At 41.5% G+C, this 57,671-nt stretch carries 32 protein-coding genes (1 of these 32 running past the window's edge); 24 read left to right on the top strand and 8 right to left on the bottom strand.

Going from position 1 to position 57,671, the window contains the following annotated elements; translation table 11 throughout:
* Together RMY32_RS03335 and RMY32_RS03330 are read left to right on the top strand one after the other, a co-directional pair.
* On the top strand, positions 1 to 651 hold the 3' portion of the coding sequence (locus RMY32_RS03335) for a Uma2 family endonuclease (RefSeq protein WP_322712308.1). Its footprint begins 132 nt before the window's first position; 651 of the gene's 783 nt are visible here — the last part of the coding sequence; the start codon falls outside the window, past its left edge; its stop codon occupies positions 649 to 651.
* A 136-nt stretch (positions 652 to 787) separates the two neighbouring features.
* The gene (locus RMY32_RS03330) at positions 788 to 1,255 is read left to right on the top strand and encodes a GNAT family N-acetyltransferase (RefSeq protein WP_322712307.1); all 468 of its coding nucleotides are present in this window, start codon (positions 788 to 790) and stop codon (positions 1,253 to 1,255) included.
* A 19-nt stretch (positions 1,256 to 1,274) separates the two neighbouring features.
* On the opposite strand, the gene RMY32_RS03325 is transcribed toward RMY32_RS03330, so the two are convergent.
* From RMY32_RS03325 to RMY32_RS03310, 4 genes are all read right to left on the bottom strand, one after another.
* Positions 1,275 to 2,105 (bottom strand): class I SAM-dependent methyltransferase, encoded by an 831-nt coding sequence (locus tag RMY32_RS03325; RefSeq protein WP_322712306.1) that lies wholly within the window; start codon positions 2,103 to 2,105, stop codon positions 1,275 to 1,277.
* Positions 2,102 to 3,232, bottom strand: coding sequence for a CO2 hydration protein (locus RMY32_RS03320; protein WP_322712363.1), 1,131 nt, complete (start codon positions 3,230 to 3,232; stop codon positions 2,102 to 2,104). Before RMY32_RS03320 ends, RMY32_RS03325 begins: the two co-directional genes overlap by 4 nt.
* A gap of 170 nt (positions 3,233 to 3,402) precedes the next feature.
* Positions 3,403 to 4,908: an NADH-quinone oxidoreductase subunit M gene (locus tag RMY32_RS03315; RefSeq protein ID WP_322712305.1), complete on the bottom strand. Its 1,506-nt coding sequence runs from the start codon at positions 4,906 to 4,908 to the stop codon at positions 3,403 to 3,405.
* 134 nt (positions 4,909 to 5,042) lie between these two features.
* Positions 5,043 to 6,899 carry an NAD(P)H-quinone oxidoreductase subunit F gene (locus RMY32_RS03310; RefSeq protein WP_322712304.1) on the bottom strand — a complete coding sequence of 619 codons (1,857 nt, stop codon included), beginning with the start codon at positions 6,897 to 6,899 and terminating at the stop codon, positions 5,043 to 5,045.
* 658 nt (positions 6,900 to 7,557) lie between these two features.
* Here RMY32_RS03310 and RMY32_RS03305 point away from each other — a divergent pair.
* From RMY32_RS03305 to RMY32_RS03270, 8 genes are all read left to right on the top strand, one after another.
* Entirely contained in the window at positions 7,558 to 7,866 is a 309-nt protein-coding gene (locus RMY32_RS03305) for a carbon dioxide-concentrating mechanism protein CcmK (protein ID WP_012410633.1), read from the top strand.
* Between the two features lie 92 nt (positions 7,867 to 7,958).
* Positions 7,959 to 8,303, top strand: a complete 345-nt coding sequence (locus tag RMY32_RS03300; RefSeq protein ID WP_010995041.1) for a carbon dioxide-concentrating mechanism protein CcmK — start codon at positions 7,959 to 7,961, stop codon at positions 8,301 to 8,303.
* Between the two features lie 6 nt (positions 8,304 to 8,309).
* Positions 8,310 to 8,609 (top strand): EutN/CcmL family microcompartment protein, encoded by a 300-nt coding sequence (locus RMY32_RS03295; RefSeq protein WP_322673550.1) that lies wholly within the window; start codon positions 8,310 to 8,312, stop codon positions 8,607 to 8,609.
* A 174-nt stretch (positions 8,610 to 8,783) separates the two neighbouring features.
* Entirely contained in the window at positions 8,784 to 10,811 is a 2,028-nt protein-coding gene (locus RMY32_RS03290) for a ribulose bisphosphate carboxylase small subunit (protein WP_409882186.1), read from the top strand.
* 158 nt (positions 10,812 to 10,969) lie between these two features.
* Positions 10,970 to 11,740 carry a transferase gene (locus RMY32_RS03285; RefSeq protein WP_322712303.1) on the top strand — a complete coding sequence of 257 codons (771 nt, stop codon included), beginning with the start codon at positions 10,970 to 10,972 and terminating at the stop codon, positions 11,738 to 11,740.
* A 57-nt stretch (positions 11,741 to 11,797) separates the two neighbouring features.
* A complete protein-coding gene (locus tag RMY32_RS03280) occupies positions 11,798 to 12,586 on the top strand; it encodes a BMC domain-containing protein (RefSeq protein ID WP_322712302.1) in 789 nt (262 codons plus the stop codon).
* A 246-nt stretch (positions 12,587 to 12,832) separates the two neighbouring features.
* Positions 12,833 to 13,774: a LysR family transcriptional regulator gene (locus RMY32_RS03275; protein WP_322712301.1), complete on the top strand. Its 942-nt coding sequence runs from the start codon at positions 12,833 to 12,835 to the stop codon at positions 13,772 to 13,774.
* Between the two features lie 121 nt (positions 13,775 to 13,895).
* Positions 13,896 to 15,530 carry a mucoidy inhibitor MuiA family protein gene (locus RMY32_RS03270; RefSeq protein ID WP_322712300.1) on the top strand — a complete coding sequence of 545 codons (1,635 nt, stop codon included), beginning with the start codon at positions 13,896 to 13,898 and terminating at the stop codon, positions 15,528 to 15,530.
* A gap of 43 nt (positions 15,531 to 15,573) precedes the next feature.
* Here the strand turns inward: RMY32_RS03270 and RMY32_RS03265 are convergent, their stop codons facing one another.
* From RMY32_RS03265 to RMY32_RS03255, 3 genes are read right to left on the bottom strand one after another with little or no spacing between them, the layout of a single operon-like run.
* Entirely contained in the window at positions 15,574 to 17,067 is a 1,494-nt protein-coding gene (locus RMY32_RS03265) for an AAA family ATPase (RefSeq protein ID WP_322712299.1), read from the bottom strand.
* Between the two features lie 11 nt (positions 17,068 to 17,078).
* Positions 17,079 to 18,257 carry a hypothetical protein gene (locus tag RMY32_RS03260; protein WP_322712297.1) on the bottom strand — a complete coding sequence of 393 codons (1,179 nt, stop codon included), beginning with the start codon at positions 18,255 to 18,257 and terminating at the stop codon, positions 17,079 to 17,081.
* Between the two features lie 27 nt (positions 18,258 to 18,284).
* Positions 18,285 to 19,409 carry a glycine zipper domain-containing protein gene (locus RMY32_RS03255; RefSeq protein ID WP_322712295.1) on the bottom strand — a complete coding sequence of 375 codons (1,125 nt, stop codon included), beginning with the start codon at positions 19,407 to 19,409 and terminating at the stop codon, positions 18,285 to 18,287.
* Positions 19,410 to 19,678: 269 nt separating this feature from the next.
* Between RMY32_RS03255 and psb34 (RMY32_RS03250) the strand changes: the two genes are divergently transcribed.
* The 5 genes from psb34 (RMY32_RS03250) to RMY32_RS03230 all read left to right on the top strand — a co-directional run bounded on the left by psb34 (RMY32_RS03250) (position 19,679) and on the right by RMY32_RS03230 (position 28,278).
* A complete protein-coding gene (psb34, locus tag RMY32_RS03250; RefSeq protein ID WP_322712293.1) occupies positions 19,679 to 19,849 on the top strand; it encodes a photosystem II assembly protein Psb34 in 171 nt (56 codons plus the stop codon).
* Positions 19,850 to 20,082: 233 nt separating this feature from the next.
* Positions 20,083 to 20,253, top strand: coding sequence for a photosystem II assembly protein Psb34 (gene psb34 / locus RMY32_RS03245; protein WP_322712292.1), 171 nt, complete (start codon positions 20,083 to 20,085; stop codon positions 20,251 to 20,253).
* Positions 20,254 to 20,449: 196 nt separating this feature from the next.
* Complete coding sequence (locus tag RMY32_RS03240) at positions 20,450 to 21,175, top strand: Uma2 family endonuclease (RefSeq protein WP_322712291.1); 726 nt, start codon at positions 20,450 to 20,452, stop codon at positions 21,173 to 21,175.
* 360 nt (positions 21,176 to 21,535) lie between these two features.
* Positions 21,536 to 22,318 (top strand): COP23 domain-containing protein, encoded by a 783-nt coding sequence (locus RMY32_RS03235; RefSeq protein ID WP_322712289.1) that lies wholly within the window; start codon positions 21,536 to 21,538, stop codon positions 22,316 to 22,318.
* 509 nt (positions 22,319 to 22,827) lie between these two features.
* The gene (locus RMY32_RS03230) at positions 22,828 to 28,278 is read left to right on the top strand and encodes a phytase (RefSeq protein ID WP_322712288.1); all 5,451 of its coding nucleotides are present in this window, start codon (positions 22,828 to 22,830) and stop codon (positions 28,276 to 28,278) included.
* A gap of 420 nt (positions 28,279 to 28,698) precedes the next feature.
* Here RMY32_RS03230 and RMY32_RS03225 read toward each other — a convergent pair whose 3' ends face one another.
* Positions 28,699 to 31,215: a molybdopterin-dependent oxidoreductase gene (locus tag RMY32_RS03225; protein WP_322712287.1), complete on the bottom strand. Its 2,517-nt coding sequence runs from the start codon at positions 31,213 to 31,215 to the stop codon at positions 28,699 to 28,701.
* A 574-nt stretch (positions 31,216 to 31,789) separates the two neighbouring features.
* On the opposite strand from RMY32_RS03225, the gene RMY32_RS03220 reads away from it, so the two are divergent.
* The 9 genes from RMY32_RS03220 to RMY32_RS03180 all read left to right on the top strand — a co-directional run bounded on the left by RMY32_RS03220 (position 31,790) and on the right by RMY32_RS03180 (position 57,553).
* Positions 31,790 to 36,562 carry an esterase-like activity of phytase family protein gene (locus RMY32_RS03220; RefSeq protein WP_322712286.1) on the top strand — a complete coding sequence of 1,591 codons (4,773 nt, stop codon included), beginning with the start codon at positions 31,790 to 31,792 and terminating at the stop codon, positions 36,560 to 36,562.
* Between the two features lie 412 nt (positions 36,563 to 36,974).
* Positions 36,975 to 39,650, top strand: a complete 2,676-nt coding sequence (locus tag RMY32_RS03215; RefSeq protein ID WP_322712285.1) for an alkaline phosphatase family protein — start codon at positions 36,975 to 36,977, stop codon at positions 39,648 to 39,650.
* A 613-nt stretch (positions 39,651 to 40,263) separates the two neighbouring features.
* Positions 40,264 to 42,291 (top strand): non-ribosomal peptide synthetase, encoded by a 2,028-nt coding sequence (locus RMY32_RS03210; protein WP_322712283.1) that lies wholly within the window; start codon positions 40,264 to 40,266, stop codon positions 42,289 to 42,291.
* 12 nt (positions 42,292 to 42,303) lie between these two features.
* Positions 42,304 to 47,226, top strand: coding sequence for an aminotransferase class III-fold pyridoxal phosphate-dependent enzyme (locus tag RMY32_RS03205; RefSeq protein ID WP_409882184.1), 4,923 nt, complete (start codon positions 42,304 to 42,306; stop codon positions 47,224 to 47,226).
* 87 nt (positions 47,227 to 47,313) lie between these two features.
* A complete protein-coding gene (locus tag RMY32_RS03200; RefSeq protein WP_322712280.1) occupies positions 47,314 to 48,312 on the top strand; it encodes a cupin-like domain-containing protein in 999 nt (332 codons plus the stop codon).
* A gap of 235 nt (positions 48,313 to 48,547) precedes the next feature.
* Positions 48,548 to 49,690 (top strand): acyltransferase, encoded by a 1,143-nt coding sequence (locus tag RMY32_RS03195; protein ID WP_322712278.1) that lies wholly within the window; start codon positions 48,548 to 48,550, stop codon positions 49,688 to 49,690.
* A gap of 66 nt (positions 49,691 to 49,756) precedes the next feature.
* The gene (locus tag RMY32_RS03190) at positions 49,757 to 53,026 is read left to right on the top strand and encodes an amino acid adenylation domain-containing protein (protein WP_322712277.1); all 3,270 of its coding nucleotides are present in this window, start codon (positions 49,757 to 49,759) and stop codon (positions 53,024 to 53,026) included.
* A complete protein-coding gene (locus tag RMY32_RS03185) occupies positions 53,023 to 57,318 on the top strand; it encodes an amino acid adenylation domain-containing protein (RefSeq protein WP_322712275.1) in 4,296 nt (1,431 codons plus the stop codon). The genes RMY32_RS03190 and RMY32_RS03185 overlap by 4 nt, the downstream gene beginning before the upstream one ends.
* A 70-nt stretch (positions 57,319 to 57,388) precedes the next feature.
* Positions 57,389 to 57,553 carry a hypothetical protein gene (locus RMY32_RS03180; protein WP_409882183.1) on the top strand — a complete coding sequence of 55 codons (165 nt, stop codon included), beginning with the start codon at positions 57,389 to 57,391 and terminating at the stop codon, positions 57,551 to 57,553.
* The last annotated feature ends 118 nt before the right edge of the window (positions 57,554 to 57,671 follow it).

The raw sequence follows: 57,671 nt of genomic DNA, 5'->3' as shown, positions 1-57,671 counted from the left end.
CCGATATTGCAAAAACTTCACCCTGATGGGCAATATTGTATTGGTCAAGATTGTGGCATCTATTGGCGCTTAACTGACCCGCCAGAAAAAGGCGCAGTCGCACCGGACTGGTTTTATGTCGCCAATGTCCCGCCCTTATTCGACGGGCAAATACGCAGGTCTTATGTACTGTGGCGAGAATTTATTGCCCCATTAATTGCCTTAGAATTTGTCTCTGGAGATGGGAGTGAGGAACGAGATCAAACTCCTTGGAAAGGCAAATTTTGGATTTATGAGCAAATAATTCGGACTCCGTTTTATGGCATTTATGAAGTGGATAAAGCCAGCACAGAAGTGTATCATTTAATTGAGGGCAAGTATCAGCCATTACCAACAAACGAACGGGGACATTATCTCATACATCCTTTAGGCGTTGAGCTAGGTATCTGGCAAGGACAATATCAGAATATGGAATTACCTTGGTTACGCTGGTGGGATTTGCAAGGTAATTTGTTGTTGACTGGCTCAGAAAGAGCCGAACACGAAACCCAACGCGCACAACAAGAAAGCCAACGTGCTGAACAGGAAAGCCAACGCGCTGAACTTGAACGCCAACGAAATGAGATTCTGATTGCTCAATTGCGATCGCTCGGCATTGAGCCAGAAGCATAATATCGATCAAAAATCAACTACTTATTTACATCCATTCCGTTATGGATGGAAGAAACAAGTCAAATCCTCTTCCCTTCTGCCTCCTGCCTTGTTTCTTAGAAGAGGGATTATTTGTGATTAATTACTTTCTTTCTTTATGAAATTAAGAATATACGAAATAGCTGATACCGAAGAAATTATGAAATTGTTCTACGACACTATTCATGAAGTGAATATTCACGATTACACACAAGAACAAGTAGATGCTTGGGCACCAACAAATATGGATATTGAAGTTTGGATTAAAAGTTTAGGAAGTAAGTTTACTTATGTAGCAGAAGAAGACAAAATTATTGGTTTTGGAGAATTAGAGGCTAATGGTCATATCGACCGTTTCTATTGTCATAAAGATTTTCAAAGGAAAGGTGTTGGTAAGAAAATCTTAGAACAGATTGAATTAAAAGCAAACTCTTTAGGGTTGGAAAAGTTATTTACCGAAGCTAGTATTACAGCTAAACCTTTTTTTGAGAGTCAGGGATTTATTGTTATCAAAAAGCAAGAAGTAGAGCGGAGAGGGCAAAAGCTGATAAATTTTGTTATGGAAAAATACTTAAAAAATTACTAAATTCAAAGGTTGTTCTAGCTTATGCTTTGTAAGCGAGAGTCAACATCACAGAAGCGGGAATTTCCACACCATTTTCTGTGACATACTTTGAGGCTCCCTCGATAATTACGTTTTCAATATTACGCCGTTGCTCATCGCTTTGCATTGCCAAAATCGACCCCAAACGCACCGAACTTACAATAATCTTTGGCATCACGTCTTCAGGTGTAGAGAAAGTCCACTTGATAGGCAGTTCGGTGACAGATACTTGAGTGAATCCCTCAGCGCTTAAAACCATTTCGCATTCAGTGCGATCGCTAAAGCGAAATAGGGGTGGCCCAGAAGGTAAATTCACATCCATGCTGCCATAAGTCTGCACTGAACCCAGTATCAAAGCCATAAATGGATTGCGTGTTGGCGGTGTCCAGCAGGTGAAAGCATAGCGCCCTCCCGGTTTGAGTACGCGAAAGGATTCAGCGATCGCTTTTTCTGGGTTTGGGAAATGGAGGATACCCAAGCTACAAACCACCGCCTCAAACTGGCCCGACTCGAAAGTTAGGTTTTCAGCGTCCCCTTGATAGAATGACCCTTGAGGACATCGCACTCTGGCAATGGCCACCATATTCTCTGCAAAGTCTAATCCTGTGACTATAGCTTGCCGCTTTAGTGCTGCGGCACTAAGCCAGCCAGTGCCGCAAGCCACATCTAGCAATTGAATACCAGACTTAGCTCCCACAGCATCCAATATGGCTTCATCTACCTGAGAAGTCACAACAGCGATGGCGCGATCGTATTCTTGAGCTACAAGAGAAAATTTGTCGCGCTCAAATTGCTTGAATGCCTCGTGAGTAATGGTGAAATCATCTGTCATTTATTCACATCTAATAACCGCGAAGTTTGGAACCGACTCATCCACTTCTCTAAATAAACTAGATTACCTTTTTGCTCATTTGGATCTTTAGTATCTAAAGGATGAGGCATCAGTCCCAAAATCGTTGCTGTCGTCACGCAAAACATCGATTTTTGGAAACTCATACAAATTTGAACTCGCAAATCATCTTCACCCCGAAGACTGCGACGATAAATTTCGTGCAAATATTCTGGAAGATAATGACGCATATCTTGCATCAACAAGGTAGGAGGAATACCCGCGCCACCGATGGGTAAAGGATCGGCATACAATGCACCATATTGAAATCGACTTTGATCTGGAGAGATTTGATAAGCTTGGGCGTTGTATGAAACAGTACCGTGGAAAGGAGTTCCCCGGAAAAATACTGCTTCTACATAAGGTATTGCTGTATCTGCTAAGAAAGTCAAACCAACGCTTTTAGGAATGATTTCATAGACCTTACCGCGAATTTTGACAGCATAAGTAATTGGGTTTGATGCATTTGCTACTAACCCTGATTTAATGTGGTCTACAACTTGGGGAATCGATTTGATTTCGCCTCGGTCGTAGCGGTCTGATAAGTTGAGGAACATATCAGCCATGACTCGCCAGAATTGACCTAAACCAGTGTAGTAAGCAGAGACGCGCAACTGTTCTGTTAAGAAATCTGGAAACAGTTGGTTAATACCCAGAATCAAGGGATTATTTTTAAATTTTGCGGCAATAACGGCTTGCGCTCTTTCTTGAAATTCTGGTGTATCTAAATACGTATCTAATCCGCCGCCACCATGCCACATCATGCCTTTCATGCAATATTCGGCATATTCAAAATTAATTCGGTCATGCCACCAGTGACGGAGTAATTTCTGAAAAGAAACCTCTCCATTAAAGTATTTAAAAAATGGGAAAAATACTAAAAACTGATGATCGGCAATATAGTTAAGATTTATTGAATAAGCATCTAAAACTACCCCATAGCTTTTAAGAATACCAACAACTTCCAGAACATTCTCTGGACTATCGGGGACTAATGCATCTCCTTTATGTAGGCGTTCAATATACTCAGCTAAGGGATTGTGAGTAGCTTTCTTTTTAATAGTTACCATTGCCATCTCTCCAAAAAGTTTAGGGATTGGGGTATTGGGCATTTGGGCATTGGGCATTGGGCATTGGGCATTGGGCATTGGGCATTGGGCATTGGGCATTGGGCATTAGGAAAACTTTTCCCCATTCCCCAGTCCCCATTCCCCAGTCCCCAGTCCCCAGTCCCCAGTCCCTAGTCCCCATTCCCCATTGCTTTATCTAAGGACACTGCTACTACTACGTTTTGGGTATTTATCATTGCTGTAATTGTTGGTTCAGTCCAACGCACTAACCAACTAGGTTGAATCCCAAAAATCACAATCAGCACAGCTAAAATTACACCTGGGATGCGATCGCTCCAATACACACGTGGTAAATTAACAACAGGTGAAGATAAACGTCCAAAAAAGGCGCGGTTAACAAGTAATAGAAAGTAAACTGCTGTTAAACCAGTACCAAGCATACATAACAAAGTTTGCACTGGAAAAACTGCAAAACTTCCCCGATAAATTACGAATTCGGAAATAAACCCTAGCATTCCCGGTATACCAGCGCTGGCCATAACTCCGACAATCATCAAACTACCAATTACTGGCATACCCCGTTCTGGGTTCAGTAATCCTTTGATGATTGCTAAATCACGGCTTCCAGCTTTTTGATACACAACCCCTACTAGCAAAAACAGCATTGCCGAAATTAAGCCGTGGCTAATCATTTGCATCACAGCACCCAACACACTTAAAGGTGTAGCCGCCGCCGCCGCTAAAAGCACGTAACCCATGTGTCCAATGGAGCTGTATGCTACCATTTTTTTCATATCACTTTGGGCGATCGCACAAGATGAACCATAGAGTACGCTCACTACTGCCCAAATTGCCAACCAAGGAGCCACATAAGCCCAAGCTTCTGGTAACAAGTTCATGCCAAAGCGCAGTAAGCCGTAGGTTCCCAACTTCAACAGCACCCCAGCCAATAGCACGGAAATCGGCGTGGAAGCTTCAACGTGAGCATCTGGCAACCAAGTATGGAAGGGAACCAAGGGAATTTTAATTCCAAAACCGATCAAAATTCCCGCTAGCAATAAAAGCTGTGTGGCTAGAGGTAGAGTTGTCGCGTTCAAGGTTGCTAGTGCAAAATTAGAGGAACCACTCAGCCAAACCATACCGAGGAAACTTGCTAAAAGCAGGATTCCCGAAACGGCTGTATAAATCAGAAATTTAGTCGCAGCATAACCCCGTTTGGCGCCACCCCAAATGGCGATCAACAAATACAGCGGAATTAGTTCCAATTCGTAAAACAGGAAAAATAACAGTAAATCCTGTGCTAGAAAGGCTCCTGTCACCCCAGCACTTAATAATAGTATCAAAGAGTAATAAAATTTAGGACGCTGTAGCGATTCATCGCTGCTGTAGATGGCAATGGCAGTTAACAATCCATTTAAAACCAGCAACGGCAAAGATAAACCATCTATTCCAAGGTTATAGTTCAGCCCTATAGCATCTACCCAAGGGAGAGACTCAGCAAACTGTTGAGTAATTTCTCCTGGATGAAACTGACTTACTAATACGATTGTCCACAAGAAAGCGATAATGGCAAAGACCAAAGCTACCTTACGGGCAAATTTTCCACTGATGCTAGAAGGCGAGAAACCAATTAAAGCCGCGCCAATCAACGGCACTAGAATTAAAACACTAAGCATAGACTTCGGGTAAGGGGAGCAGGGGAGCAGGGTGCAGGGAGCAGGGAGCAGGGGGCAGGGAGATGAGGGAGACAAGGAGATAAATAAAACTCCTAACTCTTAACTCAGCACTCAGCACTCAGCACTCAGCACTTTTAAAAAGGCAATTTATCTAGTAAACCCAATGACCAACTGATGAAAAAACCCAGGACGCTGACAACTGCTAGGATGGTCAACATATAGCCCTGAGATTGCCCAGAAATGCTGTACTTTAAGGTTTGTCCGCCGAAAATGGTCGCAAACCCAACCAAGTTTACTAAACCGTCAACCAAGTAGCGATCGCTCCAAGCAGAAATTTTAGATAGCAGTCCTACTACACTTACCACGGTTACATAATAAACTCGGTCAATATAAAAATCATAACCTAACAGGTCTTGCAGAAATCTCCACGTCAAGATTCTGGATCTTGACCAAGCTTTGTGCAGGTAAACTGTACACCCTACACCTACCCCCACTACGGTAGACCCAAACAAGGCTAACGCCACATACCAATTAATACTTTCCCAATCTGGTAGTAAGTACCATTGCTGTAACATTAAAGGTAGAAGCAGAGTCAGCACTGTGAGAAACACCATTGGGAAGGCCATCTGCCAACCAACTTCTGGGGTGCGACGGGTTTTTTGTTGCGGTTTACCCCAAAAGACTAATCTAAATACTCTTGTCAAATTCAATGCTGTCAAACCATTGACTAATATTAAAACCCCAATTACCCAAGGGCTAATATTCACGAAACCGTCAGCCCATGATAGCATTGCCCAGAAGCTTCCCAAGGGTAGCAGTGTCACCATCCCGGCTGAACCAACTACAAAGGCTGTGGTGGTGGCTGGCATCCGCGACCACAAACCGCCCATTTCTGTTAAGTCTTGGCTTTGGGTAGTTAAGATGACTGAACCAGAACTCATAAATAATAACGCTTTAGCGATCGCATGAGATAAGAGCAACATCAAGGCTACACCCCCTTGCTGTAACCCCACTGCTAAAAACACTAACCCCATGTATGCACTGGTGGAATGAGATAGCGATCGCTTAATGTCAATTTGAGCTATAGATACTAATGTCGCTCCAATCGCCGTTACTGTACCCATGATTACCAAGGCATTCAAGGCAACTGGCGACAGGGCTAATAATGGTTGAAGTTTATACAGTAAATAAGCACCACCAGCTACGACTAGAGAGTTCCGCATTACCGAGGCAGGATTGGGCCCTTCCATTGCCTCATCTAACCACAGATGCAGTGGAAATTGGGCACATTTACCAGCAGGCCCAGCAATTAGTGCCAACCCTAGCAACGTCGATGTCATTGGACTTAAATTAGCTGTTTGCGCCCACTCATATAAATCCGAAATGTTCAAACTCCCAGCTAAGGTAGAAAGTGTCACTACAGCCATCAGCAACAACAAGTCTCCTACCCGTTTAGTCCAAAATGCATCCCGCGCCGCTGTCACTACTAGTGGTTGAGCGTACCAGAAACCCACCAGCAAGTAAGTTGAAAGCGTCAAGACTTCCAAAAGCGCATAGCTGAGAAACAAAGAATCACTGATTGCTAGACCACATAGCGCTGCTTCAAAAAATCCCAGTAGCCCAAAAAAACGCGCTAACGACCAGTCCTTTTCCATATAACCCAGAGCGTAAACTTGTGCCAGTAAGCTTAACCCTGTAATTAAAACTGTTGCCCCAATGCTGACTGGGGATAGTTCCAAGGAAAAAGATAAGTCTAAATCTGCTGCTTTGAACCAATTGATTAGTAAGGTTTCTGGTTCTCTATCCCAGACATTTTTAAATACAAACAGGCTATGAACAAAAGCTAAAACGGTCGTCAACAAGTTGAAGTATGCCGCAGGTCTGGGCCCTGTTCGCCTAATTATTCCTATTCCCCACGGCAATGTCAAAATTGCGCCCGATAAGCTATACAAAGGCACAAACCAACTTGTTGAAAATAGAAATTGCTCCATTTAAATTTCCCTTGATGACTCAGCCTTGATTTTAAAAAAATTCCAACCAATTATTTATTTAATAAGATTAATTTACCAAAATTACCAATGTTTCTTTACTATTATTTTAACTGAACTTCCAAAAGTACTTTTACTTAACGCTACCCTATTAAACATAAGTAAAATATAACTTTACATAAGCAAAAGCATTTACTTGCCTTAATATCACTGACCTTTTTACATTTGTATTTCTACTTTAACCAAAGTAATTTATACGATATATTTGAAAAACTTATATATGTTTCACCTAGTCATTGTACACTTAGAAATATTTGAAAAAAGATAGATACAGCAAAACATACAGCCGCTGCTTACCTTTTATCAGATAGGATTAGCCCTGGTTATGAATGTCGTTTTGTAAATGTGATAAAGAAATTATAAAGCATAAGTGCCTGCTCAAGGAATCTGTAAACTTTAATTGCTCAGAAGCCTAGATAACTTTTTGTTAAGTTTTTTAAAACTTTCTTATCATAAACTATTATAGTAATTTATATTGCCAGGAACGCCAAGCTTTCCTATGCTTAATTTGGAAGTGTTTTCTTAGCTATAAGATCAGGCTCTCCCCGTCAAAAAATTCAAACGACAGTACAGATTGCATTAATTTTGTAGGAGTTCTGCGATGCCAATTGCAGTTGGAATGATTGAAACGAAGGGCTTTCCAGCAGTGGTGGAAGCTGCTGATGCGATGGTGAAAGCCGCCCGTGTCACCTTAGTAGGGTATGAAAAAATTGGTAGCGCTCGCGTCACCGTGATAGTTCGGGGAGATGTATCGGAAGTGCAAGCTTCCGTAGCAGCTGGGGTTGAAGCGGCAAAAAGAGTCTTTGGTGGTGAAGTGTTATCCACTCACATCATTGCTCGTCCTCACGAAAACCTGGAATACGTCTTGCCGATACGTTACACAGAAGCGGTGGAACAATTCCGTACTTAAAAGCTGTTTAAACAAAGAAATTAACGCTTTTTGCCTGAAAAGAGCATCACTTTTGTCCAAGACTAAAAACTTTGAAATAGGGATTAAAACTAATGTCAATTGCAGTGGGAATGGTTGAAACGCTGGGCTTTCCAGCAGTGGTGGAAGCTGCTGATGCAATGGTGAAAGCTGCTCGCGTCACTTTAGTAGGTTATGAAAAAATCGGTAGTGGTCGGGTGACGGTAATTGTTCGGGGTGACGTTTCGGAAGTGCAAGCTTCCGTAGCTGCTGGGGTTGAATCTGTAAAGCGGGTCAACGGCGGACAAGTGTTGTCTACTCATATCATTGCTCGTCCTCACGAAAACTTGGAATACGTCCTCCCAATTCGTTATACCGAAGATGTAGAGCAGTTCCGAGAAAATGTGAATGCAATTCGTCCTTTCGGTAGAAGACCGTAATTTGTAATGCAAATTGCCAAAGTTCGCGGCACAGTAGTTAGCACCCAAAAAGAGCCAACTCTTAGAGGTGTGAAACTACTGTTGTTACAATTAGTAGATGAAAACGGCAATATCCTACCAGAGTATGAAGTAGCAGCAGATATTGTGGGAGCAGGAGTAGATGAGTGGGTACTCATCACTCGTGGTAGTGCCGCTCGTCAAGTTGTTGGCAATGAACAGCGTCCATTGGATGCAGCAGTGGTGGCGATCATAGATACTATTTACGTTGAAGATCGCCTCATTTACAGCAAAAAAGATCAATATTGATAGTCATTGGTCATTGGTGAGCCAGTGCGGTCTTCTCCCAAAGGGAGAGGCTAGCGCCAAGGGGGTTTCCCCCATGAGCAACTGCGAACCCGAAGGGTCATTAGTCATTAGCTGTCGACAAATGACAACTGACAAATGACAACTGACAAATGATAATAGAGGAGGAATCTCGCGATGGCAGTCCGCAGCACGGCGGCACCCCCAACCCCGTGGTCAAGGAATTTAGCTGAACCCAAAATCCATGAAACTGCTTTTGTGCATTCATTCTCCAATCTGATTGGGGATGTACGAATAGGTGCAAATGTAATCGTTGCTCCGGGGACTACGATTAGAGCGGATGAAGGCACACCTTTTTATCTGGGTGAAAACACTAACATTCAAGATGGTGTTGTCATTCATGGGTTGGAGCAAGGCCGAGTAATTGGCGACGATCAAAATAAATACTCAGTATGGATTGGTAAAAACGCTTGCATTACCCACATGGCTCTAATTCACGGGCCAGCTTATGTAGGTGATAATTCCTTCATTGGCTTTCGCTCTACGATATTTAATGCCAGGGTGGGTGCAGGTTGCATCGTAATGATGCACGCTTTGATTCAAGACGTAGAGATTCCCTCTGGGAAGTATGTACCTTCGGGAGCGATAATTACCAGCCAGCAGCAAGCCGATCGCTTGCCAGATGTGCAAGATCAAGATAAAGAATTTGCTCATCATGTGGTTGGAATTAATCAGGCATTACGAGCTGGTTATCTCTGTGCTGCGGATACTAAATGTATAGCACCCATTCGGGATGAGAACGCTAAATCTTATACAGGTAATGGTATTACTGTTTTAGAGTTGGAAAGGAGTAGTGAAGTGTCGAGCAATAGCTTGGGTGGAGAAACAATAGATCAGTTACGGTATCTATTGGGGCAAGGGTATAAAATTGGTACGGAACATGTAGACCAAAGACGTTTCCGCACGGGTTCTTGGACTAGTTGCCAACCAATCGAACCGAGATCGCTTGGTGAAGCGATCTCAGCCTTAGAAGGCTGTCTACAAGAGCATAGCGGCGAGTATGTCCGACTGTTTGGCATTGACAAAGATAGACGGCGCGTGCTAGAAGCCATTATCCAACGTCCCGATGACGATCCAAAACCAGCTAGCAGCTTTAAAGCTCCAGCTAGTCATGGTAATAGCAGTTACAGAAGCTACAGCAACAGCTATGATAATGGTAATAGTAACGGTTCTAGCAGTGGCAAAGTCAGTAGCGAAACTTTAGAGCAAATTCGCCAGCTCTTGGCAGGTGGTTACAAAATTGGCATGGAACACGTAGATGAGCGGCGTTTCCGCACTGGTTCCTGGACTAGTTGCAAGCCAATTGAAGCAACTTCCACAAATCAAGTCATCTCCGCTTTGGAAGAATGTATCGCAAGTCATCAAGGCGAGTATGTACGTTTAATCGGCATTGACACCAAAGCGAAACGGCGGGTACTAGAAGCCATTATCCAACGTCCAAATGGTCAAGTAGTTTCCTCTGGTGGTCAGAAATCATATACTAGTACTAGCAGTAGTGCAGCATCCTATGATAGGGGAACAGCTAGCAGTAACCGTTTGAGTTCTGAAGTAGTAGACCAACTTCGGCATTTATTGGCTGGTGGGTCTAAAATTAGCCTTGAACACGTGGATGAGCGCCGCTTCCGTATAAATTCCTGGACTAGTATCGGTCAAATTCAAGCCTCCTCAGAAAGAGAAGCAATCGCAGCTATAGAAGCACACCTTGGCGAATACGAAGGGGAATATGTACGCTTAATTGGTATTGACCCCAAAGCCAAACGACGGGTATTAGAAACTATTATCCAACGTCCAAATGGTCAAGTAGCCTCCTCTGGCAGTCAGAAATCATATACTAGCAGTGCGCCCTCTACTACTGCTACAGCCACAGCCACAGCTACTGCTACCCGCTTGAATAGTGAAGTAGTAGACCAACTCCGGCAATTATTGGCTAGCGGCTCAAAAATTAGCATTGAACACGTAGATCAACGACGGTTCCGTACAGGTTCTTGGACTAGTACTGGTCAAATTCAAGCCTCCTCAGAAAGAGAAGCGATCGCCGCCATAGAAAGACAACTCGGCGAATACCAAGGTGAATATGTGCGCTTAATTGGTGTTGACCCCAAAGCCAAGCGTCGTGTATTAGAAACGATTATTCAACGACCATAATAGTGCTGAGTTAAAAGTGCTGAGTGCTGAGTTAACACTTTAAAGACACCAGTCACACCAACTGTAAACTCAGATTTTAGAAGATACTAATTACTCAGCACTCAGCACTCAGCACTCAGCACTCAGAACTTCATCCGGCTTCCGAGGTTAAAATTTCCATGTCTGTGCCGCTACTGCGCCTCAGCAATAACTTTGATACTTACATTAGTGGTGAGGTGACTATTCATCCAAGCGCGGTACTTGCACCTGGGGTAATCCTCCAAGCGGCTGTAAACAGCAAGATCGTCATTGGACCAGGGGTCTGTATTGGTATGGGAGCAATTCTCCAAGTCCATGAAGGCACCCTAGAGGTAGAAGCAGGTGCAAACCTGGGAGCCGGTTTTTTGATGATTGGCAAAGGCAAAATTGGCGCAAATGCTTGTATTGGTTCAGCGACTACAGTTTTTAACTATTCGGTTGAACCCGAACAAGTAGTACCGCCTGGTTCAATTTTAGGAGACACCAGTCGGCAGATTGAGCCAACAAAACAGCTAGAAGCATCTACAAATAACCCAACTTCTACTACAAATACACCATCTAAGGAAGAAGAAAATAGCTCAGGTGGAGTTCAGGAAAAGGTAATTTCCTCAACTAACTTCTCAGCTTCGGCTTTTGTAGATTTCAAACAAAACAAGTCGATTTCTTATTTTAAATCTCCCGCCACTCCCGAAAGTCAGTCTCCTCCTGTAGAGGAACCGACCAATGATACTGACTCCACCTTGGGGGAATCCCAAGAGTCAACAGAACATCATTCAGATCCCAGTCAGTCTGCCTTAGAATCCCCTAATGGTTTTGGGACTCAAATTTATGGACAAGGGAGCATAAGCAGACTGTTGACTACATTGTTTCCTCACAGACAATCCTTGAACGACCCAAACCCTGACGATTAGTCAGAGTAAGTGTTAATTGTAAGTTGTCGGCTTTTTCCGTATTTTGGAGAATTCATCATGGAAACATATAATCAACGGTCGATTCGTACTATCCAGGGAGCGAGTAGTCAAGAAACCTTTCAGGATACTGCTTTGGGTTTGGTTTCTTGCCGTAGCTTTCCGGCAATCGTTGGGACGGCTGATATGATGCTGAAATCAGCGGGAGTTCACCTGGTTGGGTATGAAAAAATTGGTAGTGGTCATTGTACTGCGATCGTTCGGGGTGGAATTGCTGACGTGCGTCTGGCGGTAGAATCTGGCGTGCAAACGGCTGAACAGTTTGGTCAGTTGGTTTCTAGTTTAGTGATTCCCCGACCTTATCCCAACCTAGATATAGTGCTTCCCATTACGACTCGTTTCACTAAATTAATGCAAGAGGGCAATTCCAGCCGTCTGAGTAACCAAGCAATTGGTTTGGTAGAAACGCGAGGATTTCCCGCGATGGTAGGAGCATGTGATGCCATGCTCAAAGCTGCTGATGTTCATTTAGCAGCTTATGAAAAAATTGGTGGGGGTTTGTGTACGGCAATTATTCGTGGTTCTGTAGCAAATGTGGCGGTAGCAGTGGAAGCGGGAATGTTTGAAGCAGAACGCATTGGGGAATTGAATGCAGTGATGGTAATTCCTCGGCCGCTGGACGAAATGGAGTTAACTTTGCCATTAGCAAGCTGCTGGATAGAAGAACGCGAACCGTTAAACTTGCCAGTGAATATTAAAGAACAAGTTGCAGAAATAGAGGTACTGAGATTACCAGACTTAACCAAGCTACCGACAAAAGTTCAAGAAGAATTATGGAATGATGAATGATGATAGATGAATTTTGTCAAATCATCCATTCAGCATTCATCGTATAGATAGAAGGCATCTTACGCTTTAGCTATTCTGAATAATAGCTTTTTCAATCCATAAGTAAATATTTTTGTTTTAATATAAGTAATAGAGTTTTATCTATGATAAAACTCGTAACTTTCTGTGAGCATCACTATATCATTTGCCAGTGTTCAGTAATACTAGTTTTATATCTATTAATCGCTATATATAGGAGAATCACTCTTGAACCAAGCGACGCTGCACCAGTTAAAGGTGTTCGAGGCAGCGGCACGGCACAGTAGCTTTACTCGTGCTGCTGAGGAATTGTTTCTCACCCAACCTACCGTTTCTATGCAGATCAAGCAACTCACAAAATCAGTAGGTTTGCCATTATTTGAGCAAGTGGGGAAGCGATTGTATCTGACAGAGGCAGGACGGGAATTGTTTGCTACTTGTCGGCAGATTTTTCACAATATCGCCCAGTATGAAATGAAGGTAGCAGATTTAAAAGGGCTAAAACAGGGACAATTACGTTTGGCAGTGATTACAACAGCAAAATATTTTATCCCACGTTTGTTAGGGCCATTTTGCGACCTTTATCCAGGGATTGATATCTCGCTGCAAGTAACAAATCACGAACAAATTTTAGAACGGATGAATCAAAATTTGGACGACTTATATATTATGAGTCAAATTCCAGACAATATCGATGTGACTTGTGAACCATTTCTAGAAAATCCTTTGATAGTTTTTGCACCGACTAATCATCCTTTATCCAAAGAAAAAAATATTCCTATACAACGCCTGTCTAACGAACCTTTTATTATGCGGGAACCAGGTTCAGGAACTCGTCGCGCCGTCCAAAAGCTCTTTGAAGAAGAAGGGGTAGTAGTAAAAGTCAAGCTAGAATTGGGAAGTAACGAAGCAATTAAACAAGCGATCGCAGGTGGTTTAGGAATTTCTGTTTTATCACGTCATACCTTACTATCAGACGCTTCAGAGTTCAGCATTTTAGATGTGCAACACTTCCCCATTCAGCGGGATTGGTACATGGTTTATCCATCTGGCAAGCAGCTATCTATCGTCGCTCGTGCCTATTATGAGTATCTACTAGCAGCGGCAAAAAATATTGTTAAACAAAAAGCTGATACTGCTTATAGTACCTTTGAACCAATTAATGGATAAGAGAATTCGTAATTTGTAGTTCGTAATTCATAATTACGAATTCTCTAAAGGGGTTGACTGTTAGACCGGTAAACATTGACAATTAACCAGCAGAATCATTAAAAATGGGGGAAAACTGGCAGTGGTTAACCCGGAAATACCATCTTGGCGCAAAACAGTACAAAGCGAGATTGTAGCTGTTACGGTGTATTCTGACAGAGCATTGGTTACACGGCGAGGTGTAGTTGATTTAACAGGAATCGAACAGGAATTAGTAATTACCCCAGTGCCAATGACTCTAGAAACTGAGTCTGTTAGGGTTAGCGGTACAGGTACGGTAGGGGTGCGCTTGATGGGAGTTAGTAGCGATCGCCTCTACACTACTGAACCTGTAGCAGAACGAGTAGCACATTTGACAAGGCAAATTCAGCAATTAGAAGCAGAAAAACGCCACTTGCAAGCCCAAGTAGACGCTTTGGCATTGCAATCTAATTTTATCGCTGGCTTACGCGAAAAAACAGAAGAACCCTTTGCACAAAGTTTGTCTCGGAAAAATCTCAGCCTCAGCGAAACTTTGGATTTCCTCAACTTTCTTGGCAGCCAGTATAGTGAATATGCGATCGCATCTGGAGAGTGCAAAACTCAACAGCAGGAATTAGACAAACAACTGCAAGCACTCCACACCTCATTGCAAATCATCCAAACGCCCCATCCTAAAGAGAGTTTTAGCTTAGTTGTAGCAGTTGAAGTCGCGGGTGAAGGCGAATTTGAATTAGAGATATCCTACATTGTAAATCGCGCTAGTTGGAATCCGCTTTATGACTTGCGCTTTAGCACTACTAGCGAGATTGTACATTTGAGTTACCTTGCAGAAATCACTCAAAGCACTGGTGAAGATTGGATTGGTGCAAATCTCACTCTTTCTACCGCTAAACCGGGATTAGGTACGCTTCCACCCAAACTTGAACCCTGGTATATTGATACGCCACTTCCTCAAAGAATGCGACGATCTCGGCTAGCTGCCCAGCCACCACTACTCCCTAGCATACCAGAACCGCCTGCTTCTGCTGCCAGAGCAGATTGGCAAGAAGAACAAGACGAAGTTGCAGAGGATAGTCTGATTCCAGCAGAAACCATTACAGCAGAAGTATCCAAAGAAGGGAGTGTAGTCACCTTTAAATTAAATGGCGGTGGTAATATACCCAGCGATGGCGCACCTCATAAGACTACGATTTTCAACGATGATTATCCTTGTAGCTTCGATTATGTAGCAATGCCGCGCTTGGTAAGTTTTGCTTATCTGCAAGCGAATGTGAAAAATAGTCCCAACGGTGCGACTTTGTTACCAGGCAAAGCGAATATTTTCCGCAACAACGTTTTTATTGGGACAACTCAGTTAGAAAATATTGCACCAGGGCAAGAATTCAAACTGAACTTAGGAATTGACGAAGGTTTAAAAATTGAGCGCGATTTAGTTGAGCGCCTGGTAGATAAAAGATTAATTAGCAACCAGCGCCGGATTACTTATAGTTATCGGTTGATTGTTACTAACTTAATAGAGAAAGAAGTAAATCTAAAATTAACTGAACAATTGCCAGTTAGCCGCAACGAGCAAATTAAAGTACGTCTCAGTCGCAGCAATCCACAAATTCAACTCGGTGAAATGGGGATTTTAGAATGGCTGTTAACTCTTCCAGCCCAAGAGCGACGAGAGATATATTACCAGTTTAATGTTGAACACCCGCCCGACTTAATGGTAGTTGGGTTAGATATTTAGGGAATCTTAACAAATATTTTCAAAGCGCGGCTCAATCAGAAGTTTAACTTGCTGGCTTAATACTAATTTTTGACAGAGACTCTCTAATTTTTTCTATCTTCTTTTTCAAAGACTTGGAAATAGATTCTGTTGATTTAATTACTGCTAGTAAATCATCAGTAGAGATAGTATCTTTATTATCAATAAAAGCATTTTCAATAGTTTCTTTAACTATAGCTTCGATATCAGCACCACAATAACCTTCTGTTTGGTCTAATAAACTAATAATATCTATATTTTTATGGTATTTACCTCTTTTTTTTAAATGAATTTCAAATATTTTTTTTCGCTCTTCTCCATTAGGCAAATCAACAAAAAAAAGCTCGTCGAACCTACCTTTTCTCAAAAATTCAGCAGGAAACTTGGAAATGTCATTAGAGGTTGCTACAACAAAAACAGTATTTTCTTTTTCTTGAATCCAAGTTAAAAAGTTTCCAAATAATCTGGTAGTGACATCACTCCCTCCGCCTGATTCACCAATTCCTGCAAAGGCTTTTTCGATTTCATCTACCCAAAGAATACAAGGACTAACAGCTTCTGCTATTTTTATTGCTTTACTAAAGTTTTCTTCGCTTTCCCCTACATATTTACCTAACAATTTACCGATATCTAAACGTAACAGAGGAACTTCAAACAATCGGGCAGTAGCTTTAGCTACTAAACTTTTACCACATCCAGGCATTCCTACAAGCAGGATTCCTTTAGGAATGTCTACACCGTATTTAATTGCTTGGTCTAAATTTTTAAAAACTTTAGCTTTTTTCTGTAGCCAAAAGATAAGCTTATTAAGACCACCAATATCATTTATAGTTTCTGGAAAATTGAGAATTTCTAACGTGCCAGTCTTTTTGATAAACTGCTCTTTCTCTTGAATAATTAGTTGCTTATCATCTTTATTAATTGCACCACCATTTTGATAAGCCAAATTCAGTATTTGAATAATTTCAAATTCGCTCAATCCTTTAAAAGATAGTGCTAATTCTTCAATAACATTATTTTCTACATTGCAATTTAAATTTTGAGAAAACTGTTTAATGATGTTTCTAATTTGATTAACTTGAGGAATAGGGATGTCAAATACTGTAATTAAGTTTTCCAACTCGTTAGGAATAACTAGCTTACTAGCTACCATGAAAATAGTAGTATAAAAATTTTCTCTATTTAAAGTTTTGAGAGCGATTGATTTGAGTAATGCTATTACTTTAGGATTATCTAAATAAAAATGAATATCTTTAAGAACTAAAAAGTTTTCTCCATCATCTTCATGATAAAAATTTAACAAAAAAGTTTCTATATCGTAGCTAATATTATAACACTTAGGATTTTTCGATTCAAAATAAACATAGCCACCAGCATCATTATATTCGTGTATTTCCTGATTAGTTACAACCTGCTTAATTAAAATATCCACTGCGTTAAAATCGAAATGTTTAATATAAATAATTGGTCTTAACGCATCAACATAAGAGGCTAATAGATGAACTGCATTACTAGTCATCACTAGGAATATTAAACCTCCAAATAACCAATTTCATGTTCGGAATTATTACTCTTATAATCTATACCATCTAAAATAGGAAATTTACCGTTAACATCGTCTGCTGATAATGTCTCACCTTGTTTACAAGCATTTCTAACAAAGTTTCCTTCTCTCATTCCAATAATCATACATTTTTTGCCTTTTGGTTCGATATCTTCCCAGTATTCTTTTGTGTTTAGATTCCTTTTCTTAATATGCTCTTTCGTCAAATAAAATAATTTACGTATTATTATTTCTTTGTTTTCTGATTCGTTAGATAAGGGTATGTATTTTACAAAGTCATTATAATTATTTGAACAAAAACTTAACCCATTAAATACTTTTCCTATGGCTTCTTCTCTTTTAAACTTACCTAAGTTTATATTATGGTGAGCCACCATAACATCGTATCTATCAGTTAAATCGAGTACAAGACATTTAATACTAGCGTATTCAATTGCTCGCCAACTATAATCTGTATCATTTCTATAAAAAATTTCATTTAATGAAATATGTTCTTTAAATTCTTCATAAATAAAATTATCTGGACAGCCACAACTAATTTCGGTTGTCAGTTGCCTAATTTTTTTGCTTATTGGATCAAAGTCGAAAAAAACTTTTCTCAAAGTGGGATTCATTAATGAAGCAAATATTGCTAATGGTGCTTTTTCTAGAAAATCATCATAAAATCTTATGGAATTATATATGAAAACGTCTATATAATTCTCAGAAATCTGTTTCATGCTGTTTTTAACAAGTGCTATATTGTCTTTATCTTCTAACATTCCTCTCAATAAAGAATCATAACCATCGCAATAACTTTTTATTACAGCTTGATGTTGAAAATTACTTTTCTCTATCTGAGCCAACCTAGCACGCCATTGTGTACGCAAATCAAAACTATAGAAAAGTTCTTCCAATTGGTGAGATTCAATATTAACTATAAATATCTTAATGAGTTCTCTGATAATTTCTCGATAATCTTTTGATTTTATAGCTTCAATCTTTGATAACTCTTCTGTATATCCTTTGCAAAAAAGCCACTTTTTTAGTAATCCGTTACCATAGTATGTTAAAATATCATCTATGTTAAAATTTTCTGTCAATCCATTTAAATCTCTAACTGGATTCTTATCAAGTATAAGATTAAATTTGATTGTTTTTACCATTGATTACTTCCTTAAGATTATTAATTACTAAAAACGTATTGCATTCCAAACTTTTTGAGCCGTATTTGTTACTGCTTTCACGGTATTTTGAGCAACTTGTACAGTTCTTTCAACAATGTTTTTAACCGTACTTTCGGCAACCTCTCTTACTTTTTTAACTCCCGTTCTGATACCTTGTGCTATTTGATTTCCCGCTAACTTTCCAACAGCAGCACCTGCAACAGCACCTACAACAGCACCTACCGGACCGAAAGCACTACCTATCGAAGCACCAATTGTCGCTCCTGTTAAAGTACTTTTAACCTTGACTACTTTTTCCGCCATAACTCCCATACCAGCAATAGCTCTATCGGCAATATAGTCCATTGCTTTAGCGACTTTCATTTTACCTTGAGCAACTTTATAGCCTACTTTTGCAAGAGTCATACCCATATCCACCATGACGGCTATTCCCGTAGCATCAATGTTATGAAGTGCTTCGATATGAAATTCATCCTTAGCAACAATAAACCCAGAAGTAACTAACTTTTTAATTACTAAATCATTATCATCAAAATCATCTTCAAAATATTGTTTAGCTATACTAATACTATTATTGTTCTCAGAACCAAAATTTTTGACTAAAGATTCGACTTGTTGACCGATGGAGACAGTAGTAAGTAAAGAATTATTTTGAATCGAGCCTATTGTTTCTGAAAATACCGCTTGTTCGTTTGTTGGCTCTCGTACCGGAGAAAAAACTTCAACATCTTCATTCAATAAAGAACTAAGCTGCTTGTTATTTGTTTTAGCTAATTCAGATTGAATTTCTCTTACTATTTTTGCTATTTCTCGTGTATCTTTAATATTAGTAATACTTTTTATACTTGCTTTAAAATAACTTAATTTTGACTTTCCTTTGTTTTGAGCATCAATTAAATCTCGATGAAAACTTTCTATGAAATCAATAGCTTCTAACCCATCATTAACTTCACTTATAACTTTGTCAGTTTCTTTTAATCCATCTCTTTCTTCAACAAATTCATGGCAAAACTCTTTGACATCTTGTTTATCGACTTGTGCGTCGTACTTAATTAATATTTCACTAATGACTTTAGCAGCATATTCTTTCTCTTGAACTGAAATCAATTCACGCTTAGTCGATATAGTCATAGTTTTCTTACTGTAAATTTAAAAGTAGTAACTTATACTTTGAATTTCGCACAAAAAAGAATGTGTTTGCAGACTAGCCAAACAAAACACAAGTATAAAAAAAGACAGATATCGGTTAATTGAAACTATTTTACTACAAATAGGCGATCGCAGATAAGTTAACTTTATCCCTATCATCAGTCTTTTTTTTGTCAAGCCATATTGACTATTTGTAACGAAATTGTTATATTTATTTATATAAGATAACAAAAGAAAGAAAAGAAAAAACTATGTACACCACCACCAACGAAGACGGCATTCTCAACAACTACGCAGCAGAACCCAAGATGTACTACTCTGAGTACCCAGCAATTTGGGAACAACGTAAATACGTTTTACAGGGTCTTTTTGCAACTTTAATCGTCACCGCTTTAGTTTTGGTTGGTTTTAGCATTAGCTAAGATTTTTTGATTTCAGTATCGCTGTATCTCATCGTCATTCAGACTTCTCTCTATAACCCCGGTTAGTTTCGCCGGGGTTTTTTGTGTTTTACGTATCCCAAACGGTAGTGGTGTGCTGATAAGTCATTTTTATATTTACTATCAGTCTTTTTTTGTCAAGTCATGTTGACTATTTGTAACAAAATTGTTATATTTATTTACATAAAATAACAAAAGAAAGAAAAGAAAAAACTATGTATACCACCACCAACGAAGACGGCATTCTCAACAACTACGCAGCAGAACCCAAGATGTACTATGCTGAGTACCCAGCAATTTGGGAACAACGTAAATACGTTTTACAGGGTCTTTTTGCAACTTCAATCGTTACCGCTCTAATTTTGGTTGGTTTTAGCGTTAGCTAAAATTTTTTGATTTCAGTATCGTTGTATCTCATCGTCAATCTCACTTCTCGACTTTACCTCGGCTAAATTAGCCGGGGTTTTTTGTGTTTGTTGAGAATCAGTGCGATTTTATCTGCATCCTATTTTTTATCGCCCCGTCAGCAACAAACCACTGGTCAGCCATAAAATAAAGACAAATCAATAAAAGGGGGTGTTTATGGCAACCCAACTCGGTGACGCTAAATCTTCAACAGAACTAGTAGTATCTTGGGAAGCATTGCCCGCAGATTTTCACCTAGAGGATGAACCAGTGGAAAATACAGGTCAGCCACTATTAGCTGGTGCTTTGCGCGAAAGCCTTGAGATAAGTGGTTTCATCCAACCGCAGATGTTAATAGCCTCAAATTTTGGACTTTGTGCGACGATAAACGGGCAATTTATAGCTAAAGCACCCGACTGGGTTTATGTGCCATCGGTAAATCAGGTTTTAGGAGAACGCAAAAGCTACACACCCAATTTAGATGGAGATATTCCAGCAATTGTAATGGAATTTCTATCTGACACTGAGGGTGGAGAATACTCTTTTAAACGAACCTATCCACCAGGAAAATGGTTTTTTTACGAGCAGATTCTTCAAGTCCCAATTTACATAATTTTTGATCCAAATGGTGGTTTATTAGAATTTTACCAACTCGAAAACAGGCGCTACGAGTTAAAGCAACCTGATGAAAATGGTCGTCATTGGATTGATTCAATGGGTTTATTTCTGGGAACCTGGCAAGGAACAAAAGAAGCCAGAACTGGTTACTGGTTGCGCTGGTGGGATGAGGCAGGTAATTTGTTACTTTGGGCAATGGAACAAATTGAACAGGAACGCCAGCAAAAAGAACGGCTAATTGCCTATTTACAATCTCAAGGTATCGATCCAAATAATTTGCCTTAGCATATATAGCAAGGGGCTGGGGACTGGGGACTGGGGACTGGGGACTGGGGACTGGGGACTGAGTGAAAAACCTTTTTGTGTCTAAGTTTTATCGTCTGTTGATGTCCTAACCACCAAGGCTTGTGCTATACAAATAAAATTTTCAAGTATTTGAGTGACTCAGTTTAAGCAAATAAGTGCTACAACCGTTACGTCTATCAAGGAGTGGGGCATCATACAGAAATTCAAGTAAAGCTGAAAAAGCTAATCGCCGGAAAAAAGGCACGAGAGGAAAAAAATAGGTTTTTGCTGAATCAAAAGCCAGAATTATTCGTCAGTTAAACTATCAATTCCCTACTTATTTCTCCTGGAGGATGATTTATGTCATCACAAATGCTGCGGTTGATATCTTTGGGCAGTCTTGGCTTATCTTTGTGTCTGGGCAATTCGGCAGCAATGGCGCAATATGATTCTAATGGCGATGGTGTAGTAGTACCAACAGTACCATCAGGTGGCACATCAGCACCAGTTCCAATAGACACATCCACAGGTGTACCACCTTCACCCTCTGCTGATGGTACAACTCGGTTTACCTGTCAGACTTATAATGGACAGTATACTGTCATGTACCAGCCACAAAGTCAACCAGGACAATTCTTTCCTTGGGCAGCACCTGCGGCTTTAGGTGGTGGTTGGGACGCACAAAGGCGTTGTACAGCAATTGCCAGTCGTTTGGAACTTTATCGCCCAGATGGTTTACAAGAACTCCAGACAGCCGTAGAAAATAACGAAAATATTGTCTGCGTCACAACAGAAGCTAACCCAACCTGTAGAATTGTGTTGACAGTCCCGCGTGGCAAAGATCCCTACGTTATCCGCAATAGCATTTTCCAAAACTTGACTACTGCTGACAGTGGACAACAAACTATTGCCGTTAACACTTATGGCGATCGCAGTAGTGGAGGCAACGAATTATATAATTTAGGACGCACACTTCTAGGCGGTGGCAATAATCGGGTTAGCTCATCGAGAAGTGGGATTAATCTGAAACCTTTCCTCGATCGTCAAGATGGTGGTACTGGAAACAATTTGCGCAGTGGAGTTGCAATTCGTCGTCAGTTTCAACCTAACGGCGTTCGTCTCAACCCTGGTAAATTCCGGTAAGCAAGAGTGGCTTTTAATACAAAATGACTTTCAAATAAAAAATATCCAACTACTTATTGTGGGGCGGACATCTTGTCCGCCTTTTTTTATGGGCATAAAATTGCTGTCCCTCCGACTTATTCAAAATGTCGGGGATCTAAATCCATCTGTATATTATTTATTCTTTTAACCTTTTGCTAGCAGTTTCTTAACGTTGCTGAGATAACTTGAGGTTGCTGAATATGGATTAATACTAGTAAAAATAGTAGCTTTTTTGACTAAAAATAGTTTTTCTGAATAGTGATATTGCGATTGTCAATGTGACTCGATTATGTTTGCAAATTATTACTGGACATCAGCTTTTCAGGCAATTTTCAAACAATACAAAATAAGTGGCTGTTACTCGTTTCGTCTTTATTTAACGCAGATTTAATCGAACTCCGAATTCTCTGTGTACTCTGCGCCTCTGCGGTTCCCTATTCCCAATTTTCAAAGCAGTCTCATGTCTAGAATCTATCTCAGAATTAAACATGGTAACTACTAATACAATTCGCTTTTCTCAATTCAACGCTTCTTTGAATCGTAATGCCAAAGGTCAGTTAGTCAGCGATTTGTCTACCCCTGACAACGCTCAAGCAAAGGCAGTTGCAGAAATTATCCAGCTTAATAACCCGGATGTGTTGCTAATTAACGAGTTTGACTACTCCCCGGAAGCAGTTCAATTATTCCGGCAAAATTACCTAGCCGTTAGCCAGAATGGTACAACACCCGTTGACTACCCCTACTTTTACATCGCTCCTTCCAATACGGGTATTGCCTCTGGTTTTGACTTGAACAACAATGGCACAGCAGTTACAACCCCAGGCGAATTGGGATATGGCGATGATGCTTTCGGATTCGGGAATTTCCCTGGTCAATACGGGATGTTGCTGTTGTCCAAATATCCCATTGACACTGCCAACATCCGCACCTTTCAAAATTTTCTCTGGAAGGATATGCCCAATGCTTTGCTTCCTGACGATCCGACAACACCACAGCCAAATGACTGGTATTCTCAGGAGGAATTGGCAGTTCTACGCCTTTCTTCTAAAAGTCACTGGGATATACCCATCCAAGTAAACGGTGAGACAATTCATGTCCTCGCCAGCCACCCCACACCGCCAACCTTTGATGGTGTGGAAGACCGCAACGGTAAGCGCAACCACGACGAGATCCGCTTTTGGGCAGACTATATTACCCCTGGTAATGGTAATTACATTTACGATGATGAGGGTAAAACTGGTGGTATTGCTGCTGGATCGAGCTTTGTGATTGTGGGCGATCAAAATGCAGACCCGTTAGATGGTGATAGTTTTGACAACGCTGTTCGTCAACTGTTGCAAAATCCCAATATCAATACTAATGTCATCTTTACCAGTCTGGGTGCGCGCCAACAAGCAGACTTACAAGCTGGTGCAAACGCTAGCCAAAAGGGTAATCCTAGCTTTGACACCGCAGACTTTGCTGATACGACTCCCGGAAACCTGCGGACTGACTATGTGCTACCTTCCGCTAACCTGACAATTGCCAACTCAGGAGTATTTTGGCCTCTAAATACTGATTCAACGTTTCCTTTGGTAGGTACTTTTCCCTTTCCCAGTTCTGACCATCGCTTGGTGTTCGCAGATGTGCAAACCGGAGCAACCGAACCAGGTAAAACCATTCCCAATGTAAGATTTGTCGGGCAGAGTACTTTTACCACAGGCTTTATTCCTACTGGCGCGGCAGGAACTGTGAACGGAACACCAACTCCATTAGGAGGACTATCTGGTGTAACCTACGATGCAGTTAACAACCGCTACTATGCAATCTCAGACGATCGCTCCCAAGTTGCGCCTGCCCGCTTTTATACCTTCACTGCCACTGATTCCGGGGTGAATTTTACTAATGTCACACCCCTAAAAGATACCAGTGGTAAATTATTTGCACTCAATAGCCTTGACCCAGAAGGTATCGCTTTAACCAACAATGGTACAGTCTTTATCTCTTCCGAAGGCGAAGTAAACCCTGCTGCTGGTCGCGTTACCAATCCCTTCATTAAAGAATTTTCTTTGACAACAGGGCAAGAAGTGGCTTCGCTATTTGTTCCCCGCAAATTTTTACCAGTGGTAGAAGACACCAACGGCAATGGTGTTATCGATGCCGACGATACGCAGACATCAGGTGTTTACAATAACTTAGCCTTTGAAAGCCTTACCATTACACCCGACCAGAAAACCTTATTCACCGCCACCGAAAACGCGTTGTCCCAAGATGGATTAAAGGCTTCACTCACCAGTGGCAGCCCTTCTCGAATTCTGCAATACAATCTGGTTAGTGGACAACCAGAAAAAGAATACCTTTATATTACTGATGCAATTCCCGAACCACCCAATCCCAGCACAGGTTCTGCTGACAATGGTTTAGCGGATTTATTAGCAATAGATAATCGTGGCACATTACTGGCGTTAGAACGTTCCTTTGCCCAAGGTGTAGGCAACACGATCAAAATCTACGAAGTTTCTTTGCAAGGTGCAACTGACATTAGCTTCTACGATTCTCTCAATAATCTGAGTACTGAACAACTAGCAGCTATCCAACCCGCCCAAAAACGACTGCTGTTGAATTTAACTGACCTGAATCTGCCTACTGATGCAAACCACCCGATTACAGGAGTGGATAATATAGAAGGTCTTGCCTTTGGCCCCAAACTAGCAGATGGTCGTCAGTCCATTGTGCTGGTGAGTGACAACAACTTTAGCGGCAGCCAATATACTCAAATCCTGACTTTAGATGCAGACTTAGTTCCCACTGCTGCACCCACAGTAGAAACCCGCCCCAGTTTATTTGACGATGAAGATCCAACACTACCTGCTGTGGATCAAAACGCTGATGCTGATGATCCTGCCATTTATGTTAATGCCACAAATTCTGCCGATAGTTTAGTATTAACCTCAGTCAAAAATGCTGGACTGCGGGTTTATGACTTGTCTGGTAATTTGTTGCAAATAGTTAATCCTGGTGGCATTCGCTACAATAACATTGACCTGCAATACGGTTTTAAATTAGGCAATCAATCTATTGATATTGCTGTCGCTAGCGATCGCAACAATGATAAACTAGCAATCTTCAAAATTAATCCCAATCCCACCACCGCCGGACAATACTTGGAAGATATCACTGATAGCAATATTGGTACTATCTTCCAAGCATCACCTTTTGAACCTCCTTATTCTGCATCAACTCGCAGTTCTTACGGAGTTACCTTATACCGTAGCCCCATAACTAATGATTACTATGTCTTTACCAGTCGCCGGCAAACTGGAGATATAGCTCAGTTCAAATTGATTGACAAAGGGAATAGCAAAATTGGCGCTGAACTGGTGCGGGAGTTTACCATCCCCTCGCCCATCACAGAAGGGCGTTCTCCCCAAACAGAGGGTATGGTGGTTGACCAAGAAACCGGCTTTCTCTACATAGCCCAAGAAGATGTGGGCATCTGGAAATTCCAGGCAGAACCGGACGGTGGCACAACAGGCAAGCTGATCGATCGCGTCCGTTTTGAGGGTGGTTCTCACCTTACCGATGATGCCGAAGGGTTGACTATTTATTACGGCAAAAACGGCACAGGCTACTTGTTAGCATCCAGCCAAGGCGATAGCACCTTTGTTGCCTACACACGTGAAGGTAACAACGAATATGTGGGTAACTTTGCCATTGGTAACAATGGGCCAATTGACAGCGTGCAAGAGTCAGATGGGGCTGATGTAATTAATGTGCCACTGGGGTCTAACTTCCCACTTGGTTTATTTGTCACCCAAGACGGCTCTAATGAACCTGCCAAGACAATCGATGGCGAAAACATCAGTTCTAACTTCAAGTTAGTACCTTGGGAAAATATTGCCAATGCCTTCCCCAATTCTCTAAATATCGATACCACTAGTTACGATCCTCGCAATCCTGTTGCCCAACCCAAGCTGACTATCTATGAATTTGAAAACCTACCCAAACTAGGCACTACATCTAAAAATCAAGATATTTTCTTGGGTGGTTTTTCTGGGTTGTATTTCCAAGGGTTTGCAGCAAATGGCAACCTGAAATTTGTCACCAACACAGACCGTGGCCCCAATGGAGAACCTGATGGTGTCAAAAGACCATTTTTATTACCCGACTTCCAACCAGAAATAGTCAGCTTTGAACTCAACCGCACCACAGGTGAAATCAACATTACCAACAGAACAGAACTATTTCGCCAAGATGGAACGACCCCATTAACGGGATTGCCTAACTTGCAAGCTGTAGGAAACGGTTTAGCCTACACAGATGAAGTTGCCGTTGACTTAAACAACAATGTTCTACCTAACGATCCTTTGGGTGCTGATTTAGAAGGCATTGTAGTTGCCCAAAATGGAGATTACTGGTTGGTGGATGAGTACCGTCCGGCAATTTACCACTTTGACACTAATGGAAAGCTGATTGACCGCTTTATCCCTCAAGGAACTGCCACAGCACCCAACCCAGATCGATCGGCGGGAACTTTTGGCACTGAGGTATTGCCAGCAGTTTATGCCCAACGCCGCAATAATCGAGGATTTGAAGCTGTGGCCCTAGAAGGTAATAAATTATATGCCTTTATTCAGAGTGCGATCGATAATCCAGATGTCGCCAATGATGCAACTTCCAAAGCTTCTCTCAACCTGCGAATTCTGGAGTTTGATATTGTCACCAAGCAGGTAACAGGAGAGTATTTATATCGCCTAGAAGGTCTACCAGGAACCGATAAGATTGGCGATGCAGTTTCTTTGGGTAACGGCAAATTTGCAGTAGTTGAACGAGATGATAATGGTACATCTGCTGGCAATAAACTAATTTACCAAATTGATTTAGCTGGGGCGACCAACATCAACAATCCTGCTAACTTTACCTTGCCAGTTGGTAAAACTATTGAACAACTTACCTCTACAGAGTTAGCTGCTGCCAATATTACCCCTGTCAGCAAGAGTTTGATTGCTAATGCTGCTCAGTTGGGTTACACCAGGGTGGAAAAATTAGAAGGTCTAGCATTGGTAGCACCCAATACTCTAGCCTTGATTAACGACAACGATTTCAATATTACAGGTAATACGGCTGCTGAAAAACTGGGTATTCTTGAATTACCCAATAACCTAACAGGTGTAGAGCCTACTTTCCCGAACGGTTTTGGTTCTAGCAACAGCGATACTGTCAATCTTGAGTCAGGACAATTCTTTAATGCAGGTGATGGAGCAGACTTTGTAGAAGGCGCTGAAAGTAACACAATCCAAGCTGGAAATGGAGATGACACAGTGCTTGCAGGGAATAACTCTTCAGTTTTCGGGAATGATGGTAGCGATCGCATATTTATTGGTCAAAATGGCTCGGCTCAAAATACCAGTGTCGATGGTGGCAGTGGTGATGATGTTATTACTGTGGTGGAAGCCAATGGTAGTAATAATTTGTTTGGGGCGGCAGGTGATGATAATCTCACAGTAATTGAAGGTTCTCGTCAATCATTATTCGGTGGCTCAGGTAACGACATTCTCACAAGTAACGGTAGCAATAACCGTCTCTACAGTGGTTCTGGAGATGACAAACTCTTCGCTAATGTCAATGATTCCCTGTTTGGTGGCGATGGTGATGATGTGCTATTTGCTGGTCAAGGGGGTAGTAATAGCCTGAGTGGTGGTACTGGTACTGACCAGTTCTGGATTGCTAACGCCAGTCTGCCAACTAGCAAGAACATTGTGACTGATTTTACAGTTGGCATTGATAAAATCGGGCTGGGCGGTATTGGTGTTACTCAGTTTAATACCCTGACAATATTGCAACAGGGTAGTGATACTATCGTGAAAATCGGAAATACCGAGTTAGTTTCATTGCTAGGAATTACATCAACTAGGCTCGCAGCAAATGACTTTGTTTTCTCTGTCAGTGTTGTAGGTTAATTTGTTCGCCTAGTATGATTGTTACAGCTTCATTACACAGCAAAAGTTAATGAAGCTGTACTCAATGATTGCAAAAACCCTTATTTATACCCTTATTTATAAAGTTTTCCCGCAGCCTACGGATGCCAAGACGCGTTCGCCTTTGGCGTAATTACTCAATTTTTTTTAGTCTACCATCCCATATTTCTGCTCAATCAAACTCAACAGTCTGTTCTCAAATCGGGTCAAATGCGATCGCTTCAACTTCCCAAAGATTTCAATAGACTCTTGGCAAAAGTAACTTTTGCACTCTCGTGGGTAAAGGGTGCATGTTTGCATATTAAAGGTTTTTTGTTATTCCTTTCCCCCTTACCCTTTACCCTTTCCCCAACAAATGCCAAGAAGTCTAATAATGCTTCGATTGGTGCTTCTAAGTTTCCATTATGCTTTTGTTATTCGGCACGCAAAACATTTAAAAGCTTGCTGTCCTGAAAGATTGTCATAGTACTTTTGGTCAATCAAGACATTAGCTGCTTCATAGTATGGTGTGCCTAAATCTTGAGCCATTTGTTGTTGGGAACCAAACCAATTAGGCACAAAAATAGTATCTTCTCGAATTCCCTGCCAAAGCAATGCTGTGCCTTTAATCGATCCTCTGGGACTTTCAACAATAATCTCATCACCATTTTCAATACCAGCAGTTTGCGCGGTTTTTGGGTGAATTTGTACTAAGCGAACACCATTTTTTTGCTTGCCTGTGTAAGTCCAGTGAGTAACAGAATGAAAATGAACTATACTAGACCTGCCAGTAGTCCCCATTAGTGGGTACTTTTTATGTATTTCATTAGTCGAAAGTTTTCCCAACATCACATTGTGAGTCAGTGCGTGGGGATTCACCGGATTTTTTACTAGTTCTGCTAGATACTCGATTGTCGGATTTCTACCTGTAACTTCTGGGTGGGTATAGAAAATAGGTAATGCAGAGTGTCCTGCTTTAGTCAACTGCTTTTGTAACTGTGAAGTGTAGATTTCCACTTTTCCACTAGGAGTTAGAAATCGTTTACCAATATTATCAACATTGAGGCTTTCTGCGGCCTGATACCAAGACGAACTATCCAGATAAAGAGTGCTGACACCAGGATGATCTACTGTTGGGCAAGGCCAACGTAAGGGTTCGGTGCGTTCACTCAGCCTTTGTTGAGTCATACCAGCCATGCCTGGAGTGTTCGCCACAAAAGTTGCCCACAGATGGCGGTAGTCTTTCCAAGAAGAAGGAAAGTTGTCTTGCCAGTATTGCGGTGGATTACGTTTGTCTAATTTAGCTGTGGCGTGTGCTAATTCAATCCAAATGTGCCAATCTGGTTTCGATTCACCTACAGGAGGAACTACTTGTTGTTGCCAACGAATCGCCCTGTCATCTCGTCGCATATAAACAGTTTCCATCTCAAAACCACTGGTGACGGGCAAAATGATGTCGGCATAATAAGCCGATTCTTCCATAAATAATCCCGTGTAAACATAAAATTCTAATTGGCGGTAAGCCTGTTGTACTTTAGTTGTGTTGGAACAAGCTAGCAGAGGATTGCCTTGAGTTATGAGTGCTTTGAGTTGATAAGGTTGACCGGAGATGATAGCTTCGCTAAGATAATCCGGCCCAACTGGTAAAGCTATATCTTTTTTAGGTATCTTGCCTTGAATCGGTGGTAGATTTAATCCCCCTGGCCAAGTGTTGTGCATGAAATTGCAGCCACCACCAGGAATACCAATATTGCCCGTAATCGCCGCCAAGAATGCCAGACAGCGGTAAGTATCAAAAGCATTCAGTTGATGGGAAATACCTGCATTGCAGAAAATGGCAGCAGGCTTGGTTTTAGCATAAGTTTCAGCTATAAATTTGATTTTTGATACTGGAACATCCGTAATTTCTGCCGCCCATTCTGGTGTGTAATTATTGCTCTTGAGGTGTTTTTTGAGTTCTTCAAAACCCAGCACCCACTTTTGTACAAAAGCAGCATCATATAAGTTATGAGTAACTATGTGGTAAAGCATTGCTAAGACTAAAGCTAAGTCTGTGTGTGGTTTGGGTGCAATCCACTCATCAGCTTGCGCTCCTGTGGGAGTTAAGCGTGGGTCGATGACTACTAATTTGGCTTTGGTTTTCGCTCGGCTTCTCAAAAGGTAAGTAAAGGTAACAGGATGAGTTTCTGCTTGATTCGTACCCAAAAACAGGAAGAATTTAGCCGAGCCTAAGTCTTCTTTTTTAGTCGCGCCATCAATCCCATAACCATTGGTAAAATTGCCTAATCCAAATGTCCAAGCCAAGGCATTGCCACCAGCATCATTACATACAGGCCCGACATCAGTATCGTTGGGACTGCCCAACAAATTGAAATAGCGTCCGACCAAAGAACCTGTTCCCCGTGGTAATCTACCAGAAGTTTTATTCGCGATCGCTCTAGCTTCTCCAGCATCTCTAAGTGCCAAGAACTTGCTGGCGATGATTGAAAGAGCTTCATCCCAAGAAATCTGCTCAAATTGTGAATCTGGTGAACCTTTCTCTCCTGCAACCCGCTTCATCGGGTATTTTAGCCGAAAGCGATTGTAGACTAACTCAGTCATCATTGGCCCCTTGATGCAAAAACCACCAGCCTGTACTGGATCGTCCGGTTCACCTAAGACATCTACAATCCGTCCGTCTTTGACATGAACTTTCAGACGACACAGAGAATTACAAAATTGGCAAGCACTATTAACAATCTTGTCTGGCTGTAAGGCTGCTGATTTCTCGGTAAAGTCAAATTCAGTGCTTTGAGAAGGAATCTCCCCGCAATACACTTCACTTGCTGCATCTGCCACATCTTTTTTTAGTAACTCAACTCCAGTAACCGCAGCTGTGCTAATGGCTACTCCTTGGAGGAAACTACGCCGCGAGGTCTTTTTCCTGCTCTTTGATGTCATGGAAATAGTCTCCTTATTATTTCGCACTGACTAAAGCTTTTCACAAAAACATCGCAAAGCCGACTTTTTATTAAAAACTAAATACTTGGGCAATTTCATCACTAACACGGAAATGCAAAAAAAAATTATCCGATCGGGAATATACACAAAATTTTTAACAACATATTAAGCAAAAGATTGCAATACAACATTTCTTAACCAGTCCACAATTTTTTCACAACTTTTGCTATGTATGTTAATTAATATGCAATTAAGTTTGTTAATTTTGATACCTTAATCCTCTAGTGAGATGTCAATTATAGTGGTTGATATTTAATAGTTCAGACTCAACAAGTTTACAAGTCAACTACATCTCTAGATGTCTAGAACTACAAATTTTGCCCTAATAATACAGCAGAAGACAGAATTCAGAATGGGCTACGCCCCGCTGCGCTAACAGGAGTAAAACATGCTTTATTCCTGGGTAACAGACTTAGCTTGTGTACCTCACTAATTTGAATTCTGCTGGATTACTTTTTTGATTTCACTAGAGCCAAGACCATCTCAACAATTAAACACAGGGAGATTTCCTTTCATGGCTAAGAACGTCATCATTATGATTGGGGATGGTATGGGCTGGCAAATGGCTCGTGCTGCATCCATCTATAAAGAGATTCAAAATGGTAAGACAGGTGCTAATCTGAGTGATTTTTATACACAAGGTAAGGGGCAAGGACTCAACTTTCAAACACTCCAAGGCTACGGTTTGGCAACTACCTATGGGACAACGATCGCTGATAGTAATGGAGTTTTTAGTACTGGTAATTCCGCCCTTGACGGGACTAATCCGATCACAGGAGAAAGCCCGGTTCGCCCTGGTTTCACCTTCGATCCAACTTTTAACCCAGGCAATACCCCAACAGGTGGTGCAAAAGTCAGTGATGGTGCTGTTGGAAACCTAGTAGGTTATGACCCTACCAGAGGTGGTGTGAACCCTTGGACTCCTGGTAACGATCCTGAATATATTAAGTACAGCTATCCTGACTCTGCAAACACCGCGACAACTTTGTACACTGGGGTCAAGAGCTACAACAACGCTGTTGGCGTTGATATTTTCGAGAATCCTCTAGAAACAATTCTCAAAACTGCAAACGAAGTTGGTAAATCTACTGGTTTGGTAACTTCAGTTCCCATTGACCATGCAACACCTGCTGCTGCTGCTGCCAACGTTAACCGTCGCAGCAAGTATGATGCTGACTATCCGGCATTAGACAACATCTTGCAACAGCAACTCCGTGTCTATCAACCAACAGTATTACTTGGTGGTGGACACCCACTCTCTGCTCCTGGAGACTTACTACCAAACGGGGTTGAGCCTAATAGGAGCAATGAATACATTAGTCAATCCACCTACACAGAACTTAGCACTAAACCAACTAATAACATCTACGATTACACCTTTTTAGAGCGGGGTGAAAATGCCGCCCAGAAACTAGCCCAAACTGCGGCGACAATCGATCCAGAAAAAGGCGATCGCCTCTTCGGTCTATACGGTGCGCGTGGTCAAAATGGTAACTTGCCTGTCAGTTCTGCCAACGGCGACTACAGCACCACTGGTTTAGATATGTTCAGCGTTTTCACTAACCAAGGTGATAACACCAAAGTGGATACCACACGTCCACTGCTTCCGGGAGAGACGGATGCATCTTTCATTGCTAAAGAGGTTAACGAAAACCCAACCCTCAAAGACTTGACAAGTGCTGCATTAGATGCACTGGGTAAAGACCCCGATGGTTTCTGGTTAATGGTTGAAGGTGGCGATATCGATTGGTCTGCCCATGATAACAACATAGACAACTTGATCGGCACCACCTTGGATTTCGATAAAGCAGTTGGATCTACGATTGACTGGATCGATAACAATGGTGGTTGGGATGAAAACCTACTAATTGTGACTGCTGACCACGATCACTACTTGACTCTCGACGGTAATTTTCCGACTTTAGTAAAAAATCAAGGTGCTGAAGCATTAACTAATTTGGATACTCCAGCAGAAGTTGGACATTACTGGGGGTCCGATCCTAATGTCAAGTATGGTTGGGGAACTCACACTAACCGTCCCGTACCTGTTTACTACCAAGGTGCTGGTTCTGAAGTGTTAAATAACTTGGTAGGTAAAGGTTATAACGCCTACGGTTCTGATATTCCAGGGATTGCGGGTTTAAACGATCAAACCCACATCTACCAGACAATGTTTGCTTCAATAGTGCCAAAAGTTGAGTTAGTCGGTTTTGCTTCTTTACCTGCTGATACCTTTAGTGATGGGCCAGCTTCTGGTAAAGATGTTTCAGCCAATGGCAGAACGGGGCCTTTCCCAGGACAGCCAATTCAAGGCTTTAGCGGTGTTCAATTTGCTAACAGCAACTCTTTCTACTTCCTGTCAGACAATGGTTACGGTAGCAAAGACAATAGTGCAGATTTTCTACTGCGGATTAATCGTCTAGACCCAAATTTTAAGGGAACAGAGAATGGCGATGGTAGCGTTAAAGTTTTAGACTACATTCAATTGTCTGACCCTAACAATAAAGTTCCTTTTGAAATTGTGAATGAGGGAACTACTCAAAGATTGCTGACTGGTGCAGACTTTGATGTAGAGTCATTCGTCTTTGATAAAGACGGGACAATCTGGGTGGGAGACGAGTTTGGCCCTTACCTACTACATTTTGATGCCACTGGTAAGTTATTAGAGGCTCCCATTGCTACACCCGATCAATTCAAGACTTTAGATGGAGAAGCACCATTAGTTATTGGTCATAGAGGTGCAAGTGGCTATCGTCCAGAACACACCTTAGAGTCTTATAAGCAAGCAATTGAGCGCGGTGCTGACTTCATTGAGCCTGATTTGGTTGTGACAAAAGATGGTGTGCTAATTGCTCGCCATGAGCCAGCTTTAGCAGTTTTGAACGCTGATGGTACTGTCAATTTCAACAATACAACCACAGATATTTACAAACATCCAGAGTTTGCCGATCGCAAAAAAACAGTAAGCTTAGATGGAAACACAATTACAGGTTGGTTTGCTGAAGACTTCACCTTAGCTGAAATCAAGACTTTACGCGCAGAAGAACGTCTACCTTTCCGCGATCAATCCTTTGATGGTCAATTTGAAATTCCTACCCTCACGGAAATCATCGATTTAGTTAAGCAAGTAGAAACCGACACAGGTAAAAAAATTGGTATCTACCCTGAAACTAAGCATCCTACCTATTCCGCCGATGAAGCTACTTATGTAGGCACTACAGACAAAATACACAGAAACATCAGTCAGTTACTCATTGATACGCTCAAAGCAAATAACTTTACTGACCCCAGTCGGATTTTCATCCAGTCCTTTGAAGTGAGTAACCTTAAAGAACTGCACGATCGCATTATGCCTGCGGCAGGCGTAGATATTCCACTTGTGCAACTTTTAGATGCCAGTGATATTGACATTAACGGCAAAATTATCGAAAGTCAGCCTTATGATTTGAAAGTCAGTGGTGACACTCGCACCTATGGCGACTTGCGAACTCCAGAAGGCTTGGCTGAAGTTGCTACTTATGCTGATGGGATTGGCCCTTGGAAACGGATGATTGTTAGCGTCAAAGGTACTGATGCAAATGGTGATGGCAAAGCTGATGATGTGAATGGGGACGGTACAGTTAATGATGCTGACAAGACAACATTACCTCCTTCTACCTTAGTTCAAGATGCTCACAATGCAGGCTTGCAGGTTCATCCCTACACCTTCCGTGCAGAAGATCAATACTTAGCGGCAGATTATAAAGGCAAGCTAGAGCTAGAGATCCAACAGTTCTATCAATTAGGTGTAGACGCGCTATTTAGTGATTTCCCAGATATCGCGGATGAAGTACGGGATAAACTTAGAGACGATCCTCAGTATAATGTGGTGCGATCGCCACAAAACCCTGATGTGCTTTCAGGTGATGCCTTTGCTAACTTGGCTGGTTCTAAAGGTTTTGAAGGTGGAGCAATTAATGCCAGCAAAACCAAGCTTTATTTCCTATTAGAAGGTACTGTTCAAGGCGATACTCCTGGTGCTTTGCGGATTAACGAATTTGATTTAGCTAATCACAAGTATAGTGATAGAAAACTTTACTACAGACTGGACAATCCGTCAAATTCCATCGGGGATTTAGCAGTCATTAATGATAATGAGTACCTAGTCATCGAACGGGATAACAATCAAGCAGCTGCGGCTAAATTTAAGAGGATCTACAAAATAGATTTGTCTAAAACAGATTCTAATGGCTATGTCGCTAAAGAAGAAGTTGCAGACTTGTTAAATATCCAAGACCCCAACGACCTGAATGGGGATGGTAAGACCACCTTCAACTTCCCATTCCAAACCATTGAAAATGTTCTAGTTGTTGACAAAAATACCATTTTAGTAGCTAATGACAACAATTATCCCTTCTCTACAGGTCGTCCTGGAAACGATCCTCAAAATCCAGTTATAGACAACAATGAGATTCTACAACTGAAGTTAGAGAAGCCCCTTAATCTTGCTCCTGGCTTAGGTCAACCTCAAGCTGAAGAAATTAATTTTGGCTCTAATAGCAGTAATGATATTACCGTTGAGCCAAATCAAACCTTACTCACAGGTGACGGAGCAGATTTTGTAGATGGTACTAAAGGCAACACAATCCAGACTGGAAACGGTGAAGACACGGTGGTAGTCGGTAGTGACTCTTTGGTGTCCACAGGAGATGGTAACGATCGAGTCTTAATTGGCGCAAATGGCCCTGCTAACAACACTAATGCTGATGGTGGCGTTGGCGATGACGAAGTTACTGTAGTAGAAGCCAATGGTACTAATAATTTACTTGGGGCAGCAGGTAATGATACTTTGACAGTAGTTGAAGGTTCGCGTCAATTATCCTTCGGTGGCTCAGGTAACGACACCCTCACCAGTAATGGTAGCAATAACCGTCTCTATGGTGGTTCTGGAGATGACAAACTCTTCTCTAATGTCAATGACTCCCTGTTTGGTGGCGATGGTGATGATGTGCTATTTGCTGGTCAAAAGGGTGATAATAGCCTTGCTGGTGGTGCTGGTGTCGATCAATTCTGGATTGCTAACGCCAGTCTGCCAACTAGCAAGAATATTGTGACTGATTTTGCGATCGCCACTGATAAAATCGGGCTTGGCGGTGTTGGTATCACTCAATTTAGTGCTTTAACACTGTTGCAACAGGGTAGTGACACTATCGTAAAAACTGGAAATACAGAGTTGGCTTCATTGCTAGGAATTAAATCAACTAGCCTTACAGCAAATGATTTCGTTTTTTCTGCCAGTGTAGTTTAGCCAAAAGATAATTACAGCTGAGATTCAATATTCATTCATTAGTTAAGCTGTAGCGATTTTGCTAATGCGGGGGAATTATATTCCCTCGCTTTTTATATCTTCTATAGTAATTTTGCCTTTAAGAATCTTTCTGCTTCTTGTCCCAAATCTTAACTTGTTTATAACTTTCCTTAAACATTGAACAACTATCTTTTGAAACAGTAACCAGATTTAAGTTGATTAATTTATCTGCACTAATTTTTGTAGACTTTAAGCATTTTGTCGCCAAATACTACTTGGGTTTCTATAGCTAAAAATTTTTTGCTTGGGTTGAGTGTTATTAATCACTCAGTCTATAAACACACAATTGCTGCGTAGAGATAGCCAGTCGTAGGCATCGCTCGTAGCTCATAATACTTAAGGAGTAGTTGGCATGACTGATACAAATGGCAACGGTAGAAATGTCATTATTTTTGTTGCAGATGGATTGCGTAACGGTTCTGTAAACCCTATTGATACCCCGACTTTATATAGCATTCGTCAGCAGGGAGTTACTTTTGCCAATAGTCATTCGATCTTTCCGACATTTACCACGCCTAATGCTTCTGCGATCGCCACGGGGCATTATCTTGGTGATACAGGTGACTTTAGCAACACCATTTACACTGGTTTTCCTAGTCCTAATGCCAATGGTAGTGTGACGCCATTCATCGAAAATGATGCGGTTTTGGGGGATATTGATGAAAAATTCCCCGGTAACAACTTTTTAGATGAAGAGTCACTCTTAGCTTACGCGCGATCGCAGGGTTTCAACACAGCAGCAGTTGGTAAATTAGGGCCTGTTGCAATCCAAGATGTTACCCAAGTTAACCGAGAAGGTGGTACTACAGGTACTATTCCTACTCCCGATACAATTATTATTGATGACACTACAAATGGTGCAACCCCGCCGCTTACAGCCGCAGGTTCACCTTCTGGTGTTCCACTCGATCCAGATATTGTTAGTCGCTTACAAGCTGCTGGTTTAGATGTAAAACCTACACCACGAGTCCAACCAGCTGGTAATAATACAACTCCTGGGACTCTCATTGCCAATGTGGCTCAACAACAATATTTTGCAGATGCCACTACCAAAGTAATTTTACCCAAGTTTCAAGAAGATGGTAAACCATTCGCATTGGTTTACTGGTCAAGAGATCCTGATGGTACTCAACACAATCAGGGTGATAGCTTAAACACCTTGACACCAGGTATAAATGGCCCTACTTCAAAAGCTGGTGTCAAAAATGCTGATGATAATTTAAAGCAACTTCTTGACTATCTCAAGAGTACAGGCTTAGACAAGACTACTGATGTCTTTATTACTTCTGACCACGGTTTTTCTACCATCAGCAAACAAGCTATTGATAGCCAAGGCACAAAAACTACAAGTTATGCTGCCACTCAAACTTATGCAGGCGTAAATCCGGGATTTTTACCAGCAGGGTTTGTGGCGATTGATTTGGCTCACGATCTAGGTCTACCCTTATACGATCCTAACCCTACAACCCTTCCCCCAGACCTCAACAAGATCCAGTATGCAACTGTTGATGCCACAAAAGGTCAACGACCTATTTCTGGGAATGGTGTAATTGGTGGTACAGGTGAGGTAATTAATGGCCAACTCGACCCAGGTACAAAAATAGTTGTAGCTGCCAATGGTGGTTCTGACTTGATTTATTTACCTAATGGCAATGCTGACTTAGCCAAACAGGTAGTGAATTTGCTCTCGCAAAAAGACTACATCAGTGGTATTTTTGTAGACGATGCCTATGGAACTATTCCAGGTGCTTTACCACTGAGTGCGATCGGGCTAAAAGGTGATGCTAAAACACCAGTTCCATCTATAGTTATCAACTTCAAAACCTTTAGCAGCGACCCAAATAACCCAAACAACCCTCAAGCTCAAGTAGAAATTGCTGATACAACTTTGCAGCAAGGGCAAGGGATGCATGGCAGCTTTGGTCGAGGTGATACCTTCAATAATATGGAGGCTATTGGCCCCGACTTTAAACAAGGCTATGTGGACTATGCGCCCGTCAGTAATGCTGATGTAACACCTACACTTGCTCGTATTTTAGGGTTAGATATTCCCAGTAATGGCGATTTGAAAGGTCGTCCCATTACAGAAGCCTTGGTGGGAGGCCCGGATACAGTTCTCTCCACTAAAGAAGTCTTGACTTCAGAAGAAACTGCTAATGGTCAAGCTACAATTCTCGATTCTCAAAGTGTAGGCAATACTCATTACTTTACTGCCGCAGGGTTTGATGGTGGTACTGTTGGACTAACAACACTAGACCTTCAATTTGGTTCTACCAGTAGTGATGATATCACCCTCAAGCCAAATCAAACCTTATTTACAGGTGACGGAGCAGACTTTGTACAAGGTAATAAAGGTAATACAATCTTGACTGGAAGCGGTGATGACACGGTAGTAGTTGGTAGTAACTCCTCTGTGTCCACTGGGGATAGTAACGATCGAGTCTTAATTGGTGCAAATGGCCCTGCTAACAATACTAGTGCTGATGGTGGCAATGGTAATGATGAAGTTACCGTAGTCGAAGCAAGTGGTAATAATAATTTGTTTGGAGGTGCAGGTGCTGACACTTTGACGGTAGTTGAAGGTACTCGTCAATTATCCTTCGGTGGCTCAGGTAACGACACCCTCACCAGTAATGGTAGCAATAACCGTCTCTATGGTGGCTCTGGAGATGACAAATTATTCTCCAGTGTAAATGATTCACTATTTGGTGGTGATAGTGATGATGTGCTATTTGCTGGCCAAAAGGGTGGTAATAGCCTTGCTGGTGGTGCTGGTGCTGACCAGTTCTGGATTGCTAATGCCAGTCTGCCATCTAGTAAGAACATTGTGGCTGATTTTGCGATCGGTACTGATAAAATCGGCCTGGGCGGGATTGGTGTCACTCAATTTAGTGCTCTAACTTTATTGCAACAGGGTGCTGACACTATCGTAAAACTCGGAAATACAGAGTTGGCTTCATTACTACAAATTACCTCAACTAATCTGAGTGCAAATGACTTCGTTTTCTCTGCTAGTGTTGTGGCTTAGTCTGTTGGTCTAGTGCAGCACGGCAGAAATAACTATCAGTTAAAACAGCGGTTTTCAATTACATAGACTACAGCAAATAGTTGGTTATTGTGGGGTGGGTATTGTAATGCTCACCCTATTTTTGTTTCGCTGGAGTCCAACCACCTCGAAGAGTTTACATTACTTATCAGTTGCTAAAATCGCAGTATTCCTTGTTCTTCAAGGTATTAATTCTTCTTGTTATCTCAAAATAAGCCTGCGTACAGTTAATATTCCCATTGCAAACATCCCTAAAGTTTTAATTTTCAATGAAGATGTACTAGAAATAACTGCGATTTGGAGGAAATAGGTCAGAATGAGAGAACTAAATCTTAGAGTCAGTGCCCTTTCACACAAATATTGTAGGATTGCGGCATAATTTTTTGTCAAATTAGTCTTTTAATATAAATTTAAAGCTAACAATGTCACCATAAAATCTACGTGAAAACACTAAGATTTAAACATATAAAAACGCTTTTCCACTTTTGATTTTATCTATTTATATTAATACGGAAAATCAAAATCTCATCTTAAATTTAAATATACCCAATTCTTTGTTACTTATTGATATAAGTATTTTTGATTTCAGTTAAAAATGAAACGAATAACTAATTCATTGGCTCAAAATAAAAATGAATTACTGATGATTAATGGTCAACCTTTATCATCAGAAAATAACTTAGAACGAGATAATTTAACATTACCTATTTTGAAAGAATCTGAAAATAACCTACTAATAGAGTGGAATCATACTCAAACTGATTATCCTCAACAAGCGTCTATTCATCAGTTGTTTGAAGCACAAGTAGAGAAAACACCTGATGCTGTAGCACTAATTTTTAATAATCAGCATCTTACTTATAGAGATTTAAATAATCGTGCTGATCAATTAGCAAAACATCTACGATCGCTAGGAGTAGGAACAGAAATTCTTGTAGGAATCTGCATAGAGCGCTCCTTAGAAATGGTTGTAGCACTCTTAGCTATCCTTAAAGCAGGTGGAGCTTATGTACCATTAGATCCAGGGTACCCACAAGAACGTTTAGCTTTCATGCTGTCAGATACTCAGGTATCTGTACTACTAACTCAAAAAGAACTAGTTACCAAATTACCTACTCACACAGCATTTGTAATTTGCCTAGATGCAGATTGGAACACAATCGCCCAAAATAGCAAAGAAAACTTAAGCACTAGTGTCACTGCTGATAACTTGGCTTATGTTATGTATACATCAGGTTCTACAGGTACACCCAAAGGTGTTAGCGTTATCCATCGTGGTGTAGTTAGGTTAGTCAAAGAAACTAATTATGCTCAACTCACACCTGAAGAAGTAATTCTGCAACTTGCTCCTATTTCCTTTGATGCTTCTACTTTTGAAATTTGGGGTTGTTTACTTAATGGTGGGCGACTAGTAATTTACCCTCCTAATACACCATCTTTAGAAGAATTAGGGCAGATTATTCAGCAATACCAAGTTACTACTCTTTGGCTGACAGCCGGTTTATTTCACCTGATAGTAGATGAAAAAATTGATGCTTTAAAATCCTTACGTCAACTTTTAGCCGGTGGTGATGTTTTATCTGTTCCCCATGTACAGAATTTTCTCCAAACAGTAGAGAACTGTCAACTAATTAATGGTTATGGGCCAACTGAGAATACAACTTTTACCTGCTGCCATCCGATAACAGCGCCACTACAACCAGATGTTTCGATTCCTATTGGTCGCCCAATCGCAAACACCCAAGTTTATATATTAGATAAAAACCTCCAACTAGTATCAATTGGAGAAGCTGGTGAATTGTACATTGGTGGTGATGGATTAGCTAGAGGCTATTTAAACCGCCCAGACCTAACTGCCGAAAAATTCATTTCTCACTCATTTGATAACAATTTAGCAACGCGCCTTTACAAAACTGGAGATTTAGCTCGTTATCTTCCAGATGGCAATATCGAGTTCTTAGGTCGGATTGACAATCAGGTAAAAATTCGTGGTTTCCGAATTGAACTAGGGGAAATTGAGCGAGAAATTGCACAACATCCTGACGTTCGGGAAATTGTCGTCTTAGCTCGTCAAGATGAAGCAGGTGAAAAACAGTTAACAGCTTATATTGTTCCTCACTATAACAGTGGATATACGCACAATAAATTACGTGGTTTCTTACAACAGCGACTACCTAATTACATGGTGCCATCAGCATTTGTGATGTTAGAGTCGCTGCCTTTGACTGCAAATGGCAAAGTAGATAGACATAAATTGCCAGCACCAAGTAGAGAACGTCCGCAACTGGAACAAGCCTACATTGCTCCACAAACCGATTTAGAACGTCTGCTTGCAGGTATTTTATCCGAACTGCTCAAAATCGATCGCGTCGGGATTGATGATAATTTCTTTGATTTGGGAGCAACTTCAATCTCAATTCTCCAAGTTGCTGCACGAATAAAACAGGAACTTGGTATTGAGCTACCTGCTGTGAAGCTATTTCAGTATTCAACAATTGGCTCTTTAGCAAAGTATTTGGATTCAAAGCAGAACAGCCAACCGTCTTCTGACAAACTGCAAAATCGCGCCCAACGCCAACAAGCAGCTCGTGCTCGTCGCCGTAATTATCAACAAGGTGTTTAAGCAATGGTAAATATGCAAGCATCCGATAACCAAGATCCTAGTGATGGTGTTGCCATTATTGGCATGGTAGGAAGATTTCCTGGCGCTGGAAATGTCGATGAATTTTGGCACAATCTGTGCGAGGGATTAGAATCAACGACTTTCTTTGAAGATGAAGAATTAGATCCTAGTATCGATCCGAACCTTTGCAAAGATCCTAGCTATGTAAAAGCTAGAGGGATAATTCCTGGGGGCGAAACCTTTGATGCCGCTTTCTTTGGCATTAATCCACTTGAAGCTGTGGTTATGGACCCACAGGCTAGGGTATTCCTAGAGTTGGTTTATGAAGCCCTAGAAAATGCTGGTTATGAATCAGAGTCTTTTGAGGGTTTGATAGGTTTATACGCTGGTTGTGGTCAAAATACTTATTTTGCTAACCATATTGCTGGTCGTATGGAAATTGTGGATCGCATCGGTGAGTTCCAAACGATGTTAGCCAATGAAAAAGACTTTTTAACCACCCGTGCGGCTTACAAACTCAACCTCAAAGGCCCAGCCGTTAGCGTTAATACAGCCTGTTCCACTTCTTTGGTAGCAGTCATTCAGGCTTGTCAAGCCTTAACCAGCTATCAGTGTGATTTAGCTTTGTCTGGTGGTGTATCTATGACTACACCCCAAAACAGCGGTTATGTGCCACAAGAAGGCAGTATGCTCTCTGGAGATGGGCATTGTCGTCCCTTTGATGCCAGCGCCCAGGGCACAATGTTCAACAATGGCGCAGGAGTAGTTGTCCTCAAGCGTTTAGAAGATGCACTCAATGATGGCGATCGCATCTATGCTGTAATTCGTGGTTCTGGTATCAATAATGACGGCGCTGATAAGGTGAGCTTTACCGCTCCCAGCGTAGACGGACAAGCAGAGGCCATTGCAATGGCGCAAGCTTACGCTAACTTTCACCCAGAAACCATCTCTTATATTGAAGCTCACGGCACAGCTACACCTTTAGGCGACCCGATTGAAATTGAAGCGCTGACACAAGCATTCCGCGTACATACAGATGCTAAACAATTTTGTGCAATCGGCTCTCTTAAAAGCAATGTCGGACATTTAGTTGCGGCGGCTGGAGTAGCAGGGTTAATTAAAACCGCTCTTGCCCTGCATTATAAAAAGATCCCACCTAGTTTAAATTTTGAGGCTCCCAATCCCAAGATTGACCTTGCCAATAGCCCCTTCTATGTAAATACCAAACTAGCTGAATGGTCAGAAGGTGAAACTTTGCGACGAGCAGGAGTGAGTTCTTTTGGTGTCGGCGGGACTAATGCTCATATAGTGTTAGAAGAAGCGCCACAAATCCAAAGTTCCGGATCTTCTCGCCCACAACAGCTATTGTTGCTCTCGGCAAAAACTAGTCAAGCTTTAGAGGCTGCAACAGCAAATTTGCAGCAACATTTACAATATAATGCCGAAATTAACTTAGCTGATGTAGCTTATACCTTACAGCGAGGGCGCAAAGCTTTTAACTACCGACGCAGTGTAGTTTGTCACGATATAACAGATGCGATCACAGCTCTACAATCTTTAGATTCAAATCAAGTAAATACCCGTCATACAGAAATCCGCAATCCAGCCGTTGTCTTAATGTTCCCCGGACAAGGATCGCAATATGTGAACATGGGACTGAATCTCTACAACCACGAACCTGTATTTCAGGAAGCTGTAGATGAATGTGCTGAAATCCTTAAACCTTTGCTGGGCAGAGATTTACGAGAAATCATCTATCTAGCACCGAGCGAGCGTGAAACTGCGGCTATCTTATTGCGACAAACCTGCTTTACCCAACCAGCACTATTCGTCATTGAATACGCTTTAGCGCAACTATGGCAAAGTTGGGGAGTCAAGCCCCAAGCCATGATTGGGCATAGTATTGGCGAATTTGTCGCCGCCTGTATTGCGGGTGTATTCACCTTAGAAGATGCGCTGATGTTGGTGGCAACTCGCGGTCGCTTGATGTGGGAGTTACCCCCAGGGGCTATGCTCTCAGTGCGCTTACCAGCCAAAGAGGTAGAGCCGCGATTGAGTGCAGAACTAGCGATCGCTGCAATTAATGGCCCTTCTCTGTGTGTAGTTTCTGGCCCCACAGAGGCGATCGCATCTCTGCAAAAACAATTAGAAAGCGAAGAAGTTGTCTGTCGCCATTTACACACTTCCCACGCTTTCCACTCCCCAATGATGGATAGCATCATAGCCCCCTTTGCTGAGGTAGTTGGGAAAGTGAAATTATCGCCACCCCAAATTCCCTTTGTATCCACAGTAACCGCCGACTGGATTACAGTCCAGCAAGCAACCGATCCGATGTATTGGGCTACACATCTGCGTCAGACTGTGCGATTTGCAGAGGGCGTACAAACCTTATGGCAGCAGCCAGAACGCCTACTGTTAGAGGTAGGACCACGAATCACAACTACGACCTTAGCCCGCCAACAAGCAAAAGACATTAAACAACAGATTGCGATTCCTTCTTTGGGTGATAACGCCGAAAACGAAGCCGAATGGACGGCATTACTCAAGGCAGTAGGACAACTGTGGTTAGCAGGAGTATCTATTGACTGGAGCAACTTCTATCAAAGGGAAAGGCGACAACGAATTTCTCTACCGACTTATCCCTTTGAACGCCAACGCTTCTGGATCGATCCTCCACCTCATCCCAATCGGGCAGCAACTCCCAAACTTCCAAATCCTCAATTATTAGAAAAGACCCAAACTATGACAACATCCCCTCAGCAAAAACTTATTCCTCTGCTCAAACAAATTATCGAAGAAACATCAGGATTGGAAATTGCTAGTGTTGACGACTCGATAACATTTTTAGAAATGGGATTAGATTCCTTATCTTTGACACAAGTCGGGCTAGCGTTAAAGAAAAAATTTCAAGTCAAAGTCACACTTAGGCAGTTACTAGAAATTTACCCCAATTTAGGAACACTGGGCGACTTTATCAATTCAGCCTTGTCTCCCGAAACTTTATCCGCATTAGGATTAACAGAAACCATTGCAGATATCGTTCCAGCAGCTTCATTGCCAGAACCTGCACCTGTAACCACATCACCTACCTTGGTAGTTCATGAAGTTCATACAAATGGATCAAATGGATCTGCACCTCAGATTTTTTCTCAACCTGCTGCATCTAGTAGCGTCCTAGAAGGTGTAATTAATCAGCAGCTACAAATTATGAGCCAGCAACTGGCGCTATTGGGAAATAGCAGTCAATCTGTAACAGTCCCAGTTGTACCTGCGGCAACATCTCAAAATAATGGTGTCAAGCCACAAAATGCTGTATCTGTCCCCCCAACCCAAACCAGCAAAGAATCAGCATCACTAGAAACAGAGTCAAATGGTGCTAAAAAGGCATTTGGTGCGGCTGCTCGAATTGAAAAGACCCAGACTAAAACTTTGACAGCCCAACAACGCACTCATCTAGACAAAATTATCCAAAGATATACAAAACGGACTCAAAAATCCAAAGAATATACTCAAACTCATCGCCCTTATTTGGCAGACCCAAGAACTGTTTCCGGGTTTAACCCGACGATGAAAGAGATGGTTTACCCCATCGTGGCGTCTCGTTCTTCAGGTTCTAAACTTTGGGATGTTGATGGCAATGAATATGTCGATTTAAGCAATGGCTTTGGCTTGAATTTGTTTGGTTGGTCGCCACCTTTCATTACTGAAGCAATTGAAGCACAACTCAAACTCGGCATGGAAATTGGGCCGCAAACTCCCTTAGTTGGAGAAGTGGCAAAGCTGATGTGTGAGTTGACCAACTTTGACCGAGCAGCCTTTTGCAACACAGGTTCGGAAGCGGTGCTGGGAGCGATGCGGATGGCACGCACCATCACAGGACGTAACTTAATCGCCATCTTTTCTGGAGCTTATCACGGAATTTTGGATGAAGTAATTGTTCGAGGTACAAAGAAACTCCGATCAATTCCTGCTGCTCCTGGTATCCCACCGGAAATGGTAGAGAACATTTTGGTAGTGGACTACGATTCACTTGAGTCTTTAGAAATCCTCAGAAGTCGGGCTGATGAGTTAGCAGCAGTGATGGTGGAATCTGTGCAAAGCCGTCGCCCTGAATACCAGCCCAAAGAATTCCTCCAGCAATTGCGTGATTTCACACAAGAAGCTGGTATTGCCCTGATTTTTGATGAAATCGTTACCGGATTTAGAATTCATCCAGGTGGCGCTCAAGCGCATTTCGGTATCAAGGCAGACATAGCAACCTACGGTAAGATTGTGGGCGGTGGGCTACCAATTGGAGTCATTGCTGGTAAATCCCAATATATGGATGCTTTGGATGGTGGGTTTTGGCAGTTTGGCGATGACTCTGTTCCAGAAGTAGGTGTGACTTACTTTGCGGGTACTTTTGTTCGCCATCCTTTAGCACTAGCAGCCGCCAAAGCAGTACTTCAACATTTAAAACAGAGTGGCCACAGCTTGCAGCAAAATCTCAATGCCAGAACCGATAAGTTTGTAGCGGAACTCATGGGCTATTTCCAGCAAGTTCAGGCTCCGTTTACAGCTTATAATTTCGGCTCCTTGTTCATGGTGAAGTCTTTACCAGAGTTTCCCTACGGAGATTTACTGTTTTACTTGCTGCGGGATAAGGGAGTGCATACTTGGGATCACCGTCCTTGCTTCTTGACAACAGCCCATTCCGAAGCCGATCTGGCTTTCGTAATGGCAGCCTTTAAAGAAAGTATTGCCGAAATGCAGTCTGCTGGCTTCTTGTCGGCACCGCCTATAGAAGTAACAAACCGTGAAACCAATAACAATTTACGTAATCGTCCTCCGCAACCTGATGCCAAATTAGGACGAGATCCCCAAGGAAACCCCGCTTGGTATATCCCCGATATCGAACGTCCTGGGAAATATTTACAAGTCGCAAGTGTTTTCTGAAGTGCTTTAAAAAATCAAGTGTATAGAAAGTGTAGTGAGCGTCAGTAATTTTTGCAAATAGTAAATACTCATCCATCCAGGTTTTGTATGTCAGTTGATAATCTACTTGAACCGAGTTCTATTAAGTCCGATCTGAAAATTCCCGAACAAATCATTGAAACCAATGTTTCAAACTTCCGGGAAAACTTCAACTCTTCTCACTTCATGTTTTCGCACAACCTTGCAGGACATCCTTTATTTGAGATCCCCCGCTTAGTTGAGCTTGCAAATACCATGATAAGTCAGGGTAGAACAAATAAAATCCAGTCTTATATCAGCAAAGTTCCTGTTGAGCAAAAGTGGAATCAGCGACCTGGAATCAAGCAAATTAACGAGGCGATCGCACATATTGGTGAATCGGATTCTTGGGTCATGCTTGAAGATGTTCAAGTAGACCCAGAATATGCTGCCTTGGTTAACCAGATTATAACTGAACTCGAAACTCTTACAGGTAAACCCCTTCGGCAGCAGATGACGTGGCTAGGTGCTTACATCTTTATTGGTTCCCCAAATTCTATTACACCTTACCATATCGATAGTGAGTTGAATTTCCTGTTTCAAATTCAGGGCGAGAAAGATATGAGCCTCTTCAATCAAAGCGATCGTTCTGTACTGAGCGAAGAGGAAATTGAAAAATTTTATGTGGGCGATCTGAACGTAGCAAATTATAAAGAGGAGAATCAGAGTAAAGCAAGAGTTTACCACTTGCAACCAGGCAAGGGACTCCATCATCCGATATTGGCACCCCATTGGGCTAAAAATGGTAATAATGTCTCTGTAGCTTTGAGTATCCTCTTTTATCTGCGACCTTACGATCACAAAGCCAGAATATATCAAGTCAACAGCTATTTACGCAGACTGGGATTAAAACCCACTCCACCAGATAAATCTGCTTTAAAAGATCGGCTCAAAATTTTTGCTCTCGGTCTTCTATCCGATCGCCAACCGAAAAGTAAATTTATGATCCTGCGCTCTGGTGTATTAAAACTAAAATCTATTGAGGGAAAGTTAAAGCAATTTATCAACAAGATTGGGAAAAAAACCTAATCTTTCTCAAATGACTAATTATTAATTAGCCTGAATACTGAATCGGTGTTCTATAGCAATTCTAAATAATTTGTGAAATCTTCTCTTTTATATGCTTTGCGTAACTTGTTTTTATCCCAAAATCAGCGCTTTTTACATTCTCTATGTAGCCGAAATAAATCAACTACGCGTCTAATTAAAAAAATTACAATTTAAATAGAATTGCTATAGATAGAAACTAAAACCAAAAATCTCAATGTATAAACACATCAAATCGCTCACTTCTTTACGCGGTATTGCAGCCTTGGTTGTTGTTGTACACCATTTTTCTTACTACGGTTTACCGAAAACAGGTTCAACTTTGTCAGCCTATACTAATTTTTTTCAAAATGGATATTTATGGGTTGATTTTTTCTTTATTCTGAGTGGTTTTATCATGACCCACGTTTATGCCGATACTTTTTGTTTAAAAGTCAGTTTAAAGAACTATCGTTCATATTTATTCTCGCGTTTTGCGAGAATTTATCCTCTGCATATATTTATTATTCTTATATTTGTTGGATTAGAGGTTGTAAAATTACTTTTCCTAAACACTTCTGCTTTTACTGGTAAATTTAACTTAACGGCTCTTTTTTCCAATATTTTTCTTCTCCAAGCATTTGACCTAAAGTGCTTACCTTTATTATGGTGTAATACCTATTGGAATGAGCCAGCTTGGTCAATAAGTGTAGAGTTTTTCATTTACTGTATATTTCCATTTTTATTATTACTATTATTAAAAAACAAATCCAAAAACGATTTAATAATTTATAGCTCTACTCTTTTTTGTATATTACTACTAATCACCTTTACCCGTGGAAATTTAGATACGATTATTGGTATACCTTCGATAGCTAGATGTGGGTTAGAATGCATCCTTGGTATTATAACCTACAAAATTTATCATAGAGGTAATTATCAAAAGTATTTTAATCTTAATTTCCTGGCAGTTATAGCTATAACTTGGATAATTTTGCTTATGCATTCCTACTGGCATCACTCTCGTAATATTCATAATTGGCTAATTTTACCAGCTTTTTCTCTACTGATTTTATCTGTCTCTATCAACAAGAAAAGTATAATATCAAAGTTTCTCAATTCACAGCTAATGCTATATATCGGCACTATCTCTTACTCGATTTATATGGTTCATTGGTTTGTTCAAGAATTGTTAAAAGTTTTCTGGTTTTATAAATTTCACGATGTTTTTGGCAAAGAATTCACAGAATATCAATCGTTGACATCTTTAGGAGTATTTCTTATGATTGTCTTATTGGCTGCATCATTGACATATAGATATGTAGAAGTCCCAGCACGTAATTATTTAAAGTCTACAATCTTGGCTAAACAAGGTATTTAAAGTCAGTAATCTAAAAAAGATTGAGATTTATCCACATTCAATAAACTGAGAAAATAATAGAGTTTTATGACCTTATCACCTGTAGATTACCAATCGACATTAACTGCGGTTGATTTTGATCCATTTGCAGATGGAGAATTACTTCTAACCGCCCCTGCTACAGAATCACAAAAAGAAATTTGGGCTTCTGTGCAAATGGGCGATGCTGCTAATTGTGCTTATAATGAGTCTCAATCTCTGCGACTAAAAGGCGAACTTGATGTCAAACTTTTCCAATCTGCGGTAGAAAAGTTAGTACAACGTCATGAAGCACTACGGACAACTTTTAGTACCGATGGCAATACACTCTGCATTGTTGCTTCTCGGCAAATTGAAATTCCGATTATTGAATTGTCTAACCTAGAACCACAGGAAAAACAGGAAAAATTAGCTAGTATCTTACGACAAGAGGTAGAGCAACCTTTTGATTTGGAACATGGGCCTCTCTTTCGGGCAAAAATTGTCAAATTGCAGCCGCAGGAGCATCTAGCTATTTTGACAGCTCATCATATTATTTGTGATGGTTGGTCTTGGGCGGTGCTGATGCCAGATTTGGGTAAATTTTATTCTGGCTTGCAACAGGGTATTGTTCCTGAATTAGAAGAACCAGACTACTTAAGTGAATATGCGATTTTGCAGGAAGAAGAGGCGGATAGTCCAGAAGCGATCGCCACAGAACAATACTGGTTACAACAATTCGCTGACTCTGTACCTGTACTGGATTTCCCTAGCGATCGCCCCCGTCCCCCACTCAGAACCTTTAACGCCGCCCGCGAAGATTGGCATTTAAATCCCGAATTAGTTGCCAACCTGAAACAATTAGGAACAAAACTCGGTTGTAGCTTTATGACTACTATCCTGGGAGGATTCGAGGTCTGGCTGCACCGTCTGACAGGACAAAACGATTTAGTTGTAGGTATTCCAGCCGCCGGACAAGCTGCTTTAGGGCAGTATAATCTCGTAGGTCACTGTGTTAATTTACTACCATTGCGTAGCCAGATTAATGGCGAAAAATCTTTCAGCGACTACTTGCAAACGCGGCGATCGGCTGTCTTAGATGCTTATGACCATCAACAATTTACCTTTGGCAGTCTGGTTAAAAAATTAGTATTGCCACGGGATTCCAGCCGTATTCCCTTAGTACCAATTATATTTAATGTCGATCAAGCCTTAGACAGCGATCGACTTCCCTTTATCAATTTAGAAGTAGAATTTTTCTCCAATCCCCGCGCCTTCGAGAATTTTGAACTGTTTATCAATGCTACGGAATCGCATGATGAACTTATTCTGGAATGTCAGTACAACACTAATTTATTTGACGCTGATACTATCCGCCGCCGGATGGCAGAGTTTGAAACTTTGTTATTTGGTATAGTTGCTAACCCTAATCAAATTATTGCTAAATTGCCAATTTTGCCAGCAGTTGAGCAACAGTTATTAGCAACATGGAACAATACTCAAACAGCTTATCCCCAAGATATCTGCATTCACCAGCTGTTTGAAACTCAAGTGGAAAAGACTCCAGATGCGATCGCTGTAGTTTTTGAAGATGAACAAATTAGCTACCGCGAACTGAATCAGCGAGCCAATCAACTAGCCCATTATCTCCAAAGCTTAGGAGTCGGGCCAGAAGTTCTGGTTGGTCTATGTGTCGAGCGCAGCTTGGAAATGGTTGTAGGAGTTTTAGGCATTCTCAAAGCCGGGGGAGCTTATGTACCATTAGATTATGCTTATCCTCAAGAACGTTTAGCCTTCATGCTGCAAGATGCTCAGGTGTCAGTGCTATTAACGCAAGAGAAGCTAAAATCGGGACTACCCAACCATCAAGCAGAGATTGTTTGTCTTGATACTAACTGGCAATCCATAAATAATTATGGCTTAGATAACCTGACAGATAACGTCACTGCCAATAACTTAGCCTACGTCATCTATACATCTGGCTCGACAGGTCAACCGAAAGGCGTTCAAATTCAACATCAGAGTGCTGTTAATCTCCTTCAAGCGATCGCTCAAGAACCCGGTTTAACTGCTGAGGATACTCTCCTCTCTGTTACTAGCTTATCCTTTGATATTGCCGTTTCAGAAATTTTTCTGCCCCTATCTGTAGGTGCGAAGTTAGTATTGGTAAGCCGTGAAGTTGCGGCTGATGGTACTCAACTGTTAAAAGCCCTAACCACCTCCGGGGCAACCTTTATGCAACCGACACCAGTTACTTGGCGACTATTACTAGCAGCCGGATGGGAAGGTAGTCCTCAACTGAAGATGATTTCCACAGGTGAAGCCTTACCTAAAGACCTCGCCAATCAATTATTACCGAAGGGAGCTTGTCTGTGGAACCTGTACGGGCCAACAGAAACAACGATTTGGTCAACAGGCTACAAGGTGACAACGGCAAATAAAGCAATAGGCATTGGTCGCCCTCTAGCTAATACGCAAATCTACATATTAGACTCGCATTTACAACCCGTTCCCATTGGTATATCAGGTGAGTTGTATATTGGTGGCGAAGGACTAGCAAGGGGATATCTAAATCGTCCCGAACTGACTGCTGAGAGATTTATTTCTAATCCCTTCAGTTCAAATCCTAAATCGCGCTTATACAAAACTGGGGATTTGGCTCGCTATTTACCAGATGGACATATTGAATACTTGGGTCGTATCGACTATCAGGTAAAAGTGCGTGGTTTCCGCATAGAATTGGGTGAAATTGAAACCGCACTCCTACAACATCCAGGAGTAAAAGAAGCTGTTGTAATTGTTCGAGAAGACATTCCTAATGAGACTAGTTTAGTCGGTTATATTGTTGCCGAAACTGGTCAAGATAGCTTGGAAGTGATTTCGCAATTGCGTCGATTCTTGAAACAACAACTTCCTGACTTTATGGTGCCAACGATTTTTATGGCACTAGAAGCGATGCCGTTAACCCCCAATGGCAAAGTCGATCGCAAGGCATTGCCACAGCCTGATGCTTCCCGCCCGGAACTGGAGGCAAATTATGTAGCGCCTCGCACTCCCATTGAACAGCAGATTGCAGATATCTGGGCACAAGTTCTTAATGTCAAGCAGGTTGGGATTAACGACAACTTTTTTGAATTAGGTGGATATTCTCTACTAGGAATTCAAGTAATTTCTCGAATGCGCCAAGCGTTGCAAGCAGAAATTCTGATGTCCAATTTATTTGAATTACCAACGGTAGCAGATTTGGCTGAACGAGTGGAAACTCTGCGGTGGGCAGCCCAAGGTGTTCAAGCTGCTGAGAGTGAAACAGCTGATGATTACGAGGAAGGTGAGTTATGAAAACATTAGATGAACTACTATCTGAGCTACGTCAGCGCGATGTCAAACTTTGGCTAGAGGGCGATCGCTTACGCTATCGGGCGGCAAAAGATAGTCTCACACCAGAATTGCTAACCGAGTTAAAAACTCAAAAAGCCGAAATCATCAACTTTCTCCGACAAATTAACACAGCCGCCAGTTCACAGATTCTCCCAATTGTCGCTTGTGAACGGAATGGCAACTTGCCGCTTTCCTTTGGTCAGCAACGGATATGGTTCCTCCATCAGTTTGAACCTGATAGTTCCTCAAATAATATGCCAGTTGTCGTGCGTTTTACGGGGAATCTGAATGTTGCTGTCTTAGAGGAAAGTTTAAGAGAAGTCGTTCGTCGCCATGAAGTTTTGCGGACAACTTTTCCAGCAGTGAATGGAAAGCCCACTCAAGTCATCGCCACCGATGTTTCCTTGACACTGCCAATAATTGACTTGCGGCAAGTACCAAATGAACAACGAGAAGCAGAGGCTCATTTACTGGCAACTAAAGAAGCTCATCAACCCTTTGATTTAGGCAATGGGCCGATTTTGCGGGTGTTACTGCTGCGATTGAGCGATCGCGAACATCTGCTAATTTGGAATATGCACTGCATAGTTTGTGATGGTGCTTCGTCCGATCTGTTCTATCAAGACCTGACTAACATCTATAAAGCATTGTCGGCCGGAAAAGCTTCTCCTTTAACTCCCTTACCAGTGCAGTATGCTGACTTTACCAATTGGCAATATCAATGGCTCCAGGGGGAGGTTTTAGAGTCACAGGTAAACTATTGGAAGCAAAAGCTAGAAGGCAATTTACCGATCGTTGAGTTACCTTACGATCGCCCCCGTCCTCAAGGAGTGCAAACCTATCGAGGCGATCGCGCTGCCCTGCTGCTATCAAAGGCGCTGAACCATGCCCTAACAGACCTGAGCCAAAAATGGGGTGTCACCCTGTTCATGACTCTATTAGCAGCATTCGAGCTATTGCTCTACCGTTATTCTGGACAAGAAGACCTACTAATTAACTTTGCAAGTGCAGGTCGAGGACAAGTTGAAACCGAGGGGCTGATTGGATTTTTTTCTAATACTCTTGTACTGCGGAGTAACTTTGCAGGAAACCCAACTTTCCGAGAATTATTAGAGCGAGTGCGTAAGGATTGTTTAGAAGCTTATACCCATCAAGACCTACCCTTTGAGAAGCTAATTGAAGAACTTAAACCAGAACAGCGAAGTCGCAATACCTCACCCCTGTTCCAGGTAAAATTCTCCCTCAATCCTCCTTGGTCGAATGGTCGTGGCATGGCATCAGTGCAACTACCTGATTTGACAATTACTTCTTTATTTGGCTACATCTATCATGGCAAAACCAAATACGATCTGACATTGGTTTTGCGGGAACAGGATAATGGTTTGGGCATGGTATTTGATTACAATGCCGAGATGTTTGATGCCAGTACGATAGAGCGGATGTTGGGACACTTCAAAACTTTGCTCGAAGGTATTATTGCTAATCCCGATCGCCCGATTGCTGAATTACCCCTGTTGACAGCGCCCGAACAACATCAATTGTTAGTTGAGTGGAATAGCAAACAAGCTGATTATCCACAGCATACTTGTATCCATCAGTGGTTTGAAACTCAAGCTAAAAGAACTCCAAATAATATTGCAGTCAGTTTTAAAAATCAGCAATTAACTTATCAAGAACTTAACCAGCGGGCAAATCAACTAGCCTACTATTTGCAAACTTTAGGGGTAGAATCGGGGGTACTCATCGGTCTTTATCTAGAGCCTTCCCTGGAGATGATTGTGGGGCTGTTGGGTATTTTGAAAGTCGGTGGAACTTACGTACCCATCGCTCCGACATCTGGGCAAGATGGTCTAGCTGTCATTTTAGAAGATGCCCAAATATCTTTGGTGTTAACCCAAAGCTCATTAGTTAAGAAGCTCTCTGAGCATCAAGCACAAGCTATCTGTTTGGATAGTGATTGGGAAGTTATTGCCGTACACGTGACTGAAAATCCAGAAAGTTATGGCACATATCGGACTCTCGCCTGTGTAATGTATGTGTCCGGCTCCAATGGAAAACCCAACGGTATAGCTATTACCCACGATAATCTTGTCAGCCACAGCTTGGCAATTAGCGAAACTTGGGAGTTGACCCAGAGCGATCGCCTACTACTCATACCTAATATCAGTTGCGATACTTTCATTGAATCACTCTTTCCCACTTGGATTACTGGTGCTACTGCAATTCTCCAATCTCAGGAGATGCAATCGACGACGCAGTTTTTCCCATTCATTGCTCAACAACAAATTACTGTTGTTAATCTAGCCACGTCTTTTTGGTATGAGTTAGTCAAGGAGCTATCTGTGTCTCCCCAAAGCTTACCAGCCAACTTGCGCTTAGTCATAGTTGGTGGTGAAAAAGTCTCACAGCAAGCTTATCTAACTTGGGTAGAAAAAGTTGGCAAGCAAGTACGCTGGCTGAATGCTTATGGATCGCTAGAAACAACTTTAACAGCCACGGTTTACGATCCAGAAACTGCAACTGAAGCCAGTAACACTAAGTCAGAAATTCCCGTAGGAAAAGCGATCGCCAATACTCAAATCTACATCATCGATCGGCGATCGCAACTCCTCCCTATTGGTGTAACTGGTGAAATCTACATCAGCAGTATCGGTGTTACCCAAGGCTACTTTAAGCGTCCCGAATTAACATCTGAGAAATTTATTCCCAATCCCTTTAGCAGCGAATCTGGAGCATACCTTTACAGAACTGGTGACTTAGGACGTTACTTAAGTGACGGGAACATTGAGTTTGTGGGTCGCTTAGACAATCAGGTAAAAATTCGCGGCTTTCGCATTGAGTTGGCTGAAATTGAAACAATTTTGGGTCAATATCCAGGCGTACAAAAAACTGTGGTGATTGCCAAAGAAGATGTTCTTGGGGATAAAATTTTAGTTGCTTATGTTGTTCCCAAACAAGGAGAAACTTTTGGAAGCGAGCAACTGCTGAGTTTTCTCCAGCAAAAGTTACCCGAACATTTGTTGCCATCTACCTTTTTCATAGTCGATTCTTTGCCATTGAATGCTAATGGTCAAGTCGATTGCCAAGCCTTATCTAGGCTGAATCCAAATACTTCTAAAATAGAAAAAATATTTGCCACAGCAGAAGATCCATTACAACTTCAATTAACTAAAATCTGGGAAAACCTTTTAGGTATTCATCCCATTGGCATAAAAGACAACTTTTTTGATTTGGGTGGAAACTCATTACTTGCAGTACACCTTTTTTCTCAGATTGAAAAGACATTTGGTTTCAATCTGCCCTTAGCTATTCTTTTGCAATCTTCAACCATTGAGCAATTAACTAATTTTATTCGCCAGCAAGTATTTTTGCCGGAAAGCCATAATCAGGTTGAGAGTAGTACTAGTACCAACTCAGAAAAATTGATGCCTTGGTCATCACTAGTACCAATGCAGCCCAACGGTTCTAAGCCACCTCTGTTTTGCATCCATGCAATTGGTTTAAGTGTTCTCTACTACCGAGATTTATCACTTCATTTAGGTGAAAATCAGCCATTTTATGCACTACAAGCACGAGGATTAAATGGGAAACAAGCTCCCTTTACCAAGCTTATAGAAATGGCGGCTCATTACATCAAAGAGATACAAACTATTCAACCTGAAGGCCCTTATTTTTTGGGTGGTTCCTCCTTTGGTGGACTAGTAGCTTGGGAAATGGCTCAACAACTCGTAAGGCAAGGTCAAAAAGTAGCTCTGTTAGCTTTATTTGATACTACTGGCCCAAATTACATTAAACAAGCGCCATTAGAAAAGCGAGTTTCTCAGCATTGGGACAACCTGACAAAATTTGGGACTAATTACGTGCTTGAGCAAATCAGGAACAAAAGCTCTTGGCTGAAGTATAAACTTCAAGAAAAGTTCCGAAAATGGATCTTTAAATTTTCCTTAATAATTTGGCGGACTGTACCTTATAACTATCGGAAATTAACAATCGAAGAGGCCAATAAACAGGCAGCCAGAGAATACGTTCTAAAAGCTTATCCAGGTCGAGTCACTGTATTCCGAGCAGATGAGCGCAATGCATTAGAAAAACGAGAGGTTGACCCCCAAATGGGTTGGAATGAAATGGTCTTAGGAGGTTTGGATATTCAAAATGTCCCAGGAAACCACGACTCTATTTTTAGAGAACCTCATGTCCGAACTCTATCTGAAAAAATGAGGGCTTGTATAGATCGAGCTATTGTAGACATCTGAAATTCATCTAATTTGCAGAAATAATTATAACTTTCAACCTCATCTCGCTTCCGAGATGGGGTTGTTTTATTTGTGGGTAATAACTTTAACCATAGTAGAAGTTCAACAAGATAATACAAATGGTGTCGATGGGCTTGGTGGTGCTAAATCCCTCACCGTCAGCCCCGATGGAAAATTTCTCTATGCTGCTGGATATGATGACTCGGCTGTAGCTGTGCTTTTAACCCCTAGATGACCAAATTTTGAATCATACCCTGACCAAAAATTAACGACATTTCAAGGGTTATAGCCTAAACAGAACATAAAACTTTGCATAGAATTGTGACCGCGTGTCCTGATTGTGAATCATAATA

This window comes from Nostoc sp. ChiSLP03a, from assembly GCF_034531215.2.
Classification (GTDB): Bacteria; Cyanobacteriota; Cyanobacteriia; order Cyanobacteriales; family Nostocaceae; genus Nostoc.
This window is presented reverse-complemented; position numbering and strand designations above follow the sequence as displayed.

Bases quoted from the DNA above. Each gene is read 5' to 3' on its own strand.
- RMY32_RS03330 (WP_322712307.1), top strand. From the start codon at position 788: ATGAAATTAAGAATATACGAAATAGCTGATACCGAAGAAATTATGAAA.
- RMY32_RS03325 (WP_322712306.1), bottom strand. From the start codon at position 2,105: ATGACAGATGATTTCACCATTACTCACGAGGCATTCAAGCAATTTGAG.
- RMY32_RS03320 (WP_322712363.1), bottom strand. From the start codon at position 3,232: ATGGTAACTATTAAAAAGAAAGCTACTCACAATCCCTTAGCTGAGTAT.
- RMY32_RS03315 (WP_322712305.1), bottom strand. From the start codon at position 4,908: ATGCTTAGTGTTTTAATTCTAGTGCCGTTGATTGGCGCGGCTTTAATT.
- RMY32_RS03310 (WP_322712304.1), bottom strand. From the start codon at position 6,899: ATGGAGCAATTTCTATTTTCAACAAGTTGGTTTGTGCCTTTGTATAGC.
- RMY32_RS03305 (WP_012410633.1), top strand. From the start codon at position 7,558: ATGCCAATTGCAGTTGGAATGATTGAAACGAAGGGCTTTCCAGCAGTG.
- RMY32_RS03300 (WP_010995041.1), top strand. From the start codon at position 7,959: ATGTCAATTGCAGTGGGAATGGTTGAAACGCTGGGCTTTCCAGCAGTG.
- RMY32_RS03295 (WP_322673550.1), top strand. From the start codon at position 8,310: ATGCAAATTGCCAAAGTTCGCGGCACAGTAGTTAGCACCCAAAAAGAG.
- RMY32_RS03290 (WP_409882186.1), top strand. From the start codon at position 8,784: ATGGCAGTCCGCAGCACGGCGGCACCCCCAACCCCGTGGTCAAGGAAT.
- RMY32_RS03285 (WP_322712303.1), top strand. From the start codon at position 10,970: ATGTCTGTGCCGCTACTGCGCCTCAGCAATAACTTTGATACTTACATT.
- RMY32_RS03280 (WP_322712302.1), top strand. From the start codon at position 11,798: ATGGAAACATATAATCAACGGTCGATTCGTACTATCCAGGGAGCGAGT.
- RMY32_RS03265 (WP_322712299.1), bottom strand. From the start codon at position 17,067: ATGACTAGTAATGCAGTTCATCTATTAGCCTCTTATGTTGATGCGTTA.
- RMY32_RS03260 (WP_322712297.1), bottom strand. From the start codon at position 18,257: ATGGTAAAAACAATCAAATTTAATCTTATACTTGATAAGAATCCAGTT.
- RMY32_RS03255 (WP_322712295.1), bottom strand. From the start codon at position 19,409: ATGACTATATCGACTAAGCGTGAATTGATTTCAGTTCAAGAGAAAGAA.
- psb34 (WP_322712293.1), top strand. From the start codon at position 19,679: ATGTACACCACCACCAACGAAGACGGCATTCTCAACAACTACGCAGCA.
- psb34 (WP_322712292.1), top strand. From the start codon at position 20,083: ATGTATACCACCACCAACGAAGACGGCATTCTCAACAACTACGCAGCA.
- RMY32_RS03240 (WP_322712291.1), top strand. From the start codon at position 20,450: ATGGCAACCCAACTCGGTGACGCTAAATCTTCAACAGAACTAGTAGTA.
- RMY32_RS03235 (WP_322712289.1), top strand. From the start codon at position 21,536: ATGTCATCACAAATGCTGCGGTTGATATCTTTGGGCAGTCTTGGCTTA.
- RMY32_RS03230 (WP_322712288.1), top strand. From the start codon at position 22,828: ATGGTAACTACTAATACAATTCGCTTTTCTCAATTCAACGCTTCTTTG.
- RMY32_RS03225 (WP_322712287.1), bottom strand. From the start codon at position 31,215: ATGACATCAAAGAGCAGGAAAAAGACCTCGCGGCGTAGTTTCCTCCAA.
- RMY32_RS03220 (WP_322712286.1), top strand. From the start codon at position 31,790: ATGGCTAAGAACGTCATCATTATGATTGGGGATGGTATGGGCTGGCAA.
- RMY32_RS03215 (WP_322712285.1), top strand. From the start codon at position 36,975: ATGACTGATACAAATGGCAACGGTAGAAATGTCATTATTTTTGTTGCA.
- RMY32_RS03210 (WP_322712283.1), top strand. From the start codon at position 40,264: ATGAAACGAATAACTAATTCATTGGCTCAAAATAAAAATGAATTACTG.
- RMY32_RS03205 (WP_409882184.1), top strand. From the start codon at position 42,304: ATGCAAGCATCCGATAACCAAGATCCTAGTGATGGTGTTGCCATTATT.
- RMY32_RS03200 (WP_322712280.1), top strand. From the start codon at position 47,314: ATGTCAGTTGATAATCTACTTGAACCGAGTTCTATTAAGTCCGATCTG.
- RMY32_RS03195 (WP_322712278.1), top strand. From the start codon at position 48,548: ATGTATAAACACATCAAATCGCTCACTTCTTTACGCGGTATTGCAGCC.
- RMY32_RS03190 (WP_322712277.1), top strand. From the start codon at position 49,757: ATGACCTTATCACCTGTAGATTACCAATCGACATTAACTGCGGTTGAT.
- RMY32_RS03185 (WP_322712275.1), top strand. From the start codon at position 53,023: ATGAAAACATTAGATGAACTACTATCTGAGCTACGTCAGCGCGATGTC.